Annotated in this window: 57 protein-coding genes and 3 tRNA genes (2 of these 60 cut by a window edge); 41 read left to right on the top strand and 19 right to left on the bottom strand. The window is 59.9% G+C overall.

Translation table 11 applies throughout. The features are described 5' to 3' along the window. The 4 genes from FOT55_RS04535 to FOT55_RS04520 all read left to right on the top strand — a co-directional run. Positions 1-177, top strand: the 3' portion of a protein-coding gene (locus FOT55_RS04535) for a co-chaperone GroES (RefSeq protein WP_004929661.1). Its footprint begins 117 nt before the window's first position; 177 of the gene's 294 nt are visible here — the last part of the coding sequence; its start codon lies off the left edge, out of view; it ends in the stop codon at positions 175-177. A gap of 44 nt (positions 178-221) precedes the next feature. Next, a complete protein-coding gene (gene groL / locus FOT55_RS04530; RefSeq protein ID WP_004929662.1) occupies positions 222-1,868 on the top strand; it encodes a chaperonin GroEL in 1,647 nt (548 codons plus the stop codon). A 225-nt stretch (positions 1,869-2,093) separates the two neighbouring features. Next, complete coding sequence (locus tag FOT55_RS04525) at positions 2,094-3,719, top strand: methyl-accepting chemotaxis protein (RefSeq protein ID WP_147823159.1); 1,626 nt, start codon at positions 2,094-2,096, stop codon at positions 3,717-3,719. Between the two features lie 303 nt (positions 3,720-4,022). Then, positions 4,023-4,367, top strand: coding sequence for a DUF4156 domain-containing protein (locus FOT55_RS04520; protein ID WP_025305007.1), 345 nt, complete (start codon positions 4,023-4,025; stop codon positions 4,365-4,367). 86 nt (positions 4,368-4,453) lie between these two features. On the opposite strand, the gene epmB is transcribed toward FOT55_RS04520, so the two are convergent. After that, positions 4,454-5,482 carry an EF-P beta-lysylation protein EpmB gene (epmB, locus tag FOT55_RS04515; RefSeq protein WP_033636765.1) on the bottom strand — a complete coding sequence of 343 codons (1,029 nt, stop codon included), beginning with the start codon at positions 5,480-5,482 and terminating at the stop codon, positions 4,454-4,456. 42 nt (positions 5,483-5,524) lie between these two features. Here epmB and efp point away from each other — a divergent pair, with 42 nt between their 5' ends. The 4 genes from efp to sugE all read left to right on the top strand — a co-directional run bounded on the left by efp (position 5,525) and on the right by sugE (position 7,056). Further along, entirely contained in the window at positions 5,525-6,091 is a 567-nt protein-coding gene (gene efp, locus FOT55_RS04510; RefSeq protein WP_004929666.1) for an elongation factor P, read from the top strand. Between the two features lie 70 nt (positions 6,092-6,161). Next, on the top strand, positions 6,162-6,293 hold the full coding sequence (locus FOT55_RS04505; protein WP_004929667.1) for an entericidin A/B family lipoprotein: 132 nt from the start codon (positions 6,162-6,164) through the stop codon (positions 6,291-6,293). A gap of 121 nt (positions 6,294-6,414) precedes the next feature. Beyond that, the gene (locus FOT55_RS04500) at positions 6,415-6,546 is read left to right on the top strand and encodes an entericidin A/B family lipoprotein (RefSeq protein ID WP_004929668.1); all 132 of its coding nucleotides are present in this window, start codon (positions 6,415-6,417) and stop codon (positions 6,544-6,546) included. Between the two features lie 192 nt (positions 6,547-6,738). Beyond that, positions 6,739-7,056, top strand: coding sequence for a quaternary ammonium compound efflux SMR transporter SugE (sugE, locus tag FOT55_RS04495; RefSeq protein ID WP_004929669.1), 318 nt, complete (start codon positions 6,739-6,741; stop codon positions 7,054-7,056). Here sugE and blc read toward each other — a convergent pair. The 5 genes from blc to frdA form a co-directional block, all read right to left on the bottom strand. Further along, positions 7,050-7,583: an outer membrane lipoprotein Blc gene (blc, locus tag FOT55_RS04490; protein ID WP_142591004.1), complete on the bottom strand. Its 534-nt coding sequence runs from the start codon at positions 7,581-7,583 to the stop codon at positions 7,050-7,052. The genes sugE and blc overlap by 7 nt on opposite strands. Positions 7,584-7,667: 84 nt before the next feature. Then, positions 7,668-8,027, bottom strand: coding sequence for a fumarate reductase subunit FrdD (gene frdD / locus FOT55_RS04485; protein ID WP_004929672.1), 360 nt, complete (start codon positions 8,025-8,027; stop codon positions 7,668-7,670). A gap of 12 nt (positions 8,028-8,039) precedes the next feature. Then, entirely contained in the window at positions 8,040-8,432 is a 393-nt protein-coding gene (gene frdC / locus FOT55_RS04480) for a fumarate reductase subunit FrdC (protein ID WP_025305010.1), read from the bottom strand. 14 nt (positions 8,433-8,446) lie between these two features. Then, positions 8,447-9,181, bottom strand: coding sequence for a succinate dehydrogenase/fumarate reductase iron-sulfur subunit (locus FOT55_RS04475; RefSeq protein WP_004929676.1), 735 nt, complete (start codon positions 9,179-9,181; stop codon positions 8,447-8,449). Continuing rightward, complete coding sequence (frdA, locus tag FOT55_RS04470) at positions 9,174-10,970, bottom strand: fumarate reductase (quinol) flavoprotein subunit (protein WP_049209616.1); 1,797 nt, start codon at positions 10,968-10,970, stop codon at positions 9,174-9,176. Before frdA ends, FOT55_RS04475 begins: the two co-directional genes overlap by 8 nt. Positions 10,971-11,355: 385 nt before the next feature. On the opposite strand from frdA, the gene epmA reads away from it, so the two are divergent. Then, on the top strand, positions 11,356-12,333 hold the full coding sequence (gene epmA / locus FOT55_RS04465; protein WP_025305012.1) for an elongation factor P--(R)-beta-lysine ligase: 978 nt from the start codon (positions 11,356-11,358) through the stop codon (positions 12,331-12,333). Positions 12,334-12,400: 67 nt separating this feature from the next. Here the strand turns inward: epmA and mscM are convergent, their stop codons facing one another. The 3 genes from mscM to rsgA form a co-directional block, all read right to left on the bottom strand. Next, the gene (gene mscM, locus FOT55_RS04460; RefSeq protein WP_049205242.1) at positions 12,401-15,748 is read right to left on the bottom strand and encodes a miniconductance mechanosensitive channel MscM; all 3,348 of its coding nucleotides are present in this window, start codon (positions 15,746-15,748) and stop codon (positions 12,401-12,403) included. A gap of 13 nt (positions 15,749-15,761) precedes the next feature. Beyond that, a complete protein-coding gene (gene asd / locus FOT55_RS04455) occupies positions 15,762-16,655 on the bottom strand; it encodes an archaetidylserine decarboxylase (RefSeq protein ID WP_060448253.1) in 894 nt (297 codons plus the stop codon). Positions 16,656-16,731: 76 nt separating this feature from the next. After that, positions 16,732-17,781 carry a small ribosomal subunit biogenesis GTPase RsgA gene (rsgA, locus tag FOT55_RS04450; RefSeq protein WP_004929686.1) on the bottom strand — a complete coding sequence of 350 codons (1,050 nt, stop codon included), beginning with the start codon at positions 17,779-17,781 and terminating at the stop codon, positions 16,732-16,734. Between the two features lie 245 nt (positions 17,782-18,026). On the opposite strand from rsgA, the gene orn reads away from it, so the two are divergent. The 4 genes from orn to FOT55_RS04430 all read left to right on the top strand — a co-directional run bounded on the left by orn (position 18,027) and on the right by FOT55_RS04430 (position 19,112). Then, entirely contained in the window at positions 18,027-18,572 is a 546-nt protein-coding gene (orn, locus tag FOT55_RS04445; RefSeq protein WP_004929689.1) for an oligoribonuclease, read from the top strand. Positions 18,573-18,764: 192 nt separating this feature from the next. Beyond that, positions 18,765-18,840: transfer RNA gene (locus FOT55_RS04440), tRNA-Gly, on the top strand. Between the two features lie 66 nt (positions 18,841-18,906). Then, positions 18,907-18,982: transfer RNA gene (locus FOT55_RS04435), tRNA-Gly, on the top strand. Positions 18,983-19,036: 54 nt separating this feature from the next. After that, positions 19,037-19,112 (top strand) — tRNA-Gly (locus FOT55_RS04430). Between the two features lie 311 nt (positions 19,113-19,423). Here FOT55_RS04430 and queG read toward each other — a convergent pair. Further along, positions 19,424-20,563 carry a tRNA epoxyqueuosine(34) reductase QueG gene (queG, locus tag FOT55_RS04425; protein ID WP_025305015.1) on the bottom strand — a complete coding sequence of 380 codons (1,140 nt, stop codon included), beginning with the start codon at positions 20,561-20,563 and terminating at the stop codon, positions 19,424-19,426. Here queG and nnr point away from each other — a divergent pair. The 16 genes from nnr to FOT55_RS04345 all read left to right on the top strand — a co-directional run bounded on the left by nnr (position 20,562) and on the right by FOT55_RS04345 (position 39,202). Continuing rightward, positions 20,562-22,076 (top strand): bifunctional ADP-dependent NAD(P)H-hydrate dehydratase/NAD(P)H-hydrate epimerase, encoded by a 1,515-nt coding sequence (nnr, locus tag FOT55_RS04420; protein ID WP_147823158.1) that lies wholly within the window; start codon positions 20,562-20,564, stop codon positions 22,074-22,076. The two genes, queG and nnr, sit on opposite strands and share 2 nt — an antisense overlap. A 10-nt stretch (positions 22,077-22,086) precedes the next feature. Further along, the gene (tsaE, locus tag FOT55_RS04415) at positions 22,087-22,557 is read left to right on the top strand and encodes a tRNA (adenosine(37)-N6)-threonylcarbamoyltransferase complex ATPase subunit type 1 TsaE (RefSeq protein ID WP_025305017.1); all 471 of its coding nucleotides are present in this window, start codon (positions 22,087-22,089) and stop codon (positions 22,555-22,557) included. 7 nt (positions 22,558-22,564) lie between these two features. After that, positions 22,565-24,376: an N-acetylmuramoyl-L-alanine amidase AmiB gene (gene amiB / locus FOT55_RS04410; protein ID WP_147823157.1), complete on the top strand. Its 1,812-nt coding sequence runs from the start codon at positions 22,565-22,567 to the stop codon at positions 24,374-24,376. A gap of 22 nt (positions 24,377-24,398) precedes the next feature. Next, a complete protein-coding gene (mutL, locus tag FOT55_RS04405; RefSeq protein WP_060433973.1) occupies positions 24,399-26,282 on the top strand; it encodes a DNA mismatch repair endonuclease MutL in 1,884 nt (627 codons plus the stop codon). Next, positions 26,275-27,216, top strand: a complete 942-nt coding sequence (gene miaA, locus FOT55_RS04400) for a tRNA (adenosine(37)-N6)-dimethylallyltransferase MiaA (RefSeq protein ID WP_025305020.1) — start codon at positions 26,275-26,277, stop codon at positions 27,214-27,216. The genes mutL and miaA overlap by 8 nt, the downstream gene beginning before the upstream one ends. A gap of 114 nt (positions 27,217-27,330) precedes the next feature. After that, a complete protein-coding gene (hfq, locus tag FOT55_RS04395) occupies positions 27,331-27,639 on the top strand; it encodes an RNA chaperone Hfq (protein WP_004933678.1) in 309 nt (102 codons plus the stop codon). A 98-nt stretch (positions 27,640-27,737) separates the two neighbouring features. Next, on the top strand, positions 27,738-29,018 hold the full coding sequence (gene hflX, locus FOT55_RS04390) for a ribosome rescue GTPase HflX (RefSeq protein WP_147823156.1): 1,281 nt from the start codon (positions 27,738-27,740) through the stop codon (positions 29,016-29,018). A 68-nt stretch (positions 29,019-29,086) separates the two neighbouring features. Then, positions 29,087-30,337, top strand: a complete 1,251-nt coding sequence (gene hflK / locus FOT55_RS04385) for an FtsH protease activity modulator HflK (RefSeq protein ID WP_025305021.1) — start codon at positions 29,087-29,089, stop codon at positions 30,335-30,337. A 3-nt stretch (positions 30,338-30,340) separates the two neighbouring features. Then, the gene (gene hflC / locus FOT55_RS04380; RefSeq protein ID WP_004933669.1) at positions 30,341-31,345 is read left to right on the top strand and encodes a protease modulator HflC; all 1,005 of its coding nucleotides are present in this window, start codon (positions 30,341-30,343) and stop codon (positions 31,343-31,345) included. Between the two features lie 63 nt (positions 31,346-31,408). Then, positions 31,409-31,609, top strand: a complete 201-nt coding sequence (locus tag FOT55_RS04375) for a DUF2065 domain-containing protein (protein WP_004933666.1) — start codon at positions 31,409-31,411, stop codon at positions 31,607-31,609. A gap of 98 nt (positions 31,610-31,707) precedes the next feature. Further along, the gene (locus tag FOT55_RS04370; protein WP_025305022.1) at positions 31,708-33,006 is read left to right on the top strand and encodes an adenylosuccinate synthase; all 1,299 of its coding nucleotides are present in this window, start codon (positions 31,708-31,710) and stop codon (positions 33,004-33,006) included. Positions 33,007-33,239: 233 nt separating this feature from the next. Then, positions 33,240-33,665: a nitric oxide-sensing transcriptional repressor NsrR gene (nsrR, locus tag FOT55_RS04365; protein ID WP_025305023.1), complete on the top strand. Its 426-nt coding sequence runs from the start codon at positions 33,240-33,242 to the stop codon at positions 33,663-33,665. Between the two features lie 59 nt (positions 33,666-33,724). Next, complete coding sequence (gene rnr / locus FOT55_RS04360) at positions 33,725-36,199, top strand: ribonuclease R (RefSeq protein ID WP_049208605.1); 2,475 nt, start codon at positions 33,725-33,727, stop codon at positions 36,197-36,199. A gap of 61 nt (positions 36,200-36,260) precedes the next feature. Beyond that, positions 36,261-36,992, top strand: a complete 732-nt coding sequence (gene rlmB / locus FOT55_RS04355; protein ID WP_025305025.1) for a 23S rRNA (guanosine(2251)-2'-O)-methyltransferase RlmB — start codon at positions 36,261-36,263, stop codon at positions 36,990-36,992. Between the two features lie 116 nt (positions 36,993-37,108). Beyond that, entirely contained in the window at positions 37,109-38,737 is a 1,629-nt protein-coding gene (locus tag FOT55_RS04350; protein WP_060433975.1) for an isovaleryl-CoA dehydrogenase, read from the top strand. 66 nt (positions 38,738-38,803) lie between these two features. Further along, a complete protein-coding gene (locus FOT55_RS04345) occupies positions 38,804-39,202 on the top strand; it encodes a DUF350 domain-containing protein (protein ID WP_016929354.1) in 399 nt (132 codons plus the stop codon). Here the strand turns inward: FOT55_RS04345 and FOT55_RS04340 are convergent. After that, the gene (locus FOT55_RS04340; protein ID WP_025305027.1) at positions 39,199-39,474 is read right to left on the bottom strand and encodes a YdgH/BhsA/McbA family protein; all 276 of its coding nucleotides are present in this window, start codon (positions 39,472-39,474) and stop codon (positions 39,199-39,201) included. The genes FOT55_RS04345 and FOT55_RS04340 overlap by 4 nt on opposite strands. Before the next feature lie 123 nt (positions 39,475-39,597). Further along, on the bottom strand, positions 39,598-39,906 hold the full coding sequence (bsmA, locus tag FOT55_RS04335) for a biofilm peroxide resistance protein BsmA (RefSeq protein WP_025305028.1): 309 nt from the start codon (positions 39,904-39,906) through the stop codon (positions 39,598-39,600). Positions 39,907-40,033: 127 nt separating this feature from the next. Here bsmA and yjfP point away from each other — a divergent pair, with 127 nt between their 5' ends. Together yjfP and FOT55_RS04325 are read left to right on the top strand one after the other, a co-directional pair. Next, a complete protein-coding gene (yjfP, locus tag FOT55_RS04330) occupies positions 40,034-40,786 on the top strand; it encodes an esterase (protein ID WP_147823155.1) in 753 nt (250 codons plus the stop codon). A gap of 123 nt (positions 40,787-40,909) precedes the next feature. After that, entirely contained in the window at positions 40,910-41,284 is a 375-nt protein-coding gene (locus FOT55_RS04325; protein ID WP_025305030.1) for a hypothetical protein, read from the top strand. Positions 41,285-41,383: 99 nt separating this feature from the next. Here the strand turns inward: FOT55_RS04325 and FOT55_RS04320 are convergent, their stop codons facing one another. Continuing rightward, positions 41,384-41,650, bottom strand: a complete 267-nt coding sequence (locus FOT55_RS04320) for a YdgH/BhsA/McbA family protein (RefSeq protein WP_043139300.1) — start codon at positions 41,648-41,650, stop codon at positions 41,384-41,386. A gap of 454 nt (positions 41,651-42,104) precedes the next feature. On the opposite strand from FOT55_RS04320, the gene rpsF reads away from it, so the two are divergent. From rpsF to FOT55_RS04295, 5 genes are all read left to right on the top strand, one after another. Next, positions 42,105-42,503, top strand: a complete 399-nt coding sequence (gene rpsF, locus FOT55_RS04315) for a 30S ribosomal protein S6 (protein ID WP_004933634.1) — start codon at positions 42,105-42,107, stop codon at positions 42,501-42,503. Positions 42,504-42,511: 8 nt separating this feature from the next. Further along, a complete protein-coding gene (priB, locus tag FOT55_RS04310) occupies positions 42,512-42,829 on the top strand; it encodes a primosomal replication protein N (RefSeq protein ID WP_049233092.1) in 318 nt (105 codons plus the stop codon). A gap of 4 nt (positions 42,830-42,833) precedes the next feature. Continuing rightward, the gene (gene rpsR, locus FOT55_RS04305; protein WP_000135199.1) at positions 42,834-43,061 is read left to right on the top strand and encodes a 30S ribosomal protein S18; all 228 of its coding nucleotides are present in this window, start codon (positions 42,834-42,836) and stop codon (positions 43,059-43,061) included. A 39-nt stretch (positions 43,062-43,100) separates the two neighbouring features. Next, the gene (rplI, locus tag FOT55_RS04300) at positions 43,101-43,553 is read left to right on the top strand and encodes a 50S ribosomal protein L9 (RefSeq protein ID WP_004933629.1); all 453 of its coding nucleotides are present in this window, start codon (positions 43,101-43,103) and stop codon (positions 43,551-43,553) included. 111 nt (positions 43,554-43,664) lie between these two features. After that, positions 43,665-44,018 (top strand): DUF488 domain-containing protein, encoded by a 354-nt coding sequence (locus tag FOT55_RS04295; RefSeq protein ID WP_025305032.1) that lies wholly within the window; start codon positions 43,665-43,667, stop codon positions 44,016-44,018. A 3-nt stretch (positions 44,019-44,021) separates the two neighbouring features. Here the strand turns inward: FOT55_RS04295 and FOT55_RS04290 are convergent, their stop codons facing one another. After that, the gene (locus FOT55_RS04290; RefSeq protein WP_060433981.1) at positions 44,022-44,693 is read right to left on the bottom strand and encodes an OapA family protein; all 672 of its coding nucleotides are present in this window, start codon (positions 44,691-44,693) and stop codon (positions 44,022-44,024) included. Between the two features lie 267 nt (positions 44,694-44,960). Between FOT55_RS04290 and fklB the strand changes: the two genes are divergently transcribed. Next, positions 44,961-45,581, top strand: a complete 621-nt coding sequence (fklB, locus tag FOT55_RS04285) for an FKBP-type peptidyl-prolyl cis-trans isomerase (RefSeq protein WP_004933618.1) — start codon at positions 44,961-44,963, stop codon at positions 45,579-45,581. A gap of 43 nt (positions 45,582-45,624) precedes the next feature. On the opposite strand, the gene ytfE is transcribed toward fklB, so the two are convergent. After that, the gene (gene ytfE, locus FOT55_RS04280) at positions 45,625-46,290 is read right to left on the bottom strand and encodes an iron-sulfur cluster repair protein YtfE (RefSeq protein ID WP_025305034.1); all 666 of its coding nucleotides are present in this window, start codon (positions 46,288-46,290) and stop codon (positions 45,625-45,627) included. 113 nt (positions 46,291-46,403) lie between these two features. Further along, the gene (locus FOT55_RS04275) at positions 46,404-48,356 is read right to left on the bottom strand and encodes a bifunctional 2',3'-cyclic-nucleotide 2'-phosphodiesterase/3'-nucleotidase (RefSeq protein WP_147823154.1); all 1,953 of its coding nucleotides are present in this window, start codon (positions 48,354-48,356) and stop codon (positions 46,404-46,406) included. Positions 48,357-48,611: 255 nt separating this feature from the next. On the opposite strand from FOT55_RS04275, the gene cysQ reads away from it, so the two are divergent. Beyond that, a complete protein-coding gene (cysQ, locus tag FOT55_RS04270; RefSeq protein ID WP_033644177.1) occupies positions 48,612-49,352 on the top strand; it encodes a 3'(2'),5'-bisphosphate nucleotidase CysQ in 741 nt (246 codons plus the stop codon). Between the two features lies 1 nt (position 49,353). Here cysQ and FOT55_RS04265 read toward each other — a convergent pair whose 3' ends face one another. After that, positions 49,354-49,911 (bottom strand): YtfJ family protein, encoded by a 558-nt coding sequence (locus tag FOT55_RS04265; protein ID WP_025305036.1) that lies wholly within the window; start codon positions 49,909-49,911, stop codon positions 49,354-49,356. A gap of 330 nt (positions 49,912-50,241) precedes the next feature. Here FOT55_RS04265 and FOT55_RS04260 point away from each other — a divergent pair, with 330 nt between their 5' ends. Beyond that, a complete protein-coding gene (locus FOT55_RS04260) occupies positions 50,242-50,448 on the top strand; it encodes a DUF1107 domain-containing protein (RefSeq protein WP_004933604.1) in 207 nt (68 codons plus the stop codon). Between the two features lie 69 nt (positions 50,449-50,517). On the opposite strand, the gene paeA is transcribed toward FOT55_RS04260, so the two are convergent. Both paeA and msrA read right to left on the bottom strand, forming a co-directional pair. Continuing rightward, positions 50,518-51,849, bottom strand: a complete 1,332-nt coding sequence (gene paeA, locus FOT55_RS04255; RefSeq protein ID WP_004933603.1) for a polyamine export protein PaeA — start codon at positions 51,847-51,849, stop codon at positions 50,518-50,520. A 180-nt stretch (positions 51,850-52,029) separates the two neighbouring features. Next, positions 52,030-52,671: a peptide-methionine (S)-S-oxide reductase MsrA gene (gene msrA / locus FOT55_RS04250; protein ID WP_043139288.1), complete on the bottom strand. Its 642-nt coding sequence runs from the start codon at positions 52,669-52,671 to the stop codon at positions 52,030-52,032. Between the two features lie 304 nt (positions 52,672-52,975). Between msrA and tamA the strand changes: the two genes are divergently transcribed. Together tamA and tamB are read left to right on the top strand one after the other, a co-directional pair. Continuing rightward, the gene (gene tamA / locus FOT55_RS04245) at positions 52,976-54,694 is read left to right on the top strand and encodes an autotransporter assembly complex protein TamA (RefSeq protein WP_169540592.1); all 1,719 of its coding nucleotides are present in this window, start codon (positions 52,976-52,978) and stop codon (positions 54,692-54,694) included. Further along, on the top strand, positions 54,691-55,923 hold the beginning of the coding sequence (tamB, locus tag FOT55_RS04240) for an autotransporter assembly complex protein TamB (protein ID WP_089196441.1). 2,586 nt of this gene lie beyond the right edge of the window; the window shows 1,233 of its 3,819 coding nt (coding positions 1-1,233); the start codon lies at positions 54,691-54,693; its stop codon lies beyond the right edge, outside the window. The genes tamA and tamB overlap by 4 nt, the downstream gene beginning before the upstream one ends.

The raw sequence follows: 55,923 nt of genomic DNA, 5'->3' as shown, positions 1-55,923 counted from the left end.
GTGGTTGCAGTGGGTAAAGGGCGTGTGCTGGAAAACGGCAACATCCAACCGCTGGATGTGAAAGTTGGCGATATCGTGATTTTCAACGACGGCTACGGCGTGAAAGCAGAGAAGATCGACAATGAAGAAGTGTTGATCATGTCCGAAAGCGACATTCTGGCAATTGTTGAAGCGTAATTGCGCTTTATCTTCTGAACTGAACGAGTTGAAGGGAAATACCAATGGCAGCTAAAGACGTAAAATTCGGCAATGACGCTCGCGTGAAAATGCTCCGCGGCGTGAATGTTCTCGCTGATGCAGTAAAAGTGACCCTGGGCCCGAAAGGCCGCAACGTAGTGCTGGATAAATCTTTCGGCGCACCGACCATCACCAAAGACGGCGTTTCCGTTGCGCGTGAAATCGAACTGGAAGACAAGTTCGAGAACATGGGCGCACAGATGGTGAAAGAAGTGGCCTCCAAAGCGAACGACGCGGCGGGCGACGGCACCACCACTGCAACCGTACTGGCTCAATCCATCATCACCGAAGGCCTGAAAGCGGTTGCTGCAGGCATGAACCCGATGGATCTGAAGCGCGGCATCGACAAAGCGGTTGTCGCTGCGGTTGAAGAACTGAAAAAACTGTCCGTACCTTGCTCCGATTCCAAAGCTATCGCTCAGGTCGGCACCATCTCCGCCAACTCCGACGAAACCGTGGGTAAACTGATCGCGGAAGCGATGGAGAAAGTGGGCAAAGAAGGCGTTATCACCGTTGAAGAAGGCACCGGCCTGCAAGACGAGCTGGACGTGGTTGAAGGTATGCAGTTCGACCGCGGTTACCTGTCCCCATACTTCATCAACAAGCCGGAAACCGGTTCTGTTGAGCTGGAAAGCCCGTTCATCCTGCTGGCTGACAAGAAGATCTCCAACATCCGCGAAATGCTGCCGGTGTTGGAAGCCGTTGCCAAAGCAGGCAAACCGCTGCTGATCATCGCTGAAGACGTAGAAGGCGAAGCGCTGGCGACTCTGGTGGTCAACACCATGCGCGGCATCGTGAAAGTGGCTGCCGTTAAGGCACCTGGCTTCGGCGACCGTCGTAAGGCCATGCTGCAGGATATCGCGACCCTGACTGCCGGTACCGTTATCTCTGAAGAGATCGGTCTGGAGCTGGAAAAAGCCACTCTGGAAGACCTGGGTCAGGCAAAACGCGTTGTGATCAACAAAGACACCACCATCATCATCGATGGCGTGGGCGACGAAGCGACCATCCAGGGCCGCGTTGCTCAAATTCGTCAGCAGATCGAAGAAGCGACCTCTGACTACGATCGTGAAAAACTGCAGGAGCGCGTAGCGAAACTGGCCGGCGGCGTTGCCGTTATCAAAGTTGGCGCAGCCACTGAAGTTGAAATGAAAGAGAAGAAAGCCCGCGTTGAAGACGCCCTGCACGCGACCCGCGCCGCAGTGGAAGAAGGCGTGGTTGCCGGCGGCGGCGTCGCGCTGATCCGCGTTGCAGGCAAAATCGCCGCGCTGAAAGGCGACAACGAAGACCAGAACGTGGGTATCAAAGTTGCGCTGCGCGCAATGGAAGCCCCTCTGCGTCAGATCGTGGTCAACGCCGGTGAAGAAGCTTCCGTTATCGCCAACCAGGTGAAAGCGGGCGAAGGCAGCTACGGCTACAACGCTTACTCTGAAGAATACGGCGACATGATCGCGATGGGTATCCTGGATCCAACCAAAGTGACCCGTTCTGCTCTGCAGTACGCGGCTTCCGTGGCTGGCCTGATGATCACCACCGAATGCATGGTCACCGACCTGCCGAAGGCTGACGCACCGGATCTGGGCGCAGCAGGCGGCATGGGTGGCATGGGCGGCATGGGCGGCATGATGTAATCATCCCCCACACGCTTGTGTGCTGAGAACCCCGGTCAACTGACCGGGGTTTTTTTTAGCTTAAAAATCAATTAAAATGATGTTTCGTTAGCTTGTTATTAGTTTGGTAAATGAATAATTGCATTATTTTGTTTTTACCCTAAACCGTTGTCGTTTCGTACCGATATAGCCCCTACCAGGCGGGGAATTTCCCCTCGCCGGTGTGACTGTCAACGGAGACGACTTATGCTGAAAAATATGAAAATAGCCACCTGGCTGATGATGATGCTGTTGCTGCTGGGCTTGATGCCCATGGGAACCGGCGCCATTGCCTTCTATTTCATGCAGCAAAACGGCCACAGTATCGACAGGATGAGCACCTTCTCCGACGAGGAAGCGGCGCTGAACCGCAGTTGGCGTGCTTTGCTGCAAACGCAGACGCTGATCGACAACATGGCGTTCGAGCGCTGGGCGCAGACCAGCAGAGCCGATATTCAGCAGGGTATCGATGAGGCGCGAGGTGAGCTGCGCAGCGCCGACGTCGCGTTCAACCTGTTTTGGGAGACGCCGGGCCTGACGGTATCGCGCCCGGATCTGGGCGAGGCGATGAAAAAGGTTTACCTGGCGCAGCAGGCGGTGCTGAAGCAAGAACTGACGCTGTTGGCCGACACGCCACAGACGGCGCTGATCGAGCGGCTGCACGCCATGGCGGCAGAGAAGCGCCAGGTGCGCCAGCGGTTGGATAACCAGTTTGCCGACTACATGCGGGCCACGGTGGCCGCCCACCGTCTGGCAGTGGAAGAGGCGGAGCAGACCCAAAAAGTCTTCGCCCGCCTGCTGAGTGGCACCCTGGCGGCGATCCTGCTGCTGCTGGTCGCCGTGCAGCGTGATTTCCGCCGGCGCTTGATTCTGCCGCTGCGCCAGATCGCCGAACACTTGCAAAAGGTTGGGCGCGGCGATCTACGCAGCGAGATCGCGGTACGCAACAACGATGAGATCGGCATGTTGTTCGCCAGCCTACGGACGATGCAGCAGGAGCTGAGTGCGACCGTGCAGCAGGTGCGTGACGGCGTGGAGTCGATCAACCACGGTACGCACGAGATCGCCGTCGGCAACGCCGATCTCTCCAGCCGCACCGAAGAACAAGCCAGCGCGCTGACGGAAACCGCCGCCAGCATGGAGCAGATTACCGCCACGGTGCGGCAAAACGCCGATAACGCCACTCAGGCCGCCGGCATGGTCAATCAGACCGCCGGCATTGCCCGCAATGGCGAAACGCTGATGGCCAGCGCGATCGACAAGATGCGGGCGATCAACGACAGCGCGCGTCAGGTGGGGGATATTACCAGCGTGATCGACGGCATCGCCTTCCAGACCAACATTCTGGCGCTGAACGCCGCCGTCGAGGCCGCACGTGCCGGGGAGCAGGGGCGGGGTTTTGCGGTGGTAGCCGGCGAAGTGCGCAATCTGGCGCAGCGCTGCGCGACTTCGGCCAAGGAGATCAGCGGTCTGGTCGACGGCGTAACCGGCGATATCGCCGCCGGCGTGCGGCTGGTGGAACAGGCGGGCGAGACGATGAATGCCATCGTCGGCTCGGTGAACCAGGTGACGTCGCTGATGGATAACATCTCCTATGCGTCGGAAGAGCAAAGCAAAGGCGTCGAGCAGGTCGGGGTGGCGGTGACCCAGATGGATCAGGTGACCCAGCAGAACGCCGCGCTGGTGGAGGAGGTGGCGACCACCGCCGTCGGCGTGGAGGAACAGGCGGCCCTGCTGGCGCAGGCGGTGGCGGTATTCAAACTGGCGGAGGGGGGACCGCGCCAGGGCGACGTGGAGGCGCAGGCATCGGCGGCCGTTGCCGGTTGGGTATAACGCCGCCGCACTGTATTTGATGATATTTTTGCCGCCCGGTGCGATTTAGCTGGTAAACTGGTAAGTCATCAGCTGTCGCTCAAGACGTTGGCCCGCTCGCGCGGCAACGGATGCTTAAGAGATGGCATCGCTTTCTGATATACCCTATGAATTTCAAGTTGTAGCTAGGCGGCCAGCTCGTGAGTCCCCAGGCGCTTACTTGAGTAAGTAACTGGGGTGAGCGAGCGCAGTCAACAACGCTACAGCTTGAAAGGCGACGGGTAGAAGATTTTGCGTAATTCTCAACATCGAATGGGGAACAAGATGCGGATTAAAGCCTTACTGGGTCTTTCGGCAGCGATGCTGCTGGCGGGTTGCAGCACCACTCATGAACTGACCGCTGCGGGTCAGCAGATCAAGTTCACCGACAGCAAGCCGGCGGCGGAATGCCAGCTGCTGGGGGAAGTGACCGGCACCCAGAGCAACTGGCTGTCCGGCAACGGCGGTGAAGGCAGCTCCATGCGCGGTGCGGCCAACGATCTGCGCAACAAGGCGGCGGCCATGGGCGGCAACGTCATTTACGGCGCCAACAGCCCGAGCCAGAATCTGCTCTCCAGCTTCGCACCGCTGGACAGCAAAATGGTCGGCCAGGTTTACAAGTGCCCGTAAGGCGCTGAGGCCGCAGCCGCAAAGAAATAAAAAAGAGGAATGCCACGGCATTCCTCTTTTCGTTCCATCGGGCCATGTGGCGCGCGTCACTCCTGCATCAGGCGCAGGTCGATCGGCGTTTTGCTCGGTTCGCCGCCCACTTCACGCGTCAGGCGCGGCACCAGATAACCGGACACCTTGCTCAGCAGCGCCTGCATGATGGCGCGCGCTTCATCGTCGCTGACCATGAAGTGCGCTGCGCCCTGCACCTTGTCCAGCACGTGGATGTAGTAAGGCAGGATACCGGCGTCGAACAGCGCGTTGCTGAGCGCCGCCAGCGTGTCGGCATCGTCGTTGACGTCGCGCAGCAGCACGCTCTGGTTGAGCAGCGTGACGCCGGCGAGGCGCAGCTGCGCCATGGCGCTTTGCAGGTCGCGGTCAATTTCGTTGGCGTGGTTGATGTGCGTGACCATCAGCACCTGCAGGCGCGAGGCCGACAGCAGGCGGCACAGCGCCGGCGTGATGCGCGCCGGGATCACCACCGGCAAACGGGTGTGAATGCGCAGGCGTTTCAGGTGCGGGATGGCCTCCAGTTCGCCAACCAGCCATTCCAGCTCGCTGTCTTTGGCCATCAGCGGATCGCCGCCGGAAAAAATGATCTCGTCCAGTTCCGGGTGTTGGCGGATATAATCCAGTGCCTGCCGCCAGTTGTTCTTATTGCCCTGATTATCCTGATAGGGGAAGTGGCGACGGAAGCAGTAACGGCAGTTGACCGCACAGCCGCCCTTGACCAGCAGCAGTGCGCGATTGCGGTATTTGTGCAGCAGGCCCGGCACCACGCTGCGCTGCTCATCGAGCGGATCGGTGGTGAACCCTGGGGCGTTGATGAACTCCTCTCTGGCGGTCAGCACCTGGCGCAGCAGCGGGTCGTTGGCATCGCCGGGGCGCATGCGCGCAGCGAAGGCGCGCGGCACGCGCAGGGCAAACAGCCGGCGGGCATCGCGCCCCTGCGGCAGTTCCGGGTGCGTATTCAGTGACAAAAGCTGCAGTAATTCATCAGGATCGGTAATAACATCGGCGAGTTGATGCAACCAATCTTCTCTATGTGCCGTACTTTGGGTTATAATGTGTGCCATTTTTTTGGCTAAGCTACCAGTTCAAATATTCAGAGGGCCATCATGGCGACTTATTCTAGCAACGATTTCCGTCCGGGTCTTAAAATCATGTTCGAGGGCGAACCTTACGCCGTCGAAGCCAGTGAGTTCGTTAAGCCGGGCAAAGGCCAGGCATTCGCGCGCGTGAAAATGCGTCGTCTGCTGACCGGCACCCGCGTGGAAAAAACCTTCAAGTCTACCGATTCTTGCGAAGGCGCAGACGTGATGGACACCAACATGAACTACCTGTACAGCGACGGTGAGTTCTACCACTTCATGCACCCTGAGTCTTTCGAACAGCATCAGGTTGACGGCAAAACCGTCGGCGACGCGGCCAAATGGCTGCAGGATAACGCAGAGTGCATCATCACCCTGTGGGATGGCCGTCCAATCGCCGTTCAGCCGCCGAACTTCATCGAAGCGGAAATCACCGATACCGATCCTGGCCTGAAAGGCGATACCGCAGGGACTGGCGGCAAGCCGGCAACCCTGAGCACCGGCGCCGTGGTGAAAGTGCCGTTGTTCGTCCAGATCGGCGAAGTGATCAAGGTTGACACTCGCTCTGGCGAATACGTCTCTCGCGTTAAATAAGTTTCAAAACAGAGGAACCCACGCGGTTCCTCTGTTTTATCCTATCCCCGTTCGTTGGCAGAAAATCCGCATGTTCAAGAAAACGTTGTTGGCCGTGCTCTCCCTGTTGTTCCTTTTCTCCCTCAGCAGTTGCAATACGTTTCGCGGTTTCGGCGAAGACGTTCAGCATCTCGGCGGCGCCATCTCCCGCACGGCCAGCTGATCCCCGTCTTTAACCCGATGTATTTGCGCCACAAAGCCGGTCACGATCCCACACCCTCCGTCAATTTTGACTACGCTTAGAAAGCCGTACTTTTTCATCAACGACAAATAAGGACTTTCTTATGCTGAAGAAAAGTATTATCGCGATCTTCTCTTTGATGATTTTGAGCTCGCTGACCGCCTGCAATACCACCCGCGGTGTGGGTGAAGACATTCAGGCCGGCGGCAAGGCTATTCAGCGCAGCGCGGAATAATCCGCATTCCACCCGGCGGCGTTCCGGCTGCGGAGAGCCGCCACATTTCTATCCCTTGCCTGAGCGTTAACGCTGCTGCTATCCTGCCGCAGTGCGGGTGAGGTTACCCGTCATGCATCACCTCGCTAAACGGGACGACCCGTTTACGCGTCATTTTTTCGGGGACGACCCCAGTGGTAGGGAGGCCGTCTCATGGCCTGGATTATTCTGCTTATCGCCGGTTTGCTCGAAGTGGTTTGGGCTATCGGTCTGAAATACACCCACGGTTTTACCCGGCTGACGCCGAGCATCATCACCATCGCCGCGATGGTGGTCAGCATGTTGCTGTTGGCCAACGCCATGAAAACGCTGCCCGCCGGCACCGCCTATGCGGTGTGGACCGGCATCGGCGCGGTGGGCGCGGCCATCATGGGCATGGTGCTGTTGGGCGAATCGACCAATATCGCGCGCATCATCAGCCTGTGCCTGATCGTGGTCGGCATACTCGGGCTGAAGTTCAGCAGTCACTGATCGGCGGACTGTTGCACCCAGATCAGCTTGTCGGTGGCGAAACCGTAGCCTTTGGCCGTCTGCAATAAGCTGTCGCGTACGCTGGCGTCAAGCGTCGGCGTGCGCGACAGGATCCACAAATAGTCGCGGTTAGGGCCGCAAACCAGCGCGTAGCGATACGCCGGGTCCAGGGCAATCACGTTATAGCCGCCGTAGAAGGGGCCGAAGAACGACACTTTCAGCGCCGCGACCTGCGGTGAACCGATAAAGTAGGCTTTGCCTTCGCTTTCTTGCCATTGCTGTTTTTGCGGATTGAAGCCGCGATTGATGACTTTCAGCCCGCCGTCGGCGCGCGGGCTGTAATGGGCGGTCACCTGCTGCAAACCGCGTTCAAAACGATGATCCAGACGAGCGATCTCATACCAGGTACCGAGATAGCGCTGGCTGTCAAAGGGGGTCACGACCTTGATGTCTTTAGGCGGGGAGACGCTGCAGGCGACGGAGAGCAGGGCGGAAAGCATGACGCAAAGCTTTGACCATAAACGCATCGGTGACTCCTGTTTACCGGGGGCGAGTAGACAGTGTAGCCGATGAGAAAAGGGCGGCCAACGGGCGTTGGCCACCCGAGCGGTTTACAGAGTGACGACGCCGATGACGGTGACGACGCTGAGGATTGCCGCCAGACCGTAGAACACCCACTTGCCGGCCGGCACGTGGATCTTCAGATCGTGCATCGCATGGTGGATGCGGTGCAGGCCGCACCACAGCGGCAGAATGATCATCAGCAGCAGGAACAGGCGGCCGATCAGGCTCTGGCAGAACGCCAGCACGCGCTCGTAACCCAGCGCTTCACCGGGGAACAGCCCCAGCGGCAGCAGAATGCCGACCAGCAGCACGATAGCCGGCGCGACGATCGCGCCCCACATGCCGCCGGCGCCGAACAATCCCCAGAAAACCGGCTCATCGGAGCGTTTAGGTGCTTGATTTATCATGTTTCCTCCGGATTAGAACAGGGCCACGGCCAGGATGACCACGCTGACGACGATCGTGACGGCCCACAGCCCTTTCACGATGGGGCCCGGTCCCATTTTCTCGCTGTTGACCACGATATTGGCGGCCTTCGGCGCCAGATCGAACCAGGTTTTGGTGTGCAGCGCCGCCGCCAGCAATGCGACGACGTTGATTAACAGCACCAGCGGATTCTGCAAGAAACCGACGAAGCCGGCCCAGCTCTCGGCGCCGCCCTTCAGCGCGAACACGCCGTAGAGCAGCACGATGCTGAACCAGACCGCCAGCACCGAGGTGCCTTCGCGCAGCATGTAGAAACGGTAGAAGCCGAGCTTTTGCCACCAGGTGGGCGTCATGGTGCGCACATAGGGCTTACGTTGAGTTGTCATGGCAATTTTCTCCCTTATTGCGGCTTCAGCATGGCGATCATGAAGTCCTTGGCGCTCTCCACCTTGCCTTGCTGGATAGCGGCGGCGGGATCGACGTGTTTCGGACAGACTTCGGAGCAATAGCCGACGAAGGTGCAGCTCCAGACGCCGTTTTGGCCGTTGAGCTGCGGCATGCGCTGTTTCTTGCCGTGGTCGCGGTTGTCCAGGTTATAACGGTGCGCCAGCGTGATCGCCGCCGGGCCGATAAACTCGGGGTTGAGGCCGAACTGCGGGCATGCCGCGTAGCACAGGCCGCAGTTGATGCAGCCGGAGAACTGGTGGTATTTGGCCATCTGCGCCGGCGTCTGCACGTTTGGGCCATCCTCCGGTTTGCGATCGTTGCCGATGATGTACGGTTTGATCGCCTCCAGGCTTTCGATGAAGTGGGTCATGTCGACCACCAGATCGCGCTCGATCGGGAAGTTGCCCAGCGCTTCAACCTTCATGCCGCCGACGTAGTCGCGCAGGAAGGTTTTGCACGCCAACTTCGGCACGCGGTTGACCATCATGCCGCAGGAGCCGCAGATCGCCATGCGGCAAGACCAGCGGTAGGAGAGGTCCGGCGCCAGGTTATCCTTGATGTAGCCCAGTGCATCGAGCAACGAGGTCTGTTCGTCGTAAGGCACGGCGTAAGTGACGAAATGCGGCTCGGCGTCGCTTTCCGGGTTATAGCGCATGACGTCGATCTTCAGGGTTTGCATCTCAGCCATTTGCCTGCTCCTTATTCTTTTTCTCCTGCGCTTCGGCTTCTGCGCCGTAGACGCGTTTGGCCGGCGGCAGCTTGGTGATTTTCACGTCGCTGTATTCGAGACGCGGCGCGCCCTGCGGGTTATGGAACGCCAGCGTATGCTTGAGGAAGTTGACGTCGTCACGCTCGGTGCAGCCTTCGTCCAGGCGCTGGTGGGCGCCGCGCGACTCTTTGCGGTTAAACGCGGAGTGCGCCATGCATTCGGCGACGTCCAGGCCATAGCCCAGCTCGATGGTGTACAGCAGATCGGTATTGAAGACGCTGGTGTTGTCGGTGATGTTGACGCGCTTGAAACGCTCTTTCAGCTCGGCCAGCTTATCGATGGTTTTTTGCATCAGCTCCGGCGTGCGGTAAATGCCGCAGCCTTCTTCCATCGACAGCCCCATTTCGTCGCGGATCTTCGCCCAGTTTTCGTTGCCTTCCTGCTTCATCAGGTTGCTCAGGCGGGTTTCGACGTCGCGGGTTTGCGCATCCAGCGCGCTGCCGTTGGCCGGCGCGGTCTCGAGCGCGCGGCGCGCGGCGTGTTCACCGGCGACGCGGCCGAACACCACCAGTTCCGCCAGCGAGTTGGAGCCGAGGCGGTTGGCGCCGTGCAGGCCGACGGAGGAGCACTCGCCGACCGCGAACAGCCCCTTGATGCGGGTTTCACAGTTCTGGTCGGTTTCAATGCCGCCCATGGTGTAGTGCGCGGTAGGGCGCACCGGGATCGGATCTTTCACCGGATCGACGCCGACGTAGGCCTTGGCCAGTTCGCAGATGAACGGCAGCCGCTCCAGCAGCTTTTTCTCGCCCAGGTGGCGCAGATCGAGGTAGACCACGTCGCCGCGTGGGGTGGCGATGGTGCGGCCGGCGCGCCATTCATGCCAGAAGGCCTGGGACACTTTATCGCGCGGGCCCAGCTCCATGTATTTGTTCTTCGGCTCGCCCAGCGGGGTTTCCGGACCCATGCCGTAGTCTTGCAGGTAACGGTAGCCGTCTTTGTTCACCAGGATGCCACCTTCGCCGCGACAGCCCTCGGTCATCAGGATGCCGGAACCGGGCAGGCCGGTCGGATGATACTGCACGAACTCCATGTCGCGCAGCGGTACGCCGTGGTGGAACGCCATGCCCATGCCGTCGCCGGTAACGATGCCCCCGTTGGTGTTGTAGCGATAAACGCGCCCGGCGCCGCCGGTGGCCATCACCACCGCGTTGGCGCGGATCTGCACGCGGGTGCCTTCCATCATGTTGAGCGCCACCAGGCCGCGCGCCTGGCCGTCATCCACCAGGATATCCAGCACGAAGTGCTCGTCGAAGCGTTGGATCTGCGGGTATTTCAGCGAGGTTTGGAACAGGGTGTGCAGCATGTGGAAGCCGGTCTTGTCGGCGGCGAACCAGGTGCGTTCGATCTTCATGCCGCCGAAGCGCCGCACGTTGACCGACCCGTCCGGTTTGCGGCTCCACGGGCAGCCCCATTGCTCAAGCTGGGTCATCTCGCGCGGGCACTGATGCACGAAGTGATCGACCACGTCCTGCTCGCACAACCAGTCGCCGCCGGCGACGGTGTCGTTGAAGTGGTAGTCGAAGGTATCGTGATCCTGGGTGACGGCGGCGGAGCCCCCCTCAGCGGCGACCGTGTGGCTGCGCATCGGATAGACCTTAGAGATCAGCGCGATTTTCAGTTGGGGATTGGCTTCCGCTGCGGCTATTGCTGCACGTAAACCAGCGCCCCCGGCCCCAATAATGGCAAGATCGGCGTTAAAGGTTTGCACTGCATTCCTCCAATGTTCTTGTTAAGAACGGCAAGTTAAATATCTATGCTTAAAATTTAGCGAACTCTTCGGTTGCTAACTAATTGAACCGATTAATGTTGCTTAAAGGTTAAGGATAGATATCTCCCACCAATAATGGGGAATTAACTATACCTAAAGTTAAGTAGTCGAAATTTGATGTGATCGATTGTTTTGTCGATTAACGCTCGACCAACAGGCTTGCCTGTTTTTTTGCGCGTTTGGCCTGCTTTACCCTTTTTAACGCGCTTTTGCCGCCCATTTATCGGAAATTGGCGTTATGGACGGTTGTGCATCGTGAAGAATTTGTTTGGCTGCAAGGATGCGAGTAGACTGCATCCCCTGTTTGATTTCGGAGTTAATTACCATGAGCGAAACGGCAAGCTGGCAGCCTAGTGCACCCATCGCCAATTTGTTGAAACGCGCAGCGATTCTGGCTGAGATCCGGCGTTTCTTCGCCGATCGTGGCGTGCTGGAAGTTGAGACGCCCACCATGAGCCAGGCGACGGTCACCGACGTTCACCTGTTCCCGTTCGAGACGCGTTTCGTCGGGCCGGGGGCGGCAGAGGGCCTGACGCTATACATGATGACCAGCCCGGAATATCACATGAAGCGCCTGTTGGCGGCGGGCAGCGGCCCGATCTACCAAATGGGGCGCAGCTTCCGCAATGAAGAAGCCGGGCGGCATCACAACCCGGAATTCACCATGCTGGAGTGGTACCGTCCGCACTACGACATGTACCGCCTGATGAACGAGGTGGACGATCTGCTGCAACAGGTGCTGGACTGCGAGAGCGCGGAGACCCTGTCCTATCAGCAGGCGTTCCTGCGCCATCTGGACATCGATCCGCTGTCGGCGGAGAAGGCGCAGCTGCGTGAAGCGGCAGCCAAACTCGATCTGAGCAACATCGCCGATACCGAAGAAGACCGTGATACGTTGTTGCAGCTGCTGTTCACCGTGGGCGTGGAGCCGCATATCGGCCGTGAAAAACCGGCGTTCGTGTACCACTTCCCGGCCAGCCAGGCGGCGCTGGCGGAGATCAGCACCGAAGACCACCGCGTGGCGGAGCGTTTCGAGGTGTATTTCAAGGGCATTGAGCTGGCGAACGGTTTCCGCGAGCTGACCGACGGCCGTGAACAACAGCAGCGCTTCGAGCAGGACAACCGCAAACGTGCGGAGCGCGGCCTGCCGCAGCAGCCGATCGACTACAACCTGTTGGCGGCGTTGCAGCACGGCATGCCGGAATGCTCCGGCGTGGCGCTGGGCGTGGATCGCCTGGTGATGCTGGCGCTGGGCGCCGAGAGCCTGAGCGAAGTATTAGCCTTCCCAGTCGGGATCGCCTGAGTTTCAGGCGGTAAGAAAAGCAAAAAAGGCCGGCATTTGCCGGCCCTTTTTTTATCGCGAGAAACGCTTACAGCCCCCCGGCGTCGCGCTTGGTGTTCGGCGCCGGCGTGGACGGCGGCGTACGGCCGTTGTTGGTCAACCGCGACAGCGTCTCGGTGCGCACCTGGAACGGCGGGTACGGCAGCGTGATGCCGTGCTCGCGGTAGCCCGCCAAGATCAACTGGTGGATCTCGTGACGCAGCGGCATACGGTGGCCCATCTCGGCGGCGTAAATACGCATCTCGAAGATCTGGATGCCCTGTTGCAGATCAACCAGGTAAACCTCCGGCGCCGGGTTATCCAGCACCAGCGAGCAGCGCTCGGCGGCGTTCATCAGGATCTTGGTCACTTCTTCGCTGTTGGCTTCGCCCGGCGCCGGTACGGTCAGCACCACACGGGTCAGGGTGTCGGACAGCGACCAGTTGACGAACTGTTCGGTGATGAAGGCTTTGTTCGGCACGATGATCTCTTTGCGGTCCCAGTCCGAGATGGTGGTGGCGCGGGTGTTGATCTTGGTGACGGTACCGGTCAGGTTGCGGATCGTCACGGTGTCGCCGATGCGGATCGGTTTCTCGAACAGGATGATCAGGCCGGAGATGAAGTTGGAGAAGATCTCCTGCATGCCGAAGCCCAACCCCAGACTGAGCGCGGTAACCACCCACTGCAGTTTCGACCATTCGATGCCGATCCAGGCGAAGCTGAGCACCGCGCCGAACACCAGCAACAGGTACTTGGTGATGGTGGTAATGGCGTAGCCGGTGCCCGGCGTCAGATCCAGGTGCTGCAGCACTGCCAACTCCAGCAGCGCCGGCAGGTTGCGCACCAGCTGCATGGTGATGATCAACACCAGAATGGCGATCAGAACCGCGCCGAGAGTGATTGGATGGGCGGTTTCCACGCCGTTCACCGTCGAGGTCACGTCCCACAGCGAGATGTTTTCCAGGAAGGCGAACGCGGAGTGGATCTCCGACCACAGCACGATCACCGACACCAGCGCGATCAGCGTCAGGATCGAGCGCACCAGCCGCAGCGACTGGGCGCTGATGGTGTCCAGATCGAAGTCCGAATCGTCCGGATCGATGGCGCCTTCAGTGCTGTTCGGGGTGTGCGAGGTTTCGTCTTCGCCGCGGGCGCGCTGGGCCAGGATGTCGGCGCGGCGCTGTTTGGCGCGATCGAAGGCGATGCGCCGCCGTTGGATCAGCATCCAGCGGCGGATGATGTGGTAGATGACCAGCAGCAGGAACCAGATCGCCACCGAGGTTTCCAGGCGCGCCAACAGCGCCTGCGCGGTGGTGAGGTAACCGACGGTCGAGGCCAGTGCCGCCAACAGCGGCGCCGACAGCAGCAGCCCCCAGAAGGCGCTGTTGAGCATGTTGTCGCCGGAGCCGTTTTTATCCAGATACAGCGGGATACCGGCGCGCTTCAGGCTGTGGGTGACCAGCGCCAGCGCCAGACACAGCAGGATGAAGCACAGCCGTCCCAGCGTGTTGGCGAACTCGCGTTCTTTCAGGCTATCGAAAGTGATCAGCGCCATGATCAGCGGCACGATCAGCCAGATCGACATCTTGTAGTAGCGCATGGCGCGCGAAACCTGCTTCGCCGGCCAGCGGAAGTGCACGATGAACAGCCCCTGAGGGTGGGCGAAGGCGGCGCAGATCATGCAGATCCACAGGATCGGCAGCGTGGCGGTCACCCCTTTGCCGATCGCTTCCGCCACCGGGTAGTTCCAGGCGCTCTGCAGGCCGTAACCGAGCGCGGCCCACAGCACTGGCAGCGGCATCGCCACCAGAATCGACCAGAATACGGTGCGCACCGTCAGGAAGAATTCGTCCTGCGTCACCTTGCCGACGCGGCTGCTGGCGCGCTCGAGGAAGGCGTGATAGTGCTTGCGCGAACTGATGCTGAAAATCACCAGCAGCAGGGCGCCGAAGATCGGGATCAGCGTTTCGCGGCTGGTCACCATCATCATGAAGGCGCCGCCGAGCTGCGACAGCGTGTCCAGCGACAGGACGCGGGTCAGATCGTGTGCCACGTTGAGCGGGTAGGAAAAGTTGATCGGATTAACGTCCGGCACCCAGAACAGATAGCGGTGGGTGGCGTCGCGGATCTCGTTCAACGCTTCGATCAGCTGGGTGTTGGCCACCTTCAGCTTGGTCAGCTCGAGGATTTGGGTGTCGCAACCGGACAGCAACGAGTTGAGCAGTTCGCGCTGGGTGCGCAGCTGAGCATCGACGATGCGCTGCTCCTGGTTGGTCAGCGCGCTGCCGTCGTCGCGTTTGAATTCGCGCTGCGACAGTTTTTCCAGTTGATTTTCAAACTGCAGGCGCTGCACGCGCAGCTGGGCCATGTCGCCGTCCAGCTGTTGCGGCTTGGGCATTTCCGGCAGCGTTGCCACCTGGGCGCGCAGGGTTTCCCCTAACGCCGACGACGAGCCGAGCCACTGGGCCTGTTCGATGATGGTGCTCAGCGCCTGGCGCACCTGCAGCGTCTGCGCCGCCGCCTGCCGCTGCTGCGATGAAATCAGATCCATGCGCTGCGCCTGGCTGTTCAGCGCGGCGGACAGTTCGCGGTTGATCTGCAGCTGTTGGCTGAGGCTTTTTGGCAAGTCGCCGTTCTGCTCGGCCAGCTGCTCGGTTTTTTCCAGCGCCAGTTCCGCTTCGCGTTGGCGCTGGGCGTTGAGGTTGTTGCGCAGCGCCTGCAGCTGAACGTCTATTTTCTCGTGGCGCTTTTTATAGACCTCGGCGCGCATGCGCGCCAGCTCCTGACGGTTGTTGGCCGACAGCTGCGCCAGCTCCAGCTCGTCCACTTTGGCTTTGCGCGCCGCGGCTTCGGTCTGCAGCAGGGCCAGGGCGGCCTGCGCGTACGGGGTGGTCGGGTTGGCGGGCTGCGCCTGCAGACGGCGCTGCACTTCGGTCAGCGCGCGGCGGGCGTCGGTCTGCTGCTGCGGCAGCTGGCCGAGCGAATCGCTGATTTCCCGCGTGCGATCCTGCTCTTGCTGCAGCAGGCGCGCCTGTTCCAGCAGCAGGCTGCTGGTTTGCAGGATCTGCTGTTCCAGCTCGGCGGCCGGCAGATCGTCGCCGTTCGGCAGGATCTTGTTGCTTTCCAGCACCAGCTGACGGCGCAGCTCCTGCGTCATCTTAGGGAAATCGTCGATCACCCTCTGATACTGCTCGGAGCGAGTCTGCGACTCTTTACGCTCCGTCAGCCAGTTGAGGGCGCTTTGCAGCGCCTCGGTGGTTTCCGCCTGATTCGGGGCGTTTTTGCTGCTTTCCGCCTGCTTCAGCTCCTGTTTGAGCTGGTTCTCGGTCGGCACGGGGGCGGCCAGCGCCGGTTGCCACAGCAGGCAACCGAGCAAAAGCGTGATGATCAGGCGCACGGCGTCGATTCCTTTAGAGCGGGGTCTGTGGTGTTTCAGCGGCGGCCGGGATTTCGGCGAAGGCCTCACCCATGCGGGTGACGGTGCCGTTATGCAGCTGCGGCGCAAACTGCACGCTGCCTGCGGTAAACAGGTTGATCACCGTGGAGCCGAGTTTGAAACGGCCCATCTCGGCGCCTTTTTCCAGCGCGATGGCGCCTTCTTCACCGGCGGCCGGGTAGGTCCAGCGCTTGATGATGCCTTCGCGCGGCGGTGTGACGGTGCCGGCCCAGACGGTTTCGATGCTACCGACGATGGTGGCGCCGACCAGGATTTGCACCATCGGTCCGATGTCGGTGTCGAACACGCAGATCACTCGCTCGTTGCGCGCGAACAGGTTAGGCACGTTGGCGGCGGTGAGCGGGTTGACCGAAAACAGATCGCCCGGCACATAGATCATTTCACGCAGCACGCCGGCGCACGGCATGTGCACGCGGTGGTAATCGCGCGGCGCCAGATAGGTAGTGGCGAACAGGCCGTTGCGGAACGGCTCGGCCAACAGGTAGTTGCCGGCCAGCAGTGCCTCCAGGCTGTAGTGGTGGCCTTTGGCCTGGAAGATTTGATCCTCGCGGATCGGGCCGAGCTGGCTGATGGCGCCATCGGCAGGCAGCGCCAGCCAGTTGGCGTCGGCGATGATCGGGCGCGCGCCATCGCGCAGCGGGCGCACGAAGAAGTCGTTGAAGGTGGCGTAAGACGTCAGGTCCGGGTTTTGCGCTTCCTGCATGTCCACGCGGTAGTAGCGGGCGAAGGTTTTGACCACCAGTTGGGTCAGCCAGCCTGCCTGTTTGTCGGCGCCCCAGCCCGCCAGGCGGGTCAGCGCCAGCTTCGGTAGCCAATATTGCAGTTTAATCTTGATGCTATCCAGCACGTTAACCTCGTGAATCAGGGTAAAGGGCGCGCATTGTAACGAGGGCCTCGCCGTCGTCAATGCTCGCCCGTCAGTGTCAGTCTGCGGCGTCCGTGAAGTTCTTGCGAACCTTCACCTGAGCCATGCTTTCCAGAATGCGGTGATAGTTGTCGAAACGCTCTTCCGCGATATCGCCTTTCTCCATCGCCGCGCGGATGGCGCAGCCGGGATCGGTATCGTGGCGGCAGTCGCGGAATTTGCAACCGCCTAAATAATCACGGAATTCGACAAAGCCGCGGGTGATTTGTTCCGGCTCCAGGTGCCACAGGCCAAACTCGCGCACCCCCGGGGAGTCGATCACGTCGCCACCGTGCTGGAAATGGTACAGCCGCGCGGCGGTGGTGGTATGTTGACCGAGGCCCGAGACGTCGGAAACCTGATTTACCAGAATTTGCTCTTCAGACGGCGGCAGCAGCGCGTTCAGCAGGCTGGACTTGCCGACTCCCGACTGGCCGGCGAAGATGCTGATGCGCCCGGCGAGCGCCTGTTCGAATTCCGCCATGCCTTCCCGCGTCTGGCTGGAGACTTCCAGCACCCGGTAGCCAATCTTGCGATAGATATCCATCATGCCGTCGACCAGCTTGCGCGCTTCGGCGTCCAGCAGGTCAATTTTGTTGAGCACGATCAGCGGCTCGACTTCGAGCGTTTCGCAGGCCACCAGATAGCGGTCGATGATGTTCAGCGACAGCTCGGGCAGGATCGCCGACACGATGACGATCTGATTGATATTGGCGGCGATCGGTTTCACGCCGTCGTAGAAGTCCGGGCGCGTCAGCACCGAGGTGCGCTCGTGTACCGCTTCCACAATGCCTTTTACCCCTTCATGGGTGCCCAGGCCGGGGCGCCACACCACGCGATCGCCGGTGACCAGCGAACGCAGCGTGCGGCGGATATTGCAGCGGTGCTGAGTGCCATCCGGCGCCTCAACGTCGGCGTGCATGCCGAAACGGCTGATGACGACGCCTTCCTGCGGCTCGCCCAGCTGGGAATCATCCGGTTCCGGTTTGTTATCAGCGCGTTTCAGACGGCGCTGATGGTTCGCCTGCACGCGGCGTTGCTGACCTTTGGACAGTTTGTTCTTACTCACTGCGCCTCACTTGAATCGGTTTTATACCTTTACGTATACGCACAGCTGCGGCGAGGGACTAGCCCCGGGCGCAGCCTTGAACCCGTCAGGGTATATGTCGCCGATGGCGACCAAAAAGACTATGATACACGCTATTTTATATTAAATAACCGTTGTTAGCCGCCGGCTGCGGCGCGTTGCCACCGGCGGCGCCCGTCGTCTCGTCCGCACAGCGTTTTTCTCTCGGCTTTTAGGCAGGAAACATCATGACAGGAAACGAAAATAACCTGATTTGGATCGATTTGGAGATGACCGGGCTGGATCCCGAGCGTGACCGCATTATCGAGATCGCCACGCTGGTCACCGACGCCAACCTGAACATCCTGGCGGAAGGGCCGGTGATCGCCGTGCACCAATCCGACGAGCAGCTGGCCTTGATGGACGAGTGGAACGTGCGCACCCATACCGGCAGCGGGCTGGTGGAGCGGGTGAAAGCCAGCCGCCAGGACGATCGCGCCGCTGAGCTGGAAACGATAGCCTTCCTGCAGCAGTGGGTACCGGCCGGCAAATCGCCGATCTGCGGCAACAGCGTGGGCCAGGATCGCCGTTTCTTGTTCCGTTATATGCCGGAGCTGGAGGCCTACTTCCATTACCGCTATCTGGACGTCAGCACGCTGAAGGAGCTGGCGCGCCGTTGGAAGCCTGAAATTCTCGGCGGCTTTAAGAAGCAGGGCACCCATCAGGCGCTGGATGACATCCGTGAATCGGTGGCCGAACTGGCTTATTACCGCGAACATTTCATTCAGCTTTAAGGCGATGACGGCCCCTGCGGGGAAAAAACGCCGTTTTTAGCCGCTTAATTCGCCAATCTGGCGCTTTAATCGGCAATCAAACAAAAATCGCGTTTTTTTGCTTTCAGGGGCTTGCGACAAAAAGGATTTCTCGTATAATGCGCACCCCGTACCGATGAAGAATTTCGTAACGTTCCACCATCGATACGCCGGGCGGGAATAGCTCAGTTGGTAGAGCACGACCTTGCCAAGGTCGGGGTCGCGAGTTCGAGTCTCGTTTCCCGCTCCAAATTCAACAATGTCGCGATGCGGCATGATGAGTAAATAAAGCAGTATCAAGCAGTACCTATGCGACGCGGGAATAGCTCAGTTGGTAGAGCGCAACCTTGCCAAGGTTGAGGTCGCGAGTTCGAGCCTCGTTTCCCGCTCCAAAAATTCAAAGGTCACGCCAGTATTTGGTGGCCGGATGCCAAAAGCATCTCAATGCGGGAATAGCTCAGTTGGTAGAGCACGACCTTGCCAAGGTCGGGGTCGCGAGTTCGAGTCTCGTTTCCCGCTCCAATTTTCTCTTCGTTTCAAACTCAAATCCAACGCCTTATCCGGCGCGGGTTTTTGTCCCGTTTTACACGCCTGGTAAAAATGTTGTAAACAGAGTTATCCACAGCCTCTGTACATAAACTCGCCTGCCTGAAAAATCAACGTCATACAAATTAAATATTTATCTATTTGATTTGTATGCTTATTTATTTATCCCAAAACGTTATGCCGATCACTTGCTCTTTTTGTTGCAGTTGAAAGACAACGTGTTTTTATTTTTATGCACAAATCCACAGAGTGAGTCTTCCGGCGATACGCCTGAATGGCGTACGCCGTCAGGCATCCCTTGGCAAACCTTTTTCCACAGCCCGTATCAGCCGCTTTTTCTGCGCCGTCTGCACCTCGATACCCTGCGCTTCGCGGCGAGCGAGCTGTTGCGCCAGCGCCCAGTGGATATGTTCATCCAGCATGGCGTCTTGGCCCAAACGCGTGCGCAGTGCGAGCACGATGCTGTCTTCGTAGGGCGCATTGCCCAGCGCCACTGCGATATTGCGCAGCCAGCGCAGGTGGCCGATGCGGCGTATCGCCGAGCCTTCGGTGATGCGCAGGAATTTTTCTTCCGTCCAGTTGAACAGATCGAGCAGCTGCGGCGCATGCAGCGCGGCGCGGGGGCTGAAATCGTCTTCGTCGGTGAGCTGAGAAAAGCGGTTCCACGGGCAAATCAGCTGGCAGTCGTCGCAGCCGTAGATGCGGTTGCCGAGCAGCGGACGGAATTCTTCCGGGATCGCGCCTTCCAGCTCGATGGTCAGGTAGGAGATGCAGCGCCGGGCATCGACGGTGTAGGGCGCGACGATGGCGCCGGTCGGGCAGGTGGTGATGCAGGCAACGCAGCGGCCGCACTGCTCTTCCTGCGGCTGATCCACCGGCAATGGCAGGTCGATCAGCAGTTCGCCGAGGAAAAACCACGACCCGGCTTCACGGTTGAGAATTAGTGAGTGTTTACCAACCCAGCCAATGCCCGCTTTGGCGGCCAGCGCGCGCTCCATCACCGGCGCAGAATCGACAAAGGGGCGAAAATTCAACTCGCCGCAGTATTCCTGGATCTGATCGCCCAGCTTTTTCAGACGCTGGCGCAACAGCTTGTGATAGTCGCGCCCCAGCGCGTAGCGGCTGACGTAGCCCAGTTGCGGGTTCTGCAGGGTGCTGGCAAACGCCGCCTTGGCCGGCAGGTAGTTCATGCGCACGCTGATCACCCGCAGCGTGCCCGGCAACAGCTCGTGAGGGCGCGCGCGCAACATGCCGTGGCGCGCCATCCATTCCATCTCGCCGTGGTACTGCTTGTCGAGCCAGGCCTGCAGCTTCGGCTCTTCCAGGCTCAGATCGGTATCGCAGATGCCAACCTGCTGGAATCCTAGCGATTGCCCCCATTGCTTGATATGTTGGGCGAGTTGATGGAGATCGAGGGGGTGCGTCATGACGGGCCACAGTGAAAAAGCATACGCTGACAGTTTACCACACTCTGTCTGGCCTGCGGATTGGATCCGTCGCTCGGAACCCGCGGCGGCGGCCTCGCTCGGTCTTTCTCTTTACGATTTAATGCTGCGCGCCGGTCAGGCGGCCTACGTTCTGGCGCGCGACACTTATCCCTCCTGCAACCACTGGCTGGTGCTCTGTGGCCACGGCAACAACGGCGGCGACGGCTATGTGGTGGCGCGCCTGGCGAAGGCGGCGGGCGTGCAGGTGGCGCTGATCGCCTGCGAAGGCGCGCGGCCTTTGCCGCCGGAGGCCGCAGCGGCCCGCGAGGCCTGGCTGGCTGCCGGCGGCGACATTCTGCCGGCGAACAGCCGCTGGCCGGCGTCTGTTTCGCTCATCATTGATGGCCTGCTAGGCACAGGCCTCGGCAGCGCGCCGCGTGCGCCCTACGACGCGCTGATCGAGGCCGTCAACCGCCATTCGGCGCCGGTGGTGGCGCTCGATATCCCGTCCGGCCTGCTGGCGGAAAGTGGCGCGACGCCGGGTCCGGTCGTGCGTGCCGCGCACACCATCACGTTCATTGGCCTCAAGCCGGGTTTGCTGACCGGGCAGGCGCGCGACTGGGTCGGGCAACTTCATCAGAATACGCTAGGCTTATCGGATTGGCTGGCGAAGCAACCGGAACAGATTCAGCGGCTTACCGCCGAGGCGTTGCCGCGCTGGCTGCATCCGCGGCGCCCCTGCGCCCATAAGGGCGAGCATGGCCGTCTGCTGCTGGTGGGCGGCGACCGCGGATTCGGCGGCGCCATTCGCATGGCGGCGGAAGCGGCGCTGCGCAGCGGGGCTGGATTGGTGCGAGTGCTTACTCACATTGAGCACGTCGCGCCGCTGCTGGCGGCCAGGCCGGAGTTGATGGCGCAGGCGCTGGACGAGACGACCTTGCGGCAGGCGATGCAATGGGCGGATGTGCTGGTGATCGGTCCGGGGCTTGGCCAGGCTGAGTGGGGCAAAAATGCCTTGAACGTGCTGCAAACCAGCGATAAACCGGCCTTGTGGGACGCCGATGCGCTGAACTTGCTGGCATTAAATCCCGAGAAACGGCAGAATCGCGTGATGACTCCGCATCCTGGAGAGGCTGCGCGGCTGTTGAGCTGCAGCACTGTCGACATCGAGAGTGATCGCTTACTTGCCGTGCGCAAGCTGACGGCACGCTACGGCGGCGTGGCGGTGCTAAAAGGCGCCGGTACGCTGATCGCCGATGAGCAGGGGCAGATGGCGATCGCCGACGTCGGCAACGCCGGCATGGCCTCCGGCGGCATGGGCGATGTGCTGTCGGGCATCATCGGCGGTTTGCTGGCGCAAAAGCTCTCGCTGTATGATGCCGCCTGTGCGGGCTGCGTCGTACACGGCGCGGCCGGCGATCGCGTAGCGGAAAGACAAGGAACAAGAGGCATGTTGGCGACCGATTTACTGCCGGACATCCTTCATTTCGTTAACCCTGAGTGGGCAAAATAGACTTTATCGAATGAAAGAACTCGTTTTACCTCTGCCGGACGAGGCAGCGACTGTCGCTTTGGGCACCACTTTGGCCAAGGCCTGCGATCGCGCCAGCGTCATCTATCTCTACGGCGACCTGGGCGCCGGTAAAACCACCTTCAGCCGTGGTTTCCTGCAGGCGTTGGGGCATCAGGGCAACGTCAAAAGCCCAACCTACACGCTGGTGGAACCCTATGCCTTGCAGCCGCTGGCGGTGTATCACTTCGATCTGTATCGCCTGGCCGATCCGGAAGAGCTTGAATTTATGGGCATTCGCGATTACTTCGCGCAAGACGCCATCTGCCTGGTCGAATGGCCGCAGCAGGGCACTGGCGTGCTGCCGGAGCCGGATCTGGCGCTGCACCTCAGCTATCAGGGCGAGGGGCGAGAGGCGAAGATCGAGGCGATTTCCGCATACGGCAGCCAGCTGTTAGACCGCATTCATGGATCACAGGGATGATGCTGCAATGACGCATGTGTTGAAAAAATTTGCGGTCATCATGCTGATCGCCGTGCTGGGGCCGCTCGGCGCGTTGAACGCGCTGGCGGCGTCCTCGCTGTCCGATATCAAAGTGTCCAACGCCCAACGCGAAGCGACGGTGTCGGTGAGCTTCAATGGTCCGCCGGACTACGCGTTTTTCCCGCTGCACGGCCCGGAGCGCGTGGTGCTTGACGTCAACCAGAAAGGCAAGGTCGGCGGCCTGCCGCTCAATTTCAGCGGCCAAAACCTGGTGAAGAGCATTCGCTCCAGCGCGCCGAAAGACGCTCAGAGCGTGCGTTTGGTGTTTGATCTGACGCAGCGCGCCAAAACCCGCGTCGCCACCCGCCAGAACGGCGGCGTGCACACCGTAGTGTTCACTATCACGGCCGAAGGCAGTGCCAATACCGTAGTGCGTAAAGCGCCGGTTGCGGTCAATCCAACGCCGCGTCAGGCACCCGTCACGGTCAGCCAGCCACCGCGCCAGGCGCCGGTCGCGGTGCGTGAAGCGCCGGAGCCGCCGCTGCGCAAAGCGCCGACGGGATCGAATCCGTTTACCCATAAACAGACCGTGGTTGCAGGCACCGCCACCGAGGTGACGCCGCGCAGTAGCCGCGTTTCCGCCGGTTCCGGCGATCGGGTGGTGGTAGCGATCGACGCCGGCCACGGTGGCCAGGATCCGGGCGCCATTGGCCCGAGCGGGCTGAAAGAAAAGAATGTCACCATCGCCATCGCGCGCCGCCTGCAGGCGATGCTGGACGCCGATCCGCAGTTCAAACCGGTGCTGACGCGTAACGGCGACTATTTCATCTCGGTGATGGGGCGTTCCGACGTTGCGCGTAAACAGGGTGCCAACGTGCTGGTCTCCATCCACGCCGACGCCGCGCCGAACCGCAGCGCCAGCGGGGCTTCCGTCTGGGTGCTGTCCAATCGCCGCGCCAACAGCGAAATGGCCGGCTGGCTCGAACAGCATGAGAAGCAGTCTGAGTTGCTCGGCGGCGCCGGCGATTTGCTGGCCAACAGCCAGGCCGATCCTTATCTGAGCCAGGCGGTGCTGGACCTGCAGTTCGGCCACTCGCAACGCGTCGGGTACGATGTGGCGGTGAAGGTGCTGCAGCAGTTGCAGAGCGTCGGATCGTTGCATAAACGCCGGCCGGAACACGCCAGCCTGGGTGTATTGCGTTCGCCGGATATTCCCTCGCTGCTGGTGGAAACCGGATTTATCAGTAATAGCACGGAGGAGCGGCTGCTGGGCAGTAGCGCGTATCAGGAGAAGATTGCCAAGGCCATTCATAACGGCCTGCGCAGCTACTTCCTGGCGCATCCGCTGCAAGCCGACCCAAAGGTGGAAAACCGACCGCTGGACGTCGCAGCGGCGGTTAACACCTCAACACCAGACGTGCGCCAGCCGGAGCCTATCGTGAGCTCGGCCGGCGCGAGCCGCAGCGTAAGCGGCAAGACTCAGATCCATGTGGTGAAACGGGCGGAGACGCTGTCCGGCATCGCCGACAGCTACGGCACGACCATGGCGGCGCTGCGGGATCTGAACAAACTGAAAAAAGACGGCGTGTGGGTCGGGCAACGTCTGAAGGTGCCGGCGGGGAAAACCGCCGCCGTCACCGCCGTCGCCAAGGCGAAAACGCCGGCGAAGAAGCCGTCTAAACATAAAGTGGCCCGCGGGGACACGCTGTCCTCTATCGCTTCTCGTTATGGGGTCAGCGTCGGCGATCTGAAACGGGTCAATAATCTGAAGTCGGACGTCGCGCCGCTGGACCGGACGCTGACCATTCCGCAGGCCTAGCGCCACCGCTACAGGAGTCAGCATGCCTATCCAGGTGTTACCGCCACAGCTCGCCAACCAGATCGCCGCCGGAGAGGTGGTTGAACGCCCCGCGTCGGTCGTCAAAGAGCTGGTGGAAAACAGTCTGGACGCCGGTGCGACGCGCATCGATATCGATATCGAACGCGGCGGTGCCAAGCTGATCCGCATTCGCGATAACGGCTGCGGCATCGGCAAGGGCGATTTGGCGCTGGCGCTGGCGCGGCACGCTACCAGTAAAATCAGCACGCTCGATGACCTGGAAGCGATCGTCAGCCTCGGTTTTCGCGGCGAAGCGCTGGCCAGTATCAGCTCGGTTTCCCGTTTGACCCTGACGTCGCGCACCGCCGAACAAAGCGAGGCGTGGCAAGCCTATGCCGAAGGGCGCGAGCAGGCGGTGACGGTCAAACCCGCCGCGCACCCGGTCGGCAGTACGCTGGAAGTGCTGGATTTGTTTTACAACACGCCGGCGCGCCGCAAGTTCATGCGTACCGAGAAAACCGAATTCGGCCATATCGATGAAGTGGTGCGGCGCATCGCGCTGGCGCGTTTCGATGTGGCGATCAACCTCAGCCACAACGGCAAACTGATCCGCCAATACCGGGCGGCGAAAGAAGAGAGCCAGCACGAACGCCGTTTGGGCAGCATCTGCGGCCCGGCGTTTTTACAGCATGCGCTGAACATCGACTGGCAACACGGCGATCTGAGTATCCGCGGCTGGGTGGCGGATCCGGCGGGGGCGCGCCAGCTGGGTGAGATGCAATACTGCTACGTCAATTGCCGCATGATGCGCGATCGCTTGATCAATCACGCGATTCGTCAGGCCTATCAGGATCAGCTAAAAGACGATCAGCAGCCCGCTTACGTGCTGTATCTGGAAGTCGACCCGCACCAGGTGGACGTCAACGTTCATCCCGCCAAACACGAGGTGCGTTTCCATCAGGCGCGGCTGGTACACGATTTTATCTACCAGGCGGTGACCACCGTGCTGCAACAGGCCGGTCAGACACCGTCGCTGCCGCTGGCGGAAACGCCCGACGAAGCGCCCGCGCCGGTCTGGCAGCAGGAAAACCGCGTCGCCGCCGGCGGCAACCATTTTTCTCAGCCGGCGCCGCGTCGCGAAACGCCGTCATCGGCCGGCGCCGTCCGCGAGCGCGCGCCGCAGCCCGGTTGGCAAACGGCGGGCGGTTACCAGAAACGCGAAGGCGAGCTGTACGGCAAACTGATGCAGCCCGCCACCGAGCCACCGGCCGATGCGGCGCCGGAAGTTTCGAGCAAGCCGCCGCTGTTCCCGCCGGCGAAAGCCGCCGTGGAAACGCCGTTGGCGAGCGGACAACACAGCTTTGGCCGGGTGCTGATGATCCATCCGCCGTGCTACGCGCTGATTGAACAGCGCCAGCAGCCGGCGTTGCTCAATCTGACGGTGGCCGAACGCTGGCTGCGCCAGGCGCAGCTCAATCCGCCGACGGAAGGGCTGCGGCCGCAACCGCTGCTGATACCGATCAAGCTGACGTTGGATAAGAACGAAGCGGCGGCCATTGCACGGCATCAGGCGCTGCTGACGATGATGGGGCTGGATCTGCAGACGGATCACGGCCGTGTGACGCTGCGCGCAGTGCCTTTACCATTACGCCAACAAAATTTACAAAAACTGATACCCGAACTGTTAGGCTATCTGGCCGAACATCAGGAGATGTCGCCCGCGGTGCTGGCCACCTGGCTCGCTCGCCGTCTTGGCAGCGAACATGAACAGTGGAACACCTCGCAAGCGATACAATTGCTGACCGACGTTGAACGACTTTGCCCGCAGCTGGTCAAATCGCCACCGAGCGGACTTTTACAACCCGTTGATTTACAGGCCGCACTGGCGGCCCTCAAGCATGACTAACACTGAAATGACACCACGTCCCCCGGCTATTTTCATCATGGGGCCGACCGCCTCAGGCAAGACCGCGCTGGCGATCGCGCTGCGCGAACGCCTGCCGGTGGAACTGATCAGCGTCGATTCCGCGCTGATTTACCGCGGCATGGATATCGGCACCGCCAAGCCGAGCGCCGAAGAATTGGCGCAGGCGCCGCATCGGCTGATCGATATTCGCGATCCCGCCGAAGCTTACTCGGCCGCGGAGTTCCGCGCCGACGCGCTGAAGGAGATGGCCGATATCACCGCCGCCGGGCGCATTCCGCTGCTGGTCGGCGGCACCATGTTGTATTTCAAGGCGTTGCTGGAAGGATTGTCGCCGCTGCCCTCCGCCGATCCCGCGGTGCGCGAGCGCATCGAACGCCAAGCGGCGGAGCAGGGCTGGGAGGCGCTGCACCGTCAGTTGCAGGCGATCGATCCGGTCGCGGCAGTGAGAATTCATCCGAATGATCCGCAGAGACTGTCCAGAGCACTGGAAGTTTTTTTTATTTCGGGTAAAACTTTAACGGAACTGACTCAAATTTCGGGTGAATCGTTACCGTATCAAGTTCACCAATTTGCGATAGCGCCGACCAGCCGTGAGTTGATCCATCAACGCATCGAGCTGCGGTACCATCAAATGTTGGCGGCGGGTTTTGAGACGGAAGCGCGTGCACTTTTCGCACGGGGTGATTTGCATACGGACTTGCCCTCCATTCGCTGTGTCGGTTACCGCCAGATGTGGTCATACTTGTCTGGTGAAATTAGTTACGATGAGATGGTTTATCGTGGTATTTGCGCAACACGTCAGTTGGCTAAACGTCAGATGACCTGGTTACGGGGTTGGGAGTCGGTCCATTGGTTGGACAGTGAAAAGCCGGGAGAGGCTTTGGACTCGGTGACACAGGTTGTTAGTGCATAGGTTGGGTGATTGTGTACAATTGCTGAGTATTCAGCGCGCAAATTTTTTACGTCGTTTATTTTAGAGCCGACAGGTTCTTAGTTACAAACAACAAGCAAATAAGGAAAAGATAGAATGGCTAAGGGGCAATCTTTGCAAGATCCGTTCCTGAACGCATTGCGTCGTGAACGTGTTCCGGTTTCTATTTATTTGGTGAATGGTATTAAGCTGCAAGGCCAGATTGAGTCTTTTGACCAGTTTGTCATCCTGTTGAAGAACACGGTTAGCCAGATGGTGTACAAGCACGCTATCTCTACCGTCGTCCCGTCACGCCCGGTTTCGCATCACAGCAACAACCCGAGCGGCGGTTCAAGCAACTATCACCATGGCAACAATCCGTCTGCGCAGCAACAGCCGCAGCAGGAAAGCGATGACGCTGAATAAAGCGCGTTGCAAGTCAACCATGACGGGGAGCATAAGCAGCCGCGGGCTGTTTATGTCCCCCAAACTCACGGTGAGTGTCCGTTTGAGAGGTTGCACGCTTGTTTGACCGTTATGAAGCCGGTGAGCAGGCCGTACTGGTTCATATCTATTTCTCGCAAGACAAAGATACGGAAGACCTCAGCGAGTTCGAATCGTTGGTTTCCTCAGCCGGTGTCGAAGCTTTGCAAGTGGTGACTGGTAGCCGCAAAGCCCCGCATCCGAAGTACTTTGTCGGCGAAGGAAAGGCCGAAGAAATTGCAGATGCGGTGAAAGCCAGCGGCGCGTCTGTTGTCCTGTTTGATCATTCCCTTTCCCCGGCGCAGGAAAGAAACCTCGAGCGCCTGTGCGAATGCCGGGTGATCGATCGCACCGGGCTGATTTTAGACATCTTCGCCCAGCGTGCCCGCACCCATGAAGGTAAGCTGCAGGTGGAGCTGGCGCAGTTGCGTCACATCGCCACGCGTCTGGTACGCGGTTGGACGCACCTGGAGCGGCAAAAAGGGGGGATTGGCCTGCGCGGGCCGGGGGAAACCCAGCTTGAGACCGACCGTCGCCTGTTGCGCGATCGCATCAGCTTGATTCTGCGCCGCCTGGAGCGGGTAGAAAAGCAGCGTGAACAAGGCCGACGCGCGCGGACCCGTGCCGATGTGCCGACCGTATCGCTGGTGGGCTACACCAACGCCGGCAAATCCACCCTGTTTAACCGAATAACGTCTGCCGAGGTGTATGCGGCGGACCAGCTATTTGCCACCCTGGATCCTACGTTGCGGCGCATTGACGTGCCGGACGTGGGGGATACCGTGTTGGCGGATACCGTAGGCTTTATCCGGCACCTGCCGCACGATCTGGTGGCCGCCTTCAAGGCGACGCTGCAGGAAACGCGCCAGGCGTCTTTGCTACTGCACGTCATCGATGCCGCAGATCCGCGCGTCGATGAGAACATCGAAGCGGTGAACACCGTGCTGGCGGAGATAGACTCGGATGAAATTCCTACACTGTTAGTGATGAACAAAATAGATATGCTGGACGATTTTGTGCCGCGTATCGACCGCAACGACGAAAACCTGCCGATCCGGGTGTGGCTGTCCGCCGCCAGCGGAGAGGGTATTCCGTTGCTGTATCAGGCGTTGACGGAGCGCTTATCGGGGGAGATCGCGCATTACGAATTGCGCTTACCGCCACGGGCAGGCCGTCTTCGCAGCCGTTTTTACCAGCTTCAGGCGATTGAAAAAGAGTGGAACGAAGAGGACGGCAGCATTGGCGTGGTGGTGCGAATGCCGATCGTCGAATGGCGTCGTCTCTGCAAGCAAGAACAGGACCTGATTGACTTTATCGTATGATCATATCCTGTTACATTTATGCTTCGCGAAAGCCTGAAGTACCCAATCACAGAATATGGAGCTAAAACATGGCGTGGAATCAGCCCGGTAATAACGGACAGGACCGCGACCCGTGGGGGAGCAGCAATAATAATGGCGGCAACTCTGGCGGTAACAACAAAGGCGGTCGTGATCAAGGGCCACCTGATTTGGACGATATCTTCCGCAAACTGAGCAAGAAATTGAGCGGTTTCGGCGGGGGCAAAGGCTCCAACAGCAATAGCGGCGGCACCGGCACCTCTGGTCCGGGCTTCAGCGGCCGCATTATCGGTATCGCGGCGGTTGCCGTGGTGGTGATCTGGGCCGCCAGCGGCTTCTACACCATCAAGGAAGCCGAACGCGGCGTTGTGACGCGTTTCGGTAAGTTCAGCCACCTGGTGCAGCCGGGCCTGAACTGGAAGCCGACCTTCATCGATGACGTGCGTCCGGTGAACGTGGAGTCCGTGCGCGAGCTGGCGGCGTCCGGCGTGATGCTGACCTCCGATGAAAACGTGGTGCGCGTGGAAATGAACGTGCAGTACCGCGTGACCAACCCGGAAGCGTACCTGTTCAGCGTCGTCAATGCCGACGACAGCCTGAGCCAGGCGACCGACAGCGCCCTGCGCGGCGTGATCGGCAAATACTCGATGGACCGCATCCTGACCGAAGGCCGTACCGTGGTGCGTAACGATACGCAGCGCATGTTGGAAGAGACTATTCGTCCTTACAACATGGGTATCACGTTGCTGGACGTCAACTTCCAGGCGGCGCGTCCACCGGAAGAGGTGAAGGCGTCGTTCGACGATGCGATCGCTGCGCGTGAGAACGAGCAGCAATACATCCGTGAAGCGGAAGCTTACGCCAACGAAGTTCAGCCGCGTGCGAACGGCCAGGCGCAGCGTCTGCTGGAAGACTCCAAGGCTTATAAAGACCGTACCGTCCTGGAAGCTCAGGGTGAGGTGGCGCGCTTTGCCAAGCTGTTGCCGGAATACAAGTCCGCACCGCAGATTACTCGCGAGCGTCTGTATATCGAAACCATGGAAAAAGTGCTGGGCCATACCCGTAAGGTGTTGGTGAGCGACAAAGGCAACAACCTGATGGTGCTGCCGCTGGATCAGATGCTGCGCGGTCAAGGCGCGGCAACGGAGAGCGGCAACAAGGATACCAGCCTGATTCGCCTCAATCCGAATCCTGCGCCGGCTGCCAACAGCAGCGCTCCGCGTACCAGCGGCGGTTCGATTATGGATCAGCGCCGGGCGAATGCGCAGCGTGACGACACCACTCGCGTAGGGAGAGAGTAATCAATGCGTAAGTCTTTTGTAGTTATTGTCCTCGCGGTGCTGGTGGTGCTGTACGCTTCGCTGTTCGTGGTGCAGGAAGGCCAGCGCGGCATCGTGCTGCGCTTCGGCAAGGTTCTGCGCGACGGCGAAAACAAGCCGCTGGTGTATGCGCCGGGTCTGCACCTCAAGATCCCGTTCATTGAGACCGTGAAGAACCTGGATGCGCGTATTCAGACCATGGACAACCAGGCCGATCGCTTCGTGACCAGCGAGAAGAAAGACCTGATCGTCGATTCCTATCTGAAGTGGCGCATCAGCGACTTCAGCCGCTACTATCTGGCGACCGGCGGCGGCGACGTCTCCCAGGCCGAAGTGCTGCTGAAACGCAAGTTCAGCGACCGTCTGCGTTCCGAAATCGGCCGCCTGGACGTGAAAGACATCGTGACCGACTCGCGCGGCAAGCTGATGTCTGACGTGCGTGACGCGCTGAACACCGGCACCGTGGGTGACGGCGAAGAAGTGGCGACCACCGAAGCCGATGACGCTATCGCCTCTGCGGCGGCGCGCGTTGAACGGGAAACCACCGGCAAACAGCCGCAGGTTAACCCGAACAGCATGGCGGCGTTGGGCATCGAGGTGATCGACGTACGTATCAAGCAGATCAACCTGCCGGCCGAAGTGTCCGACGCCATCTACCAGCGTATGCGCGCCGAGCGTGAAGCGGTAGCCCGTCGTCTGCGCTCGCAGGGCCAGGAAGAAGCTGAGAAACTGCGCGCCAGCGCGGACTACGAAGTGACCCGTACCTTGGCGGAAGCCGAGCGTCAGGCGCGTATCACCCGCGGTGAAGGCGATGCCGAAGCGGCTAAACTGTTCGCCAACGCGTTCAGCCAGGATCCGGACTTCTATGCCTTTATCCGCAGCCTGCGTGCCTATGAGGCCAGCTTCAAGGACAACCAGGACGTGCTGGTACTGAGCCCGGACAGCGATTTCTTCCGCTACATGAAGTCGCCTGATACCCTGCGCAAATAAGCGCGGCAGGCAATCTGACCGAGGGCCCGTTTACGCGGGCCCTTTCTCGTTTTTGGGGGATGCATGAACTCAACGATTTGGCTGGCGCTCGGGCTGGTCCTGGTGCTGGAAGGGTTAGGGCCGATGCTGTTTCCGCAGGCCTGGCGCAAAATGATTGTGGCGATGTCGCAGCTGCCGGACGCGACGCTGCGGCGATTTGGTGGTGGAATAGTGGTTGCGGGCTGCGTGATCTACTACATGTTGAGCGGCCGCACGGGTCTTTAAAGTCTAGCCCAAAATTTATGCAATCGTATGCTAAAAGTGCTGAAAATCGAAAATTACGGTGGTAGAATCCATTTTTAAGCAATCGGTGATTTTGAAAAATGGGTAAGAACGTCGTCGTACTGGGCACCCAATGGGGTGACGAAGGTAAAGGCAAGGTTGTAGACCTGCTGACTGAACGGGCTCAATATGTTGTGCGCTACCAAGGTGGCCATAACGCTGGCCACACTCTGGTAATCAACGGTGAAAAAACCGTCCTTCATTTAATTCCTTCAGGTATTCTGCGTGAAAACGTCACCAGCATCATCGGCAACGGTGTTGTTCTGGCGCCGGACGCGTTGATGAAAGAAATGGGTGAACTCGAAGCGCGTGGCATCCCGGTACGCGAACGTCTGTTACTCTCTGAAGCTTGCCCGCTGATCCTGCCTTACCACGTTGCGTTGGACAACGCGCGTGAGAAAGCGCGCGGCGCGAAAGCGATCGGCACCACCGGTCGCGGCATTGGCCCGGCTTACGAAGATAAAGTGGCTCGTCGCGGCCTGCGCGTCAGCGACCTGTTCAATAAAGAAACCTTCGCCGTTAAGCTGAAAGAGATCGTCGATTACCACAACTTCCAGCTGGTCAACTACTACAAAGTTGAAGCCGTCGATTATCAGGCGACGCTGGACTACGTACTGTCTATCGCCGACATCCTGACCGCCATGGTGGTTGACGTTTCCGAACTGCTGGACGGCGCACGCAAGCGTGGCGACCTGATCATGTTCGAAGGCGCTCAAGGCACCCTGCTGGATATCGACCACGGTACTTATCCGTACGTGACCTCTTCCAACACCACCGCCGGCGGCGTGGCTACCGGTTCCGGCATTGGCCCGCGTTATGTGGACTACGTGCTGGGCATCGTGAAAGCCTACTCCACTCGCGTGGGTGCCGGCCCGTTCCCAACCGAACTGTTCGATGAAACCGGCGAGTACCTGTGCAAGCAGGGTAACGAGTTCGGCGCCACCACCGGCCGTCGTCGTCGTACCGGCTGGTTGGACGCGGTAGCGGTGCGTCGCGCGGTGCAGATCAACTCCCTGTCCGGCTTCTGCCTGACCAAACTGGACGTCCTGGACGGCCTGAAAGAAGTGAAGATCTGCGTGGGCTACCGCATGCCGGACGGCCGCGAAGTGGACACCACTCCGCTGGCGGCTGAAGGTTGGGAAGGCATCGAGCCTATCTACGAAATCATGCCGGGCTGGAGCGAAACGACCTTTGGCGTGAAAGAGCACAGCAAGCTGCCTCAGGCTGCGCTGAACTACATCAAGCGCATCGAAGAAGTGACCGGCGTACCGGTAGACATCATCTCTACTGGCCCGGACCGCAGCGAAACCATGATCCTGCGCGACCCGTTCGACGCATAATCAGGCTTTGCGGCATTAAACAAACCGGGCGCGTCCCGGTTTGTTTTTATCCTGACTCCCTCCGATTGCGGTTTCACGTCAAAAAATCCTTTCATAAACTCGCCTTAGGGCGCGGGATCCGCTAAATAATTAGCGACGAACTCTCCGGCTGGTTTATTATCCAATGAGTAATCTTTTGAATAGCGCCGAAAAGCGGCGTATCAGACGGGTAAAGTGATACCCAGAGGTAAGATGTGCAGTTAACAAGTTTTACTGATTATGGCCTGCGGGCGTTGATCTACATGGCCTCGTTGCCGCAGGACAAGATGACCAACATCTCGGAAGTGACTGAGGTTTATGGCGTGTCCCGCAACCATATGGTGAAGATCATCAATCAGTTGAGCCGGGTCGGTTTTGTCACGGCGGTGCGCGGCAAGCATGGCGGCATTCGTTTGGGTAAACCGGCCGAGAGCATTCGCCTCGGTGACGTCGTGCGGGCGCTGGAGCCGCTTGCGCTGGTTAACTGCAGCAGTGATTTTTGCCACATCACCCCTGCCTGCCGATTGAAGCAGGTGCTCCAACAGGGCGTACAGAATTTCCTTGAAGAGCTGGATAAGCATACGTTGGCCGACATGGTCGAAGACAATCCGCCGCTCTACAAGCTATTGCTTGTCGAATAAAACGATGTTGAGAAGACAAGGCTCAACGTCATCCTGCTGATGACAACGGAGGAACCGCAATGTCACAAGATCCATTCCTGGAACGAGAAGCAGAAAAATACGAATCCCCTATCCCCAGCCGTGAATATATCCTGGCCCATTTGGCGAAACGAGAAACGCCGGCCAGTCGCGAAGAACTGGGCAACGAATTGGGCCTCAGCGGTGAAGAGCAGCTGGAAGCGCTGCGTCGCCGCCTGCGCGCCATGGAGCGCGATGGCCAGTTAGTGTTTACCCGCCGCCAGTGCTATGCGCTGCCGGAGCGTTTGGATCTGCTGCGCGGCACGGTGATCGGCCACCGCGACGGCTACGGCTTCCTGCGCGTTGAAGGCAGCAAAGACGATCTGTACCTGTCTGCCGAACAGATGAAAATGGCGATCCACGGTGATGTGGTGCTGGCGCAGGCGCTGGGTGCGGACCGTAAAGGGCGCCGCGAAGCGCGCATCGTGCGCGTGCTGGTGCCGAAAACCAGCCAGATTGTCGGCCGCTTCTTCATGGACGCCGGTACCGGCTTCGTGGTGCCGGACGACAGCCGTCTGAGCTTCGATATTCTGATCCCAGCCGACAGCGTCAGCGGCGCGCGCATGGGCTTTATGGTGGTGGTGGAGCTGACTCAGCGCCCGACCCGCCGTACTAAGGCGGTCGGCAAGATCGTCGAGATCCTCGGCGACAAAATGGGCACCAGCATGGCGGTGGACATCGCGCTGCGCACCCATGAGATCCCGCATACCTGGCCGCCGCAGGTGGAAAAGCAGGTGGCCGATCTCAGCGAGCAGGTGCCGGAAGCGGCCAAGAAGGGCCGCGTCGATCTGCGCAAACTGCCGTTGGTCACCATCGACGGTGAAGATGCGCGCGACTTCGACGACGCCGTGTACTGCGAGAAAAAACGCGGCGGCGGCTGGCGCCTGTGGGTCGCGATCGCCGACGTCAGCTACTATGTGCGTCCACGCACCGCGCTGGATGACGAAGCGCGCAGCCGTGGCAACTCGGTCTACTTCCCGTCGCAGGTGATCCCGATGCTGCCGGAAGTGCTGTCCAACGGACTGTGCTCCCTGAACCCACAGGTCGATCGCCTGTGCATGGTATGCGAGATGACCATCTCTGCCCAGGGGCGCCTGTCCACGGCCAAATTCTACGAGGCGGTGATGAGCTCGCACGCCCGCCTGACCTATAACAAGGTGTGGCACATTCTGCAGGGCGATCAGGAGCTGCGCGAGCATTACCACCCGCTGGTCAAGCACCTGGAAGAGCTGCACGCGATGTATAAGGTGCTGGATAAGGCGCGCGCCGAGCGCGGCGGCATCGCGTTTGAAACCGAAGAAGCCAAATTCATCTTCAACGCCGAACGCCGCATCGAGCGCGTGGAGCCGACGGTGCGCAACGACGCCCACAAGCTGATCGAAGAGTGCATGATCATGGCCAACGTGGCGGCCGCGCGCTTTGTCGAGAAACGCAACGAGCCGGCGCTGTACCGCGTGCACGATCGTCCGAGCGATGACCACATCTCCGCGCTGCGTAGCGTGCTGAGCGAACTGGGGCTGACGCTGGGCGGCGGCAACAAGCCACAGCCGAAAGACTATGCGGTGCTGATGGATGAAGTATCCGAGCGCCCTGACCACGAAATGCTGCAAACCATGTTGCTGCGCTCGATGAAGCAGGCGATTTACGATCCGGAAAACCGCGGCCACTTCGGTCTGGCGCTGGCGTCTTACGGCCACTTCACCTCGCCTATCCGTCGTTATCCGGATCTGGCGCTGCACCGCGCGATCAAATATCAGCTGGCCAAAGAACACGGCGAGCCGAAAGAGCGCTGGACGCCGACCGGCGGCTGGCACAGCGAATTCGAAGAGATGCTGCAGCTGGGCGAACACTGCTCGATGACCGAGCGCCGTGCGGATGAAGCGACGCGCAACGTCGCCGACTGGCTGAAGTGCGACTTCATGCAGGATCACGTCGGTGAAGTGTTCAGCGGCATCATCTCCAGCGTGACCGGCTTCGGCTTCTTCGTACGCCTGAACGATCTGTTTATCGACGGGCTGGTGCACGTATCAACGCTGGATAATGATTACTATCGCTACGATAATATCGGCCAGCGCCTGATCGGCGAATCTTCCGGCACGGTCTATCGCCTGGGAGATACGGTGGAGATCCGCGTGGATGCGGTGCATATGGACGAGCGCAAGATCGACTTCGCGCTGGTATCCAGCACCCGCAAAGCGCGCGGTGAAGGCAAAACCGAGCGCGATCGCGCCAAGAAGGGCGGCCAGCGCACGCTGCGCGACAACGGTAGCGCGGGGCGCGGCAAGCGCCGTGGCGGCAAACCGCCAGCCAACTTCGAACCGGACAGCGCCTTCCGCAAGCAGGATGACACCAAGCCTGCGGACAACGTGAAGAAGGCGAAAAAGAAAGCCAAGAAAGCGTCCGACAAAACGCGGAAAATCGCGGCGGCGACCAAAGCCAAACGCGCAGCCAAGAAGAAAGGTGCCGAGCAGGCTTAACCTGCCGCACATCGTTATCATCGGCCGGTTATCGCCGGCCGCACGAATTTAAAAGAGCATCATGAGCGAAATTATTTACGGCATCCACGCCGTCAAAGCCCTGTTAGAGCGCGATCCGCAACGCTTCCTGGAAGTGTTTATCCTGAAAGGCCGCGAAGATCGCCGTCTGCAACCGCTGATCGCCGAGCTGGAAGCGACCGGCATCGTGATCCAGGTGGCGAACCGCCAATGGCTGGATGACAAGGTTGAAGGCGCGGTGCACCAGGGGATCATCGCCCGGGTGCGCGAAGGGCGTCAGTATCAGGAGAACGATCTGCCGGGCCTGCTGGAAAGCGTGGCGACCCCGTTCCTGCTGGTGCTGGACGGCGTGACCGACCCGCACAATCTCGGTGCCTGCCTGCGCAGCGCCGACGCAGCCGGCGTGCACGCGGTGATCGTGCCGCGCGACCGTTCCGCCCAGCTGAACGCCACCGCCAAGAAAGTGGCCTGTGGTGCCGCCGAAAACGTGCCGTTGATCCGCGTGACCAACCTGGCGCGTACGCTGCGTCTGCTGCAAGAGATGAATGTCTGGGTGGTGGGCACCGCCGGCGAAGCCGACCATACGCTGTATCAGAGCAAAATGACCGGCCCGATGGCGCTGGTGATGGGCGCGGAAGGCGAAGGCATGCGTCGCCTGACTCGCGAACACTGCGACGAGCTGATCAGCATCCCGATGGCCGGCACCGTCTCTTCGCTGAACGTGTCGGTCGCCACCGGCATCTGCCTGTTCGAAGCGGTGCGTCAGCGCGGCTGATTCTTCTGACGGGGGCCCCGTGCCCCCGTTAATTCCCCCTCTTGTGATCCCGCCTGCGGCAGAAATCTCTGCGCCGACCATACTTACTCCTGACGCTTTTTTCAGGGAGCACTCTCATGGTCTGGACTACGCACACCGTTTTTAACCAACCCAAGCCGCTGGGCAACAGCAACCTGTTTCTCTCCGATACGCCGCTGCGCGAAGCGTTGCAGCGTGAACAAGGCGGTTGGGACGCCGAGGTATTGGCCTCGCTGGGCCAGCAGCTCGGTACCCAGGAGTCGCTGGAGCTGGGGCGGCTGGCTAACGCCAACCCGCCGGAACTGTTGCGCTACGACGCCACTGGCCAGCGGCTGGACGACGTTCGCTTTCACCCCGCCTGGCATATTCTGATGCAGGGCCTGATCGCCAATCGGGTGCACAACCTGCCCTGGCAGGAGGATGCGCGCATCGGTTCCTTCGTGGCGCGCGCCGCGCGCTTTATGCTGCATGCGCAGGTCGAGGCCGGCACGCTGTGCCCGGTGACCATGACCTTCGGCGCCACGCCGCTGTTGCTGCAGGCTTTACCGGCCGAGTTTCGCTCCTGGCTGACGCCGCTGCTGTCGGACCGTTATGACGCTCACCTGCTGCCGGGCGGGCAAAAGCGCGGCCTGCTGATCGGCATGGGCATGACGGAGAAACAGGGCGGCTCCGATGTCTTGAGCAATACCACCACCGCCACGCCGCTCGGCGCGCGCGGGCCGGGCGAAGCCTACCGGCTGGTGGGGCACAAGTGGTTCTTCTCGGTGCCGCAGAGCGATGCGCACCTGGTGCTGGCGCAGGCCGAAGGCGGGCTGTCCTGCTTCTTCCTGCCGCGCATTTTGCCGGACGGCAGCCGCAACGCCATTCGCCTTGAGCGGTTGAAAGACAAGCTGGGCAACCGCTCCAACGCCAGCAGCGAGGTGGAGTTTCAGGATGCCACGGCCTGGCTGCTGGGCGATGAGGGCGACGGCGTGCGGCATATCCTGAAGATGGGCGGCCTGACCCGTTTCGACTGTTCGTTGGGCAGCCACGGCCTGATGCGCCGCGGGCTGTCGGTGGCGCTGTATCATGCGCTGCAGCGGCAGGCGTTCGGCAAGCTGTTGATAGAACAACCGCTGATGCGCCAGGTCTTGGCGCGCATGGCGCTGCGGCTGGAAGGGCATACCGCGTTGCTGTTCCGGCTGGCTCGCGCCTGGGAAAGCCGCAGCAATGAAGGCGAACTGATCTACAGCCGTCTGCTGACGCCGGCGGCCAAATACAGCATTTGCCGCCAGGGCATGCCGTTCATCGCCGAGGCGATGGAGGTGCTGGGCGGCATCGGTTACTGCGAGGAGAGTGAACTGCCGCGCCTGTACCGTGAAATGCCGGTGAACAGCATCTGGGAGGGCTCTGGCAACATCATGTGTCTGGACGTGTTGCGCAGCCTGCACAAACTGCCGGGCGCGCTCGAGATGTTGCAGTTCGAGCTGCAGCCGGTGCGCGGCCAGAATCGGTTGTTCGATCGCGCCTGGCGGCAGTGGCAGCAGCGTGCCCGGCAACCGCGTGAAGAGATGGGGCGGCTGCTGACCCAGCAGCTGTTCGACCTGTGCTGCGCCGCGCAGCTGCTGCAGCACGCCAGCCCGCAGATCGCCGACGCCTGGTGTCATCTGACGCTGGATCACCGTGGCGAGAGCCTGCTGTCGGCCGAGGTGTGCGAACTGCTGCTGAGTCGCGCCATCGGCGGTTAGGGAAAAGGGTGGCGCCCGGCGGCGAAAACCTTTTTAATTCAGCCTCACTCTGACAGGAAAATGCACATGGATATTCTCAGCGCGTTGGCGGCGTTTGCCTCTTACTTCTTCAGCGGCTTCGCCATGATTTTGGTGTTTCTGTTCGTCTATACCCGTATCACCCCGCACGATGAATGGGCGCTGATCAAGGCCGATAATCAATCCGCCGCCTTTGCTTTCATCGGCGCCTGCCTGGGGTATGTGATCCCGTTGGCCAGCGCGGCGATCAACTCGATCAGCCTGCTGGATTACCTGCTGTGGGGCGTAGTGGCGCTGGTGGTGCAACTCTTGCTGTTCGCGGCCGTGAAGATCTACATGCCGCGTATCAGCGAAAAGATCGAAGCGAATCACCTGGCCGCCGGGATTTTCCTGGGGGGCGTCTCCGTTAGCGGCGGCGTGTTGAATGCGGCTTGCATGAGCTATTAAAGGTATAAGATGGCGGAGGCGCGCCAGCCAAGCGGGTGCGCCTGTTCTTCCATCCGCAGGATGCGGTAATAGCTGGCGCCGTGTTGGTCGGCGGTGCGGGCAATGGCCAGTTCCGCTTCCTGCGGCGAACCGGGCAGATCGTTGAAAGTGATCTCGGCGATTTCACTGAGCGGCGTCACACGATCGGCGGGCGCCAGCTCGGCGGACTGTGCGCCGGTGCTGAGCAATCCCATGGAAAGCAAGAGGGAGGTGAGTGCGGTGGAGCGTTTCATGGCGTTCCCCTTCGTCAGATCCTGAATCGACACCCGCAACATGCGGCATGCTGTCCCTCAGTGTGCAACACCCTTCTTCAGCCAGTGCAAAGCCAGTGTAAATCTGCTTAAAAAATCCCCGCCTTAACGATACAGGATCGCCTGGGAATACCATTGGCCCGGCACGACGGTTTCGCTGTTCATGATGATCACGTAATAACGGGCGCCGGCGGCGGTGGCCTTGCGTTGGATCTCCGCTTCCACGTCCATCGGACTGCCGCGCACCACGGCGGTGATGGTGCCCATTTTCGCCAGTGCGGCGGTCTGCGCGCGGACGATCTCCTGCGCCTGTGCGGTGGGGGGCGGCGGCGGTTTCGGCGTGGTGGTCATGATGCCGCAGGCGGAAAGCTGTGCGGCCAGCGTCAGGGCGATGAGTGTGCGGACTAGCGTCATGGTGACCTCGAAAGAGCCGGTGCGATGGCTTCAGTGTAACGCAATATAAGCTGTAACAGATTGAGCTAACGCTGCTTCGCGCAAGTTTGTCATGATTAAGGCCAACAGGTGGAGTGAGGATGAACGGATGATCGAAATTCATGACGAGCGAGTGGGCGATATCGCGGTGATCCATGCGGTGCCGGCGGGGCAGTATCATCGGCCGCTGCCGACGGTGTTCTTCTGCCATGGTTATACCTCGTCGAAAGAGGTGTACGCCTACTTCGCCTATGCGCTGGCGCGTGCCGGTTTTCGGGCGGTGTTGCCGGATGCCGATCGGCACGGCGAGCGATTCGACGGCGATGAGGCGCAGCGCCTGGCGTCATTCTGGGAGATCCTGCGCAGCAATATCGACGAACTGCCGCAGATCAAGGCGCATTTCGAGCGGCTTGGCCTGATCGTCGACGGCCGCATCGGCGTCGCCGGCGCCTCAATGGGCGGCATGACCGCGCTGGGCGCCTTCGCGCGCTTTCCGTGGATCCGGGCGGCCGCCAGCCTGATGGGCTCAGGCTATTACCGTGCGCTGGCGCAAACGCTGTATCCGCCGTTGGGCGAAGAGGGCGAGGCACTCTCGCCGGCGGCGTTTGCGGCGCGCACCGCTGTGTTGGCGGAGTATGAGCTGGAAGGGCGTTTGGAGACGATCGCCGGGCGGCCGCTGCTGCTGTGGCACGGCGAGACGGACGACGTGGTGCCGGCGGCGGACAGCCTGCGTTTGGCGGCTGAACTGCGGCAGCAAGGCGCAGATGGCCGCTTGACGTCGTTCGTCGAGCCGGGCGTGAAGCACCGCATCACGCCGCTGGCGCTGTCCGCTACCACCGATTTCTTCCTCCGCGAGCTGTAATACGCATCCGGGCGCGATGCGTGGAATTGCGCCGCTCTCTGCGGGCTGTTTCGGTCATTGTTTGACGCATGGCGGAGGAGAATGTCAGCGTGAATTCTTTCAGGGCAGCAAGGAGCGGAGAGCATGATAAAGGGTATCAGCAATACGGCCGAGACAGCGCGCGGGCTGGTGGGAACGATGAAAGTGCGCGCCGATCTTAACTCAGCGGCCTTCAGCGAGATGTTGGGGGCAGCCGACGGCAAGGTGCGGCAAAACAAGGCGGATCCGCTGTCGCGCATCACCGCGCAGACGGTGCAAAACCTGACGGCGCTGTTTGCCTTCGCGCCGAAAGCGGCGGCCACTCACACCGCGGCGGCCGGTACGCTCTCCTTCGAGCAGCGGGTGACGCTGACGCAAAGCGCCGAGCTGCTGCAAACGCGGACAAACTATCTGCGGATGGCGCTGCAATTGCACAATCCGGGCAAAGCGTTCAGCGCGCCGGCGTTGCTCAAGCTGTGACAGGTGAGAAAGTGGAGCGCCCGACAAGCGGCGCTCCGGCGAGGATTGAGCGGGCTTTCTGATGAAGCCCTGGGGATTTCCCTGGCGTGGCGCGTCTTTTTAGCGGTACAGCTCGGCGCTGACGTGCATCGTGCTGTTGTCGCCCGGTTCGTGCAGGGCGATGATGCGATAAGAGGTCGCGCCGCGTTGATCGGCGATTTTACTGACCTGGCTGCTGGCGTCATCCGGCGAAACCACGTTCTGGTTCAGGGTGACGAAGCCAACGCTCTGGCGTTGATCGGCCTGGTGCGAGCTAATCTCCGTCGCGGCCATCACGTTGGCGGAGAATAGGGCGGCCAGCGCCGTCGCGAGAATAATGCGTTTCATAGTGCCTCTCTTAACCCTTTGCCGTTACGGCCTGACAGCGAGTGTCGCTGCGGCAAAAAGTCATTTATCTGCATTGAATAACCTGAAATCTTTTTCGTCGCGCTGTCTGCGGCGGATATGGTTAATTTTAGTCCGTTACTGCGGATTAAAAAGTGGGGTGTTTTGATGACCTCTTTCAAAAAAAATGAAATAGATTTGTGACTCAGCGCTGATTTCATTGAAAGATTTTTGAAACCCATGGATCGGCGTACATAGGTTCACCCACGAGCAAATCGTGCTATTTCCCATAGCGCCTCGCATTAACGCGAATAAAACCCACGCAGTCCTTGAGTTTCCCGCCCTGCGTCAGTATGATTACGCGTCATTTTTCAGCCGCACACTAAACACGTTCCTTGCTTCCATGGGCCGCGGTTGACCCTGACAGGAGGCTGAATAATCCGTAAGGAGCAATTCGATGCGTCATTACGAAATCGTTTTTATGGTCCATCCTGACCAAAGCGAACAGGTTCCGGGCATGATCGAGCGTTACAGTGCTACCATCACTAACGCGCAAGGTCAGATTCACCGTCTGGAAGACTGGGGCCGCCGTCAGCTGGCTTATCCGATCAACAAACTGCACAAAGCTCACTACGTTCTGCTGAACGTTGAAGCGCCGCAGGAAGCGATCGATGAGCTGGAAACTAACTTCCGCTTCAACGACGCCGTTATCCGCAGCATGGTTATGCGCGTTAAGCACGCGGTAACTGAAGCATCTCCGATGGTTAAAGCGAAAGACGAACGTCGTGGCGATCGCCGCGAAGACTTCGCTAACGAAACCGCAGATGATGCAGATGCTGGGGATTCTGAAGAGTAATTGCCGTCGTGACGGCTAATCGTCTGGTCTTGTCGGGCACTGTGTGCAAGGCGCCGGTTCGAAAAGTGAGTCCTTCCGGGATACCGCACTGCCAATTTGTGCTAGAGCACCGTTCGCAGCAGATGGAAGCCGGATTCAGCAGACAAGCATGGTGCCGAATGCCCGTGGTTGTCAGCGGACAACAGTCACAAGCACTAACTCAAAGATTAACGGTCGGCAGTCAGATTACCGTGCAAGGCTTTGTAAGCTGCCATCAAGGGCGCAACGGGCTGAGCAAATTGGTTCTGCATGCCGAGCAGATTGAATTGATAGATTCTGGAGACTAGCCAAATGGCACGTTATTTCCGTCGTCGCAAGTTCTGCCGTTTCACCGCGGAAGGCGTTCAAGAGATTGACTATAAAGACATCGCTACGCTGAAAAACTACATCACCGAAAGTGGTAAAATTGTACCGAGCCGTATCACCGGTACTCGTGCAAAATATCAGCGCCAGCTGGCCCGTGCTATCAAGCGCGCGCGCTACCTGTCTTTGTTGCCGTACACTGATCGTCATCAGTAATCGGCCACTGTCCATTAACGACTTTGAGAGGATAAGGTAATGCAAGTTATTCTGCTTGATAAAGTAGCAAACCTGGGCAGCCTGGGTGATCAAGTTAACGTTAAAGCGGGCTACGCTCGTAACTTCCTGGTACCACAGGGCAAAGCTGTTCCTGCTACCAAGAAAAACGTTGAGTTCTTCGAAGCACGCCGTGCTGAACTGGAAGCCAAACTGGCTGACGTTCTGGCTGCTGCTGAAGCTCGCGCAACCAAGATCAACGAACTGGGTTCAGTGACCATCGCTTCCAAATCTGGCGACGAAGGTAAACTGTTCGGCTCTATCGGCACCCGCGACATCGCTGACGCAGTGACTGCGGCAGGCGTTGAAGTTGCCAAGAGCGAAGTTCGTCTGCCGAACGGCGTTCTGCGTACCACTGGTGAGCACGAAGTGCACTTCCAGGTACACAGCGACGTGTTCGCACAGCTGAATGTAGTTGTGGTTGCAGAAGCGTAATTTACGCTGCTGTTAACCCGGTTAAAACGCCAGCCTCGCGCTGGCGTTTTGCTTTTCTGCGCCCGGCAAAACGCGCTACGCTTGAAGACGGGATGAAAAGGAGAGCGAGCGATGGCAAAGATTATGCTGCAGCGGGTTTATGACTTCAGCGCGCCGGCGCCGGAACACTGTTATCTGATAGACCGGCTATGGCCGCGCGGTATCAGCAAGGAGCGGCTGACGGGCGTGCAGTGGCTGAAACAGGTGGCGCCGGATGACGAACTGCGCAAGTGGTTCCATCAGCATACCGACCAGTGGACAGTCTTCGAAGAGCGTTACCGCCAACAGCTGGCTACCAACGACGCCTGGCAGCCGCTGGTGGCGCTCTTACGGCAGGGGAAAACGCTGACGCTGCTGTATGGCAGCAAGGACACCGAGCACAATCAGGGCGTGGTGCTGCGCGAGTTTTTGCTGGCGCAGCTGTAGGGATTAGCGTTCCCGGCGGTAGCTGCCGTCGGCCTGGCGGCGGAACAGCGCCTGGCTGTTGTCCACGGTGGTGACTGACAGCGCGTTAATCACGCCGTTAGCGTCGCGTTCGATACGCACTTCCTGGCCGGCTTTCATGTTGCTCAGCGGCTTGTCGCCGCCTTCCACCTGCGCCATGGCAAACACTTCATTTACCGGCAGATTGTTATCGCGAAACAGCTGGGCCAGGGTCTGGCCTGGCTGGATTTGGTAACGCTGCCAGTTGCCTGCCGGCGTCGGTTCGTTGGCTGAAGTGGTACCGCCGTCGTTTTGCAGATCGGCCTGCAGTGGCACGCTGGTTTCTTGGTGGGAGACCGGGAACGGCTGTCTTTCGGGCGAATAGGGCCACAGCAACGCCAACAGTAGGATGATGCCGAAGATCAGCACCCAGCGGCGGTGAAAGTAGGGCAGCGGCTCCATCCAATGGAAACCGTCCGGCAGATGCCAGACTTTGGCCAGCAGCGCTTTGACCTGCTGCATTTTGTCGTTGGCCGGCGGTGGCTCCGATGGCGGTTCCGCGCCTTCAGACGTGGGTGCGGCGCCCGGTTTCAGGCGCTGGCTGACGTTCAGCCAGGTGCGCAGCAGCGGCTGGTAGATGCGGGTGGTTTTCCTTCTCCTGGGCGCGATTCTGCCCATGGTGACCTCTCTTCGACGGCGTAATAATGAGCGCGGCGCGGCAAGCGCGTTGCCTGCCCGATATCCTGCTTTCAGTATAGTCCGCTAACTGATTGAAGTGAAAGGCGGCTGAGCGGCAGGGCCGGCGTTTGCGGCTGCGGGCGTTAACAGAAGGTTATTGTTTCTTTTTCTACGACAAAAGTCATCATTCTCCACACAAGATTTTACCCGGCATTGACGCGCTGTTATGCTGCGCTTTCGACTTTTTACAGACTTAAGGAAAACCCCATGACAACCCCTTCTTTTGACAGCGTTGAAGCGCAAGCAAGTTACGGGATTGGTTTACAGGTCGGCCAGCAGCTGCAAGAGTCCGGGCTGGAAGGTTTGCAACCGGAAGCTTTGCTGGCGGGTCTGCGCGACGCGCTGGAAGGGAATGCCCCGGCGGTTCCGGTAGATGTGGTGCACCGTGCGCTGCGTGAAATCCACGAGCGTGCGGATGCGGTGCGCCGCGAGCGCCAGCAGGCGATGGCCGTTGAAGGCCAGAAATTCCTGGACGACAACGCCAAGCGCGACGACGTGACGCTGACCGAGTCTGGCCTGCAGTTCTCCGTACTGGAGCAGGGCAACGGCCCAATCCCGTCCCGTCAGGATCGCGTGCGTGTGCACTACACCGGTCGTCTGATCAACGGCGACGTGTTCGACAGCTCGGTCGAGCGTGGCCAGCCGGCAGAATTCCCGGTCAGCGGCGTGATCCCAGGCTGGATTGAAGCGCTGACCCTGATGCCGGTCGGTTCCAAATGGCAGCTGTATATCCCGCACAACCTGGCCTACGGCGAACGTGGCGCAGGCGCGTCCATCCCGCCGTTCAGCGCGCTGGTGTTCGACGTCGAGCTGCTGGAAATCCTGTAATCCTACCGAAGATTGCTCTGGGCGCCTTTATGGCGCCCTTGTTTTATGCGCCGCTCAGCGCGCGCGGGAACAGCAGATTGTTTTCCAGGCTGATGTGCTCCATCAAATCGCCGATGAACTCGTCGAGGCCGTTGTACAGCGCCCGCCAGGTGGTGCAGGCGCCCTCCGGTGGCGTCACGTTATCGGTGAGGAACTTCACCACCTCCAGTTGTTCACCCGCCTCGTCATGCTCATGTTCCATCACTGAGATCGGTCCGGCGGCCTGCGGCCCCATGCCTTGTTTGATCAGCGGGAACAGGATCTGTTCCTCTTTCATCATGTGATTCTCCAGATCCAGGCGGATCAGGTTCAGCTGCTTCGCCAGTCCGCGCGGGCAGGTGGGTTTGTCACCGTGCACACGTTCGACTTTTTCCGCCATCAGCACCAGTTCGGCCAGCTGCTCGCGGTGCCGCTGATGAAAGCGCGGCAGAATGTAATCAATTACTTCACCGAGCGGCGCCGTGCGCCAGTCCCGACTCTGCTCCGGTGTGGCAGCCAAGGCGGCCAGTTCGTTTTCCAGTGTGTCGATATCCAGCCCTTTGCGCTCGGCGGCGCGTGCCAGCGATTGCCGGCCTCCGCAGCAGAAATCCAGCTGATGCTGGCGAAACAGGCGGGATGCCCGGGGAATGGCGATAGCGAGCGCGCCAAGGGATTGATTGCGGTAATCCATGGTAGTGCCTCTTTAAACGAAGGGATTTTATAACATGCATTTTAAATGCAATTTAAAGGGCGCGCCAGCGGGAAAATAGAGGTGATGGCCGGGGGAGTGCCCCGGCCTGGTGATTATTTCGCGCTTAAATCGATGCGATAGACCGCGAAACCGATACGGTCATTGCCTTCGGTGGTCATCGGGTATTGGGCGTGCTCTTTGATAAACGCCGTCGCTTTGTCCGAAGGCGAGGTCTCGAAGCGAATATCCAGCGGCTGCTTGCTGCTGAAGTTAGCCAAACGCCAATTGTTGTCCGCCTGCGGGCGCACCGCGCCATGCCGCTGGGTTTCGGCGCTGATGTAGGTCGCCAGCACCGAGCGGTTTTCATCCGGCGAAGCGAAGGCGATATGTTTGTCGCCGGTGCCGGCAAACTTGCCGCCGTAGGCGCGATAGTTGTTGGTGGCAACCAGGAAGGTGGCGTTCGGATCGATAGGCTTGCCGTTAAAGGTCAGCTGTTTGATACGCTCCGCCTTCTCGTTGATCAGCTGGCATTCGCCGTCGTAACGCGCCGGCTGGCTGACGTCGATCTGGTAGTTGACGCCGTCGATCACGTCGAAGTTATAGGTGCGGAAGCCGTCCCAGTTGATCAAGCCCTGCGGCTTGGCGCTGTTGACGTCGATCTGGTTGAACTGGCCGGCGGAGCACTCCAGCCACTCTTTCACCTCTTTGCCGCTGGCCTTCACCACCACCAGCGTATTGGGGTAGAGATAGAGATCGGCGGCGTTGCGGAAGGTGAGCTGGCCTTTTTCCACTTCGACGAAGCTGGCGGGATCGTTCTTGCGGCCGCCGACCTTGAACGGCGCCGCCGCCGACAGCACCGGCAGAGCGGCCAGGTCCGGATCGCCCTGGATGTAATGTTCGACGTAGGCCTTCTGCGCATTGTTGACGATCTGCACCGTCGGATCGTCCTGCACCAGCGCCAGGTAGCTGTACATGTTGCCGTCGGATTTACCGATCGGCTGGCTGACGAACTCGCGCGTGCCTTTGTGATCGTCCGCCAACACCTTCACCAGCGCGGCATCTTCCGCCGCCAGCGATGTCTTGTTCTCTTTATCGTAGATCGGCCGTGCTTCCGCTTTGGCGGCGGTCACTTTCCAACTGCCGTTATCGTTGTTGAGCTGCAGATCGACCACGCCGAGATGATCGCCCCATTGGCCCGGCATCACCGCCGGTACGCCGTTCAGCAGGCCTTTGTCGATATCCGCGCCTTTGATGTTGGCGAAGTCTTTGCTCGGGAACACCGCATGGGCGTGACCGAACATGATGGCGTCGATGCCCGGCACCTGGCTGAGGTAGTAGACTGAGTTCTCCGCCATTGCCTTGTAAGGCTCGCTGGACAGCCCGGAATGCGGGATCGCCACCACCAGATCGGCGCCCTGTTTACGCATTTGCGGCACGTAGCGCTTGGCGGTGGCGGTGATGTCGTCCACTGTCACTTTGCCCTGCAGGTTGGCTTTGTCCCACACCAGGATCTGCGGCGGCACGAAGCCGATATAGCCGATGCGCAGCGTATGCGCCTTGCCGTCGCGGTCTTTCACCGGCGTATCGACGATGATGTACGGCGTGAACAGCGGTTTTTGCGTTTTGGCGTCGATGACGTTGGCGTTGATGTACGGGAATTTGGCGCCGGCGATGGCGTTCTTCAGATAGTCCAGCCCGTAGTTGAACTCATGGTTGCCGATGTTGCCGACGACGTAGTCCAGCGTGTTCATCGCCTTATAGACCGGGTGCACGTCACCCGGTTTCAGCCCCTTGGCTGCCATGTAGTCGCCGAGCGGGCTGCCCTGAATGATGTCGCCGTTGTCCACCAACACCGCGTTGGCGGCCTGCTGGCGCGCCTGTTGGATCAGGCTGGCGGTGCGCACCAGGCCGAATTTGTCGGTCGGCGTGTCCTTGTAGTAATCGAAGTCCATCATGTTGCTGTGCAGATCGGTGGTTTCCAGCACGCGCAGATCGACGGTCGCCGCCTGCGCCGAGGCGCACACCAGCAGCGCAAGCGCGGACAGCGTCAGTGGATGCTTCATCATTTGGGGTTCTCTCCATTCCATTATTCGAGTGTTATCGCAGAGGGAAATGTAATTAACACTGCTTGCCACAGTAAACTGTGAAGTGTGGCAGAAAACGGGAGCAGGTAACGCGGGGAAGTTCACAGTTGTGCCCAACAAGATCTGAGGATTTCCCGTGGCTTAGCCGGTTGAGATGGATATTCGGCGTAAAAAAAACTAGTCTGCTAGCAGAGACAGAGGGAAATTTCCCACGGAGATGCAGAGTTGAGGTGCATGATGTTAGAGCGAATTTGCCAACTGTCCCGCGAGGCGGGGGCGGCGATCATGGCGGTGTACGACGGTGAACAACCGCTTGATGTCGCACAGAAAAAAGATGACTCACCGGTGACGGCGGCCGATCTGGCGGCGCATCACATCATCAAGCGCGGCCTGGCGGCCCTGACGCCGGAGGTGCCGCTGCTGTCGGAAGAGGATCCGCCGGCGTGGGAAGAGCGCCGCAACTGGACGCGCTACTGGTTGGTCGATCCGTTGGACGGCACCAAAGAGTTTTTGCACCGCAACGGCGAGTTCACGGTCAATATCGCCCTGATTGAAGACGGGCAGGCGGTGATGGGCGTGGTGTATGCCCCGGCGATCGACGTGCTGTATCTGGCGGAGCGCGGCAAGGCCTGGAAAGAAGAGAAGGGCGTGCGGCAGGCGATCGGCGTCAGCAACGCGCATCCGCCGCTGGTGGTGGTGAGCCGCTCGCATATCGACGACGAGCTGAAAGATTACCTTCAGCAACTGGGCGAGCACCAGACCGTGTCCGTCGGTTCCTCGCTGAAGTTTTGCCTGGTGGCGGAAGGCAAGGCGCAGCTTTATCCGCGCTTTGGGCCGACCAACATTTGGGATACCGCCGCAGGGCATGCGGTGGCGGTGGCTGCCGGGGCGCAAATTCACGATTGGCAGGGCAAGCCGTTGCTCTATACCCCGCGTGAATCTTTCCTCAACCCCGGCTTCCGGGTGTCGCTGTTCTGAGTTAGTTCGCCAACAGCTGGTGCAGTTTGGATATCACCTGCTGCACCTCTTCCGGCGTCAGCGCGCCGTCTTTAGCAAACTGAATGCGCCCTTGCTTATCCAGCACCACGATGGCTGAGCCTTTCGGCTGCAAATCCCAGGCCTTGCGCACGTTACCGTCGCTGTCGACGATAAACTGCGACCACGGGAACTCCTTCTTGCTGTCTTCAATGCTGCTGCGCACGAACATCGCGGTGCCCATCAGGGCATCGTCGGTGTTGACGATTGTCGTCGTTTGGTAACGATCGTGTGGTAGCTTCGCTTTCTTGATCGCTTCAATCAGTGGGTCGTTCATGTCTTTGGCGGAGCTGCGGCCGGCAATATGTTGTATCACTCGCACTTTTCCACTGAGCTGCGCGCTGTTCCAGTTTTGGTAGCTAAAATTACCGTCAGCGTAGTTGAGCTCTCCTTTGTCGCTGACGCCAACCGGCGCTACGCGCTGCTGGAGCTGGAAGTTGTGCGCGGAAGCGAAAAGTGGGGCGAGCAGCAGGGATACCATCAGCATGCGACTTGTTTTCATGCTTTCTCCTTGTAATGGGGGGAATTTGTGCGACAGCACTTCGACAGCCTAAAGCATAGGATGTGATAAGAGGTCTGTCCTGTTAACCGGATCGCAGATTTTCCCTTGGTTCGCTAATCATCAGATTTTGAAGGGATATCCTGAAAACGTTATAAATTATCATATACAATTCTGTCAAAAAGTGTAAATCCAGCGTAGATAACCAGGCAGAAGTGAACGTTCTGGTCTTTACTGGGTCTACTACATGCAATCAAGTTGCGTTCTGAATTTCGAGGCTGCCACCTTTGGCGGCTCGCTGAGCGCATGGATCAACGGGAGGAGCGTAAAAGAATGAGAATCTTCCAGCGTTATAACCCTTTGAAAGTGGCAAAGTACGTTAAGACCCTGTTTCGTGGAAGGCTGTATATCAAGGACGTAGGCGCATTTGAATTCGACGAAGGGAAAATCCTGCCGCCGAAGATTCGCGACAAGCGCCATTTCAGCGTGATGTCTGAAGTGAACCGTCAGGTGCTGCTGTTGCAGACCGAGATGGGGTGAACACCTCGCTGACAGCGGTAAAAAAATGCGGCCCCGATGGGGCCGCTGATGTTTCTGTCCTTCGCGCCGTCAGGCCGCCGGGGTGTCGTCTGGCGCTTTCGGCAGCACCGCCGCCGGTTTGTCGCTCAGCCGGGTGACCAGCAACTGGTCTATCTTGTAGCTGTCGATATCCACCACCTCGAACTTGTAGCCGGCGTATTTGACGAAGTCGGTGCGTTTCGGGATCTTGCGCAGCATATACATCATAAAGCCGCCGATGGTCTCGTAGTTGCCCGCCTGCGGGAATTCGTCGATGTCCAGCACGCGCATCACGTCGTCGATCGGCGTGCCGCCTTCAATCAACCATGAGCTTTCGTCGCGCGCCACGATCTGTTCTTCCTGGCCCTGGCCGACCAGATCGCCCATCAGCGTGGTCATCACGTCGTTAAGGGTGATGATGCCCACCACCAACGCATATTCATTGAGGATCACCGCGAAGTCTTCGCCGGCGGTTTTGAAGCTTTCCAGCGCTTCGGACAGCGTCAGCGTATCCGGCACGATCAGCGCTGAGCGGATCTGCACGCCGCTGCTCAGCACCAGGCTCTGGTTGCCCAGCACGCGGTTCAGCAGGTCTTTGGAATCGACGTAACCCACCACCTGATCGATATGGCCGTCGCACACCAGGAACTTGGAGTGCGGATGGGTCGAGACCTTCTCCTTGATGCTTTCTTCGCTTTCGCGCAGATCGAAGTACACCACGCTTTCGCGTGAGGTCATCGAAGACGGCACGGTGCGCGATTCCAGCTCGAACACGTTTTCAATCAGCTCGTGCTCCTGCTTGCGCAGCACGCCCGCCAGGGCGCCGGCTTCCACCACCGCGTAGATGTCATCGGAGGTGATATCGTCCTTACGCACCATCGGCAGCTTGAACATGCGGAAGATCAGGTTGGCCATGCCGTTGAAGAACCACACCAGCGGGCGGAAGATCATGATGGAGAAACGCATCGGGTTGATGATCCGGACGGCGACCGTCTCTGGTGCAATCATACCGATGCGCTTCGGGGTCAAATCGGCGAACAGGATAAACAGGCTGGTCACCAGCACGAAGGAGCAGATGAAGCTGACCTGTTCTGCCAGTTCAGGCGACAGGAAGCGATCGAACAACACCTTGAAGGTGGGAGAGAAAGCCGCGTCGCCGACGATACCGCCGAGGATGGCCACGGCGTTCAGGCCGATCTGCACCACGGTGAAGAAGATGCCTGGGGTTTCTTGCAGCTTGAGCACTCTGGCGGCGTTGACGTTACCTTCGTCGGCCATCAGCTTCAGTTTGATCTTGCGCGAGGCGGCCAGAGAGATTTCCGACAGTGAGAAGAACGCACTCACCGCGATCAGAAAAAGAATCAGTAAAATACTGTTTAACATAATCTATCCATACGTGCCGACGGGATGACGGCGCTCTTGAGGAAGGGTAGTACATAGTAAAAAAAGCAGCGATAACAACCAGAAGGGAAGCTATCGGGCCGCAGAAGCGGCCCGCATAGTATAGCAGTTGCCCCACAGGGGCCGCCAGCGGTTAAAAAAGTGCCGCCGGCTAGCATCGGATCAGCCCTGCGGCGGCAGGCAAACGCCGATGCCGCCCAGCCCGCAGTAGCCTTCCGGGTTTTTGAACAGGTACTGCTGATGATCGTCTTCCGCATAATAGAACGGCAGCGCCGGCGCGATCTCGGTGGTGATGACGCGCTTGTCGCCCGCCGCGTCCATCGCCTGCTGGAAGCGTTGCAGGCTGCTTTCCGCCTCGGCCTGCTGCTCTGGGCTCAGCGTATAAATCGCCGAGCGGTACTGAGTGCCGACGTCGCCGCCCTGGCGCATGCCCTGCGCCGGATCGTGATTTTCCCAGAATACCTGCAGCAGCTGTTTGTAGCTGACGACCTGCGGATCGAACACCACGCGTACCACTTCGGCGTGGCCGGTCTGGCCGCTGCACACTTCGCGGTAGGTCGGGTTCGGCGTATAGCCGCCGCTGTAGCCGGCGGCGGTGCTGTAGACGCCCGGCTGCTGCCAGAACAGACGCTCAACGCCCCAGAAACAGCCCATGGCGAAGATCGCCACTTCCATGCCTGCCGGCACCTGGGTCATCGAGTGTTCGGTGACCACGTTGAGCGTTGCGACAGGCATTGGCGTGGTGCGGCCAGGCAGCGCGCTTGCCTTATCGACGGTTTGTGATTTATCAAAAAATGGCACCACGGTTGACTCCTGTTGTCACAGTAAGAATTGACCCTACATGGCGGCGGTTCGGTTGTATCTCACCGCGTCTTTGCCCACAATAAGTGGCAAGTTGGATTTTGTATAAGCTTAACGCAGTATTTTGAGCGCCAAAAGTGAAGAATTCGCCTGTTGCGCGGCGGTGGCAAAGCGCGGCGGGCGGCGTCCGGAATAAGGTTGAAGAGGGCTGCCGTCATGATAGCGCGGAGTCTGCCCTGGCCCCGGAGCAAACACCATAACAGGAAAGTAAAATCAATAAGGAGAACACGTGCCAAAGTACCCGGTCATGTGCTTGATATCTGTGTTGCTTGCGGCACCTGCGGCCTATGCGGCGAACGTGCGGCTGCAGGTGGAGGGGTTAAGCGGAGAGTTGGAAAAAAACGTCCGGGTGCGCCTGTCGTCGATCACGCCTGAAGAGGTCGGCACCGACGGCCGCTTCCGCGCGCGGGTGGATGAGGCGGTGCGCCAGGGGCTGCGCGCGCTCGGCTATTACCAGCCGACCATCGAGTTTACGCTGGACGACCGACCGGGAATGTCGCGCCCGGTGCTGCATGCCAAGGTCAATCCGGGCGAGCCGGTGCGTATCGCCGGCGCCAATATCGTGCTGGAGGGCGGCGCGAAGACCGATGAAGACTACCTGACGCTGGTAAAGAAGGGGCGGCCGACCATCGGCGAGATCCTCAACCACGGCAAGTATGACAGTTTCAAAGGCTCGCTCACCGGCCTGGCGCTGCGCAAAGGCTATTTCGACGCCGACATGACCAAAAGCCAGCTCGGCGTGGCCGAAGATCTGCACAAGGCGTTTTGGGACATCGATTTCAACAGCGGCGAACGTTACCGCTTCGGCAAGGTGAAATTCACCGGTTCGCAAATCCGCGAAGACTATCTGCAAAATCTGGTGCCCTTTCATCAGGGGGATTACTACAGTTCGGAGGATTTGGCCGAGCTGAACCGCCGTTTGTCCGCTACCAACTGGTTCAACTCGGTGGTGGTGTCCCCTGATTTCAACGATGCCAAAGAGAACAAGATTTTGCCGTTGGACGCGCTGGTAACGCCGCGTACGCGCAATACCATCGAAACCGGTATCGGTTACTCCACCGACGTCGGCCCGCGGGTGAAAGGCACCTGGAAAAAGCCCTGGCTCAACGATCGCGGCCACAGCCTGGAAACCAGCGCCAGCGTGTCGGCGCCGGAGCAGCAACTGGATCTGACCTATAAGATCCCGCTGCTGAAGAATCCGCTGGAGCAGTATTACCTGCTGCAGGGCGGGCTCAAGAACGTCGATCTTAACGACACCAAATCCGTGACCTCCAAAGTGGTGGCCTCGCGCAACTGGGATCTCTCCAGCGGCTGGCAGCGGGCGATCAACCTGACCTGGCGCTGGGATAACTTTACCCAGGGCAACGTCAGCAACACTACCATGCTGTTGTACCCCGGCGTCAGCTTCAACCGCACCCGCTCACGCGGTGGCCTGATGCCGACCTGGGGCGACAGCCAACGCTACTCCATCGACGTGTCCGACACCACCTGGGGCTCCGGCGTGGACTTCGCGCTGATGCAGGCGCAAAACGTCTGGATCCGCACGCTTGCCGACAAGCATCGTTTCGTGGCGCGCGGGCAGGTGGGATGGATAGAAACCAACGACTTCGACAAGGTGCCGCCGGATTTGCGCTTCTTCGCCGGCGGTGACCGCAGCATTCGCGGCTACAAGTACAAAGACATTTCGCCGCGCGGCGACGATGGCAAGCTGACCGGCGCCTCCAAGATGCTGACCGGCTCGCTGGAGTATCAATACAACGTGACCGGCAAATGGTGGGGGGCAATGTTCGTCGATTCCGGTGAAGCGGTGAACGATATCAAGAAAAGCAACTTCAAGACCGGCGCCGGTGTCGGCGTGCGCTGGCAGTCGCCGGTGGGGCCGGTGAAGTTGGATATCGCCGCGCCCGTGGGGGACAAGGACACTCACGGGATGCAGTTCTACATCGGTTTGGGGCCTGAACTATGAGCCTGGTTAAAAAGATTTGTCTCGGATTTCTGGTCGTCCTGCTGTTGCTGATCGGCGGGCTGGCCTTTCTGGTGGGCACTACCACCGGTTTGCATATGGTCATCAACGGCGCGGCGCGTTGGGTGCCGGGGCTGGAGATCGCCGGCGTCAGCGGCGGCTGGCGCGATCTGACGCTGAAGGGCGTGAAGTATCAGATGCCGGGCGTGACGGTCAACGCTGGGCAATTCCATCTGTCCCTCGATCTCTCCTGCTTTAAACGCAGCTCGCTGTGCGTCAACGCCTTGACCGCTCAGGACGTGGACGTGGCGGTGAACACCAAAGAGATGGCGCCCTCCACGCCGGTGGAGGAGAGCAGTGAGCCGACCTCCAATCTCAGCACCCCTTATCCGATCACCCTGCGCCTGTTGGCGCTGAACAACGTCAAGGTCACCGTCGACGACACCGCCATTTCTCTGGCCGAGTTCCGCACCGGCGCACAGTGGCAAGAGCGCGCGCTGACGCTGATGCCAACCAAGATCGGCTCGTTGCTGATCGCCTTGCCGAAAACGCCGCAAAATCCGTTGCCGGAAGCGGTGCAACCGGCGGTTGAGGTAGCGAAAAAGGTCGGTGAGCAGGTTACCGACGCGGCGAAACCGGCGCCGCAGCCGGAAGAGAAGCCGCTCGGCGAAACGCTGAAGGAACTGTTCGCCAAACCGCTGTTGCCGGATCTGCCGGACATCCGCCTGCCGCTGGATATCACCGTCAAAGAGATCAGCGGCGAACAGCTGCGCTTGACCGGCGATACCGACGTGCTGATCACGAGTCTGTTGCTGCAGGCCAGCACGCAGGATCAGCATATCCAACTGGACAACTTCGACGTGAAGTCGCCGCAGGGCACGCTGTCGGTGCAGGGGCAGGCGACCCTGACCGGCGACTGGCCGGTGGCCCTGACCGCCAACAGCGCGCTGAACATCGAACCGCTGAAGGGCGAGAAGGTGAAGCTGAACATCGGTGGCGGGTTGCGTGATGAGCTGAAAGTCGCGCTGAACCTGTCCGGCCCGGTCGGCGCCCAGCTCGATGTGCAAACCCGGCTGGCCGAAGCCGGCTTGCCGCTGGCGCTGACGTTGCAAAGCAAGCAGCTGAAATGGCCGCTGAGCGGCGAGGCGCAGTACCAGGTCAACGATTTTCGCCTGCGCTTTAACGGCAAGGCGACCGACTATGCGCTGTCGACACGCGCCAATCTGAAAGGC

The organism is Serratia bockelmannii (assembly GCF_008011855.1).
GTDB classification, from domain to species: Bacteria; Pseudomonadota; Gammaproteobacteria; order Enterobacterales; family Enterobacteriaceae; genus Serratia; species Serratia bockelmannii.
The sequence above is the reverse complement of the archived record's forward strand: the minus strand, read 5'-3'. Positions and strand labels throughout refer to the sequence as shown.

Excerpts from the sequence above, each read along its gene's own strand:
- groL (WP_004929662.1), top strand. The coding sequence starts at position 222 with ATGGCAGCTAAAGACGTAAAATTCGGCAATGACGCTCGCGTGAAAATG.
- FOT55_RS04345 (WP_016929354.1), top strand. The coding sequence starts at position 38,804 with ATGGATATTCTCAGCGCGTTGGCGGCGTTTGCCTCTTACTTCTTCAGC.
- FOT55_RS04350 (WP_060433975.1), top strand. The coding sequence starts at position 37,109 with ATGGTCTGGACTACGCACACCGTTTTTAACCAACCCAAGCCGCTGGGC.
- FOT55_RS04520 (WP_025305007.1), top strand. The coding sequence starts at position 4,023 with ATGCGGATTAAAGCCTTACTGGGTCTTTCGGCAGCGATGCTGCTGGCG.
- rlmB (WP_025305025.1), top strand. The coding sequence starts at position 36,261 with ATGAGCGAAATTATTTACGGCATCCACGCCGTCAAAGCCCTGTTAGAG.
- FOT55_RS04370 (WP_025305022.1), top strand. The coding sequence starts at position 31,708 with ATGGGTAAGAACGTCGTCGTACTGGGCACCCAATGGGGTGACGAAGGT.
- sugE (WP_004929669.1), top strand. The coding sequence starts at position 6,739 with ATGGCCTGGATTATTCTGCTTATCGCCGGTTTGCTCGAAGTGGTTTGG.
- FOT55_RS04505 (WP_004929667.1), top strand. The coding sequence starts at position 6,162 with ATGTTCAAGAAAACGTTGTTGGCCGTGCTCTCCCTGTTGTTCCTTTTC.
- FOT55_RS04325 (WP_025305030.1), top strand. The coding sequence starts at position 40,910 with ATGATAAAGGGTATCAGCAATACGGCCGAGACAGCGCGCGGGCTGGTG.
- FOT55_RS04260 (WP_004933604.1), top strand. The coding sequence starts at position 50,242 with ATGAGAATCTTCCAGCGTTATAACCCTTTGAAAGTGGCAAAGTACGTT.
- bsmA (WP_025305028.1), bottom strand. The coding sequence starts at position 39,906 with ATGACGCTAGTCCGCACACTCATCGCCCTGACGCTGGCCGCACAGCTT.
- blc (WP_142591004.1), bottom strand. The coding sequence starts at position 7,583 with ATGCGTTTATGGTCAAAGCTTTGCGTCATGCTTTCCGCCCTGCTCTCC.
- orn (WP_004929689.1), top strand. The coding sequence starts at position 18,027 with ATGACAGGAAACGAAAATAACCTGATTTGGATCGATTTGGAGATGACC.
- yjfP (WP_147823155.1), top strand. The coding sequence starts at position 40,034 with ATGATCGAAATTCATGACGAGCGAGTGGGCGATATCGCGGTGATCCAT.
- FOT55_RS04295 (WP_025305032.1), top strand. The coding sequence starts at position 43,665 with ATGGCAAAGATTATGCTGCAGCGGGTTTATGACTTCAGCGCGCCGGCG.
- nnr (WP_147823158.1), top strand. The coding sequence starts at position 20,562 with ATGACGGGCCACAGTGAAAAAGCATACGCTGACAGTTTACCACACTCT.
- cysQ (WP_033644177.1), top strand. The coding sequence starts at position 48,612 with ATGTTAGAGCGAATTTGCCAACTGTCCCGCGAGGCGGGGGCGGCGATC.
- efp (WP_004929666.1), top strand. The coding sequence starts at position 5,525 with ATGGCGACTTATTCTAGCAACGATTTCCGTCCGGGTCTTAAAATCATG.
- FOT55_RS04265 (WP_025305036.1), bottom strand. The coding sequence starts at position 49,911 with ATGAAAACAAGTCGCATGCTGATGGTATCCCTGCTGCTCGCCCCACTT.
- epmA (WP_025305012.1), top strand. The coding sequence starts at position 11,356 with ATGAGCGAAACGGCAAGCTGGCAGCCTAGTGCACCCATCGCCAATTTG.
- tamA (WP_169540592.1), top strand. The coding sequence starts at position 52,976 with ATGTGCTTGATATCTGTGTTGCTTGCGGCACCTGCGGCCTATGCGGCG.
- FOT55_RS04275 (WP_147823154.1), bottom strand. The coding sequence starts at position 48,356 with ATGATGAAGCATCCACTGACGCTGTCCGCGCTTGCGCTGCTGGTGTGC.
- epmB (WP_033636765.1), bottom strand. The coding sequence starts at position 5,482 with ATGGCACACATTATAACCCAAAGTACGGCACATAGAGAAGATTGGTTG.
- frdC (WP_025305010.1), bottom strand. The coding sequence starts at position 8,432 with ATGACAACTCAACGTAAGCCCTATGTGCGCACCATGACGCCCACCTGG.
- rpsR (WP_000135199.1), top strand. The coding sequence starts at position 42,834 with ATGGCACGTTATTTCCGTCGTCGCAAGTTCTGCCGTTTCACCGCGGAA.
- mutL (WP_060433973.1), top strand. The coding sequence starts at position 24,399 with ATGCCTATCCAGGTGTTACCGCCACAGCTCGCCAACCAGATCGCCGCC.
- fklB (WP_004933618.1), top strand. The coding sequence starts at position 44,961 with ATGACAACCCCTTCTTTTGACAGCGTTGAAGCGCAAGCAAGTTACGGG.
- FOT55_RS04340 (WP_025305027.1), bottom strand. The coding sequence starts at position 39,474 with ATGAAACGCTCCACCGCACTCACCTCCCTCTTGCTTTCCATGGGATTG.
- queG (WP_025305015.1), bottom strand. The coding sequence starts at position 20,563 with ATGACGCACCCCCTCGATCTCCATCAACTCGCCCAACATATCAAGCAA.
- frdD (WP_004929672.1), bottom strand. The coding sequence starts at position 8,027 with ATGATAAATCAAGCACCTAAACGCTCCGATGAGCCGGTTTTCTGGGGA.
- paeA (WP_004933603.1), bottom strand. The coding sequence starts at position 51,849 with ATGTTAAACAGTATTTTACTGATTCTTTTTCTGATCGCGGTGAGTGCG.
- miaA (WP_025305020.1), top strand. The coding sequence starts at position 26,275 with ATGACTAACACTGAAATGACACCACGTCCCCCGGCTATTTTCATCATG.
- FOT55_RS04475 (WP_004929676.1), bottom strand. The coding sequence starts at position 9,181 with ATGGCTGAGATGCAAACCCTGAAGATCGACGTCATGCGCTATAACCCG.
- amiB (WP_147823157.1), top strand. The coding sequence starts at position 22,565 with ATGACGCATGTGTTGAAAAAATTTGCGGTCATCATGCTGATCGCCGTG.
- FOT55_RS04525 (WP_147823159.1), top strand. The coding sequence starts at position 2,094 with ATGCTGAAAAATATGAAAATAGCCACCTGGCTGATGATGATGCTGTTG.
- rpsF (WP_004933634.1), top strand. The coding sequence starts at position 42,105 with ATGCGTCATTACGAAATCGTTTTTATGGTCCATCCTGACCAAAGCGAA.
- hflC (WP_004933669.1), top strand. The coding sequence starts at position 30,341 with ATGCGTAAGTCTTTTGTAGTTATTGTCCTCGCGGTGCTGGTGGTGCTG.
- FOT55_RS04290 (WP_060433981.1), bottom strand. The coding sequence starts at position 44,693 with ATGGGCAGAATCGCGCCCAGGAGAAGGAAAACCACCCGCATCTACCAG.
- FOT55_RS04375 (WP_004933666.1), top strand. The coding sequence starts at position 31,409 with ATGAACTCAACGATTTGGCTGGCGCTCGGGCTGGTCCTGGTGCTGGAA.
- hflK (WP_025305021.1), top strand. The coding sequence starts at position 29,087 with ATGGCGTGGAATCAGCCCGGTAATAACGGACAGGACCGCGACCCGTGG.
- rplI (WP_004933629.1), top strand. The coding sequence starts at position 43,101 with ATGCAAGTTATTCTGCTTGATAAAGTAGCAAACCTGGGCAGCCTGGGT.
- tsaE (WP_025305017.1), top strand. The coding sequence starts at position 22,087 with ATGAAAGAACTCGTTTTACCTCTGCCGGACGAGGCAGCGACTGTCGCT.
- hfq (WP_004933678.1), top strand. The coding sequence starts at position 27,331 with ATGGCTAAGGGGCAATCTTTGCAAGATCCGTTCCTGAACGCATTGCGT.
- FOT55_RS04320 (WP_043139300.1), bottom strand. The coding sequence starts at position 41,650 with ATGAAACGCATTATTCTCGCGACGGCGCTGGCCGCCCTATTCTCCGCC.
- rnr (WP_049208605.1), top strand. The coding sequence starts at position 33,725 with ATGTCACAAGATCCATTCCTGGAACGAGAAGCAGAAAAATACGAATCC.
- FOT55_RS04500 (WP_004929668.1), top strand. The coding sequence starts at position 6,415 with ATGCTGAAGAAAAGTATTATCGCGATCTTCTCTTTGATGATTTTGAGC.
- ytfE (WP_025305034.1), bottom strand. The coding sequence starts at position 46,290 with ATGGATTACCGCAATCAATCCCTTGGCGCGCTCGCTATCGCCATTCCC.